A 57,671-nucleotide genomic window follows, 5' to 3' on the forward strand; every position below is an offset into this window, starting at 1 on the left:
CCTTAATTCCAATCTTGGCACCTATAGCTATTAAATATTTTATAATTTCGATGCGATTATACATAACAGCTACCATTAGCGGCGTCAAATCTTTTGACTTTCCGTTAATATTAACACCATATTCAACTAACTTTTTTACCATCTCAAAATCTCCTTTTGAGATTGCAATACAAAGAGGACTCCCATCTTCTGTATACTGGGATATAGAATTTTCTAGATTTAGTGTATTGGCATGTGAAGCAGCATTTAAATTGTTAAAAGCAATTACAGAAAGGAATAAATAAAAAGTTTTCATGATTAATTTAATCTAAGATTATTGTTTGTTGTTTATAGGACAGTTAAAAAAACACCAAGTGAAATAAGAGGATTATATACAGTTAAAGAAGTCAAACCCTTGTTTTATTGCAATAAATTGCTTGTCTTAAATCTTATTATTTTTAAATTTTCAGCAGCTGTTAATTCATCGCTTTTTACCTATATTCTTGTGTTTTTTGACTAGCCTACATAATGTACATTTTGGGATATTTTTATACGGCAAAATTACTGTTGATAATCGCTTTTTTTCGTTGACTTTAGTTAAGATGTAATACATCCATCCTATCAATTACATCAGTGAGAAAATTTCCCACTATAAAGAATTAAGGAGCGTTACACTAACTTTTTACACGCGACTCAAATTGCAGTTCTAATTTTAGTTTTTTTCTTACCAATCGATTAAACATAAAATTTGAGTTTAGGGTTTGAATGGAATGGTGATTTTTTTTTAAGTCTTGAATTATATTGACTCCAATTAATTCGTTCTAAATCCAAACAATATTTTGTTCTATAATGAAACAATTCACACGTTTGCATATACAACTGATAGATAAAAAATTATGATTTTTCAAATTTCACAAGTTCAAATAGGACAACGTATTAATGAGCTAAGAAAGAGAAAACAACTTTCTCAAGAAGACTTAGCTAAGATGGTTGGAATATCCAGACCTTCTTTGACTCAAGTAGAATTGGGTAAAAGAAGTTTGAATATTATGGAATTACAAAAGTTTGCTCAAGTTGTTGGTTTTTCACTTGACGACTTTATGTCTCAATATTTTACGCCTGAGACAATTAATTTTTTGAAAAAGGAAAAACCTAAAAATATTATGGAGAGAATCACTGTTCCATCTTTACAAATGGAAAATTTAAAAATATCCTATTGTATATATTGGAACGACCTGCAGGAAAGCCCAATGTTGGAGAAACCCTTGAATAAAATTAAGTTTAATTCAAGTTTTTTTTGCTTCAAGCGCTGACGACTTGAAGCAAAGTTAAATTTTTACTTTTCACATATGCAATATATACACCTAATTATCAATATATTATTAATTACAATTTATTTGTTTATTTTTATCTTAAATGACTAATAGGAGAAGAACAAGTATTTTTAATTTAAAAATCTACTTATTTAAAGACCATTATCAATACAAACAATTTATAATAATCTTCCAGAAATTCGGTAGATTTTTCAAGATTACTTGCTACTAGATACGACCCGTCAAAACGGAGTTCCTATGTCTTAAATTTGACCGAAATGGATCAGTCTTTAATATAATTCGCTAAGGGAAGCTTGGTCTTTTTAATTTCTTTAATAACGATCCTGGCAACTTCAGTTGCTCCCAGAACAGATAAATGGGTATCATCTTTAATCCCTTTAGGCAAATAGGAATTGGCACCAGGGGAAAAATGTAAATGCAGCTCCTTTGACTTTTCAGATCCATAGGATACTTCCAATAACTCCGTGTAATATTCTAAGTCAATAAAAGGTACTTTGTATTCTTGAGCAACTAATCGAGTTTCAAGTGGATATTCGCCATGGGTTCCTATCAGAACCCCTTGTTCATTAAAATTTCTTCTGACTATAGAAGAAAACAAAATTGGAATCGCCCCTTTTTCTCTGGCTTCATTTACAAACCGGATTAAGTTGTATCTATAACTGGTGTGAGGATTTGTATACCGGCTTGAATCTGCAATTTTTTGATCATTATGCCCAAATTGTATGAAAACATAGTCCCCCGGTTTCAGTACTTTATAAACGTCGTCCCAACGTTTTTCAGCAATAAAGCTTCGTGTACTTCGCCCATTAACGGCCCTGTTATCGATGACAACCTCCGGAGTAAAAAAAGAGGATAGCATTTGCCCCCATCCCCGTTCCGGATTCTCTTCGGGCTTAATTTTAGTAGCCATCGTAGAATCACCTATGGAATAAATGGTTGTTTTTTGAGCTATACAATGTAACGAAATGAAAAAAAATAAGACAAAGATGAATTTCATGATGATTGTTTTAGTGTTTAGCTGAATTACTTGCAGAAGTAGGAACTGTAGCCTTTTGACCAATTATAACATCATTCATGGTTACATTATCGGCATTTAGAATAGTCACTCCGTTTTTTGCTGCTTTAACTTCTATAGTGTCCAAATATACGTTTCGTACTTTCTTTAGTTCATACCCCTGAATTATAACTGCCGTTTCCCTTGCCTTTGTGCAGGTAATATTGGACAGGAAAATATCCGATACATCCGATGGAAAACCACCCGTACCTTCACCCATGTAATTAGCGGTGATGTAAATGCAATCTTCTACTTCATCCAGTTGAATATTTCTAACATAAATGTTTTTAATAAACCCGCCTCTGTCAGCATTGGTTTTAAAATAGATTCCTCTCTTTAAAAACCCACTGGTCTTGCAGTTTTCAATAAAAATATTTTTGATACCAGCGGACATTTCGCTGCCAAGAACCACACCGTGCAATCCCTTGAAATTACAGTTGCGAATCACAATGTTTTCACTAGGAGTGTCACTGTTGGCTCTGCCTTCATGATCTCTACCGGCTTTAATAGCAATATTATCATCTGCATTGTCAAAATCAATATTCTCTATTAAAACGTCTTTAGCATATTCCGGATCTATTCCATCGTTATTGGCATTAAATGCTTTGTATTTTAACCCTCTGACGGTGATGCTTTCTGATTTTAATAAATGGACACTCCAGAATGGTGAATCTTCAATTTTCACATTCTCGACTAAAATATTTTTGCATTTAAAAAACTGAATCAGTTGTGGTCTTAGAAAATGTCCTGCCCCAAATTTTCTGTCCTTCAAAGGCACATTATTATGATTCATATCACGGCTTACTTTTTTATCCGCTCCCTCTTTGGCTTTGTAACTGTTCCAAATAGTACTTCCTTCACCATCAATTGTTCCTTCTCCTGTTATAGCGATATCATTACAGCCATAAGCGTATATAAGTGGGCTGTAATTGTAAAGCATGGTCCCTTCCCAACTGGTGAGTACCATGGGTAAATAGTGTTTAGGATTATCACTAAAGCGAATTTTAGCCCCTTTTTCAATTACTAAATTTACGTTACTTACAAAATGAATTGGTCCCTTTAAAAGATAAATCCCTTTCGAAACAATTATTGTCCCTCCATTGTTCTTTTTACAAAGTGCCATTGCTTTATCAAAAGCAGGTTTGGCATCACTGACTGAATCTCCTTTTGCTCCCAGTTTTGTCACCTCAATTTTAAAAGAAGGAATTTTTGGTAATTGAATACGCTTGATAATAGCATCAACTGTATCACTTGGGAAACTCCTGTTTTGAGCAAAACAATTTAAAGAAATCAGCATGAAAACGATAAGTTTATATTTCATAATTATTAATTTTTAATTTAACATTGATTAGAAATTGATTTATTTTTAGTTTAAAGATTCTCCTTTATTATCTTAGAAAAGTCAGCTCCCAATATGGTTTCGACTGTATATTTTGCTGCGCCCGCCTTTTTTAATTGATGCGACCATGAAACTCTTTCCTTAGGACGAAAGCCTGCTCCCCTACACTTATATTCAGCGTAAAATGCAGTTCCTTCCGCTTCTTTCCTACCCCAATTATGCCATCCTGCAGCTTTGATGTGATTGCCAATTTTAGATTGAATAAAAACAGTTTGCGCATAATTTTCCCATGGCCTACCTAAGTAAAAAGAATTGCTTGCAGAGTTGCTTGTTAATTTACAATTCAGAAACACAAAACCATACGAATTAGCCTGGGGAGTATTTGCCGCCGTAATATAAGTTCCTCCTGCTTTCGCAAAAATTTCACAGTTGTCAAATACAGCTGTTGCTGCCCCAAAAATAAAATCTGTAGTACCTTCTATATAACAGTTTTTATAATATTGTCTGCTCCTATTGCCATGAGAATAAAGTGTATCCTGAAAGCCAAGGAATTTACAGTTCTTAAAAATTACTTTGTCTCCGTCTATTCTTACGGCAACGGCCTGACCTACCGGACCAGCTGAATTTTCAAATGTGATATTCTCAGCTCTAAAATTAGCTCCGTTAATGGCAAAACTATACGAGCCTGAAGTCCCTATATTTTGTCCCTTTTCATTTTTTTTAGAAGCATAATCCCCATACGTAAGAATCGTTTTGTTTTTATTTTCTCCTATTAAAGTAATATTAATTTTATTTTGCGGGAGGACCAATTTTTCTTTATAAATGCCGTTTTTAATAAAAATAACGGTCTCTTTTTCATTTAAGACAGCTACTGCATCTATCGCTTCCTGAACAGATCTATAATCTCCACTCCCTTTAGCATCTACAAGTATATCGTATCGTTTAGTTCCTTCTTTTCGTGTTTCATTTGAACTTTTGGCTAAACAATAAAACGATACTAAAGAGAAAATACCCATGTATAAAATTTTTAGTTTTAATTTCATTTTTATATATATTTTTTGCCAGTATTCGAAAATCTAAGTGTCCTTTTTTTTGATAGCATTGACTTGAAAACGGCGACAGATTACAAACTTTAAGGTGTATTAAACTTTCTATTTAAAATCCGAATACCACTTTGAAGGATACTCCAAATTAGATCCAAGGATATTGTCAATCGTATATTTTTCAGCTTCGGATTTCGTCAGCTGATGTGACCATGACACCCTTTTCTTGGGTTGAAATCCTGCTCCTGTACAATTGTATTCCGCATAAAAAGAAGTTTTTGGCACCTCAGGTTTAGACCAGTCATTCCATCCCTCAGCCTTTATGTGTTTCCCCATTTCGCAATTTATAAAAACTGTTTTCGCGTGAATACGCCAGGGGCGTCCCAAATAAACTTCAGTTGCTTTTTCATCTGCGGTCAGTGTACAGTTTTTAAATACAAAACCGTATTTGGCACCCTGCGGCGTAGCTGCGGCGGTAACGTAAGAATCTTTTAAACTGTGAAGAATGCAGTTTTCAAACAACACCGTTGCACCACCAAATATAAAATCCACCGTTCCTTCTATATAACAATCTTTCAAATACTGTTTATTGCCGCCTCCTGTTGCATACAAAGTATCCTGATTGCCCAGAATGATACAATTCGAAATCAAAACCCTATTGGCATTTAGCGTAAGGGCCACCGCTTGCCCCACTTGTCCCGCAGCATTTTTTATAGTTAAATTCCGAGCCAGAAAATCATCACCTTCCACTAAAACCGTATAGGTATAAAAAGTACTATTCCTTCCCAGATTTATCTTCCCAAAATAATCATCGTATGTAATAATTGTTTTCTCCTTGCTTTCTCCAATTAATGAAATAGTTGTATTCCATTCATGAATTTTTACTTTTTCATTATAAATTCCGTTTTTTACTGTAATTGTAACGCGTTTATACGGAAATGAAGGTGAATTATTTACGGCTTCCTGAATACTGGTATAGTCTCCGCTTCCGTCCTGCGCAACCGTAATATTAAATTCGTCTTTGGGAACTTTATGTTGCTTGACAGCTGTCTCGGACTGTCCAATCGACGGTCCTTCCTTCCACTGTTCGTATTTTTTAAGAACCTCTTTTGGCTCAGTTGTATACCAGGCATATCCGTTTCTGCGTTCGGCACCAATTTCAGCTAATGTTGCTTTCTTAACACCATCACGATCACAGAAAAAAGGAGTATTGTTATCCAATTCCATAAAACGGGCCCATAGATCGGGAGCAGTCCCATCAGCAACCATTTTCTTGTCGCTTATTTTACCTTTTTCATCATAAAAACGCGCTTCTCTCAGCCCTTTTATTTTTGCTTTATCAAACCAGAGTACTGCTGCGTCTACTGCATTTATTACTTCCTTCGATGGGTTTTCAATTGACATTAAAAGCAACACAATTTGCGCTGATTCCTTTCCACTTAAGGAAGGCAATTCATAAGCACGCGCTTTTGCCGGAGCCAGAGTATATTGATCGTGTTGTGCACACCAGCCTGTTAAAACACCATTTTGCTTGTATTGTGTTTTTACAATGCACGCTATTCCTTTATCAAATGCTACTTTGACTCTTTTAATGGTTTCCTCCGATGGTTTTATAGAAAAATAATCGGTTTTAGCGCCAATTTCTTTTAACACATTGAGAATGTTCACCATCGAATCATCATTATAGGTGATGTGCGTATAATATCCTTTTTTTAATGGGAAAAACTGGGGCCATCCACCAGTATCATATTGTGCTTCCAGTAAATAGTCTAGTCCTGAAAGAAATGCCTTTTTATACCTTTCATCAGGAACCTGTCGGTACATTTTCGAAAGGAAAAGCATTTGCTGACTGGTAGCACCATTGTCTGTAGTTGTTTCGTGAGAATCGCTTTTAAGGGCAATTAATTTTTGTTTTTCAGCACCGCTAAGGGTCTTTTGCATCTGGATGTTTTTTGGCCATCCTCCAATATTTCGTTGATATAGCAGTACATTTTCGGCTATATCTTTTGCCTCATTTGAGGCAAACCAGGTTCCTTCTTTAGTAGTAACAACCTCTTTCCAGGATTTGCCAGAATTTTGCGCTTGTATAGTAAAGGGTACTAAACAAAAAATAAATACAGCTCTTATTACTTTCTTAAAACAATCCATTTTTTATTTATTTATTCTGATCCAATCAATACTTACACTTCCGGCATCATTTATTATTCCGTTTCTAAGGGCTAAAAAACCAAATTTTGCTCCAATCCATTTGCCTTCCTTTGCCGTAAAATCATTACCTATGGTAGTGTATTTTTTACCATCCTCGCTATAAAAGAAAGTACACAATCCAGCTGCTCTTACTTTTACCTGAAGATAAAAGGTGTTGTCTTTTAACTTAAGCGGTTCATTTTCTGTCTCGACTCCTTTTTTATCTGCATTTTTACAAACCACTTGAGACAAATAGAGTTCGCCTGATGATCGTTTTACTTTCAAATAGCTATAGTCAAGCCCCATTACTAAAAGCCCTGTTTGCTCTTCATCAAAACGGGCATTAAAAGTCATTTTTGCAGTAGCTGTAAATTCTTCGGCAGGAAATTTTTGCAATAATAAATTCCCGACATCAAATAAATTGGTTCCTTCTTTTGGCATTGGACGACAATACATTGTATAAAAGCCCATCTGCGAAGGAAACCCCCAATAAACCTGAGGATTAGCATGCCATTGCCATTGCGGGCCTAACGTAGCAGTAGTAAACTCGTCTGATTCCTTTGGAGTTACAATAGGATACGTTTTTCCAACAGTGGGTTTTTTATAGACTAGTACCGGTTCACCTGTACCGTCTCCATCTTTATCACTACCTATTACTGGCCAGTTGTTTACCCATTTCATAGGTTGCAGGTGCACGATTCTTCCGTATGCCCCTTTATCCTGAAAATGAAAAAACCAATCTTCTCCGGTTTGTGTTTGTACCCAAGCTCCCTGATGTGGGCCATTAATGTTTGTTTTCCCCTGGTCCAGCACCTTTTTCTTTTCGTATGGACCCCAAATATTTTTTGCTCTTAATACGGTTTGCCATCCTGTAGCGACTCCTCCCGCGGGAGCAAAAACATAATAATAGCCATTATGCTTGTATAATTTTGGCCCTTCAATTGTTGACTCGCCATCATGTCCGTCAATAATCATAGCATCATCATCGTTTGCGACCGTTCCCTCAGCATTTAAAGTACAAATAGCTAACAGACTTTTGATTCCTGCTCTGCTTCCTGCAAAAGCAAAAGCAAGATACACTTTGCCATCATCGTCCCACAACGGTGTCGGATCAATCAAACCTTTCCCTTCTTTCACCAAAATTGGTTTGGACCAAACTCCTTTCGGATCTTTTGTCTTAACCATATAAATTCCATAATCCGGATCTGGATAATAAATATACAATTCGTTATTATGGTATCTTATGCAAGGTGCCCATACTCCATTTCCATGCTGTGGTTTGTCAAACACATCAAAAGGGGACTGTTTTGGAAGCGCATAATTTATCAATTCCCAATTTACCAAATCTTTAGAATGCAGAATAGGTAAGCCTGGTATGCAATTAAAAGAAGAGGATGTCATATAATAATCATCTCCTACCCTAACAACATCCGGATCAGAATAATCTGCATGCAGGATTGGATTTTTATAGGTCCCGTCTCCAGTATCAGATACCCATACCGATGCATTTCCATTGCTAATTTTTGCTTGTCCAAAAACGAGTTGATTTGGACTAAACATTAAAAAACCGGTAATAATCAGTATCAACCTCATGGGTAAAAAAATTAGTAGGAATGTGCTATTGGTATTTAAAACGACGTTTATCATTCTACACCTAATGGTGTACGCTGGTTCTATTTATTCAACTCTAATGCAGCTAATATAAATGGTCCTGTCGCTTTAGGATCATTATCCTTTTTTCTTTCGTTTACATAATATTCGTATGATCCGTCTCGGTAAGGATTTCCGCCAAGTCCTGCAACGGCACATGCCTGAGTAATATTAATTTCACCATCTGGCTCAACTTGAATCAACTGAGTTGTTAATCCATCAAAAGCTTTAACGGCAACTGTTTTAAATTTCTTTGGCAAATAGCCTTTGTTTACCCCTTTTGCTAAAGCATAAGCAAACATTGAAGTTCCTGATGATTCCAAGTAATTTCCTTCTCTATCCCCCATATCAGTTACCTGATACCACAAGCCTGATTTATGTTGGAATTTCACTAAGGCACTGGCAACAGTATTCAAATATCCAATTAACTCTTTTCGTTTTGGATGGTTCTCCGGAAAGTAATCCAAAGCATCTACCAAAGCCATTGCATACCAGCCAATTGATCTTGACCAGAAATTAGGCGAAGTTCCTGTTGTTTTATTCGCCCATGGCATTTGCTTGCTTTCATCCCAGGCATGGTACAACAATCCTGTTTTTTTATCAGTGGCATGCAATTGAATTAATTCAAATTGTTTTGCAATGTCCTCCAGTTTTGCTCCATTTTCATAAGTAACTGTATATTCTGCATAGAAGGGCTCACCCATATACAATCCATCCAGCCACATTTGGTTTGGGTATATTTTTTTATGCCAAAATCCTCCACTTGCCGTTCTTGGTTGTTCTACCAATTGCTTTCTCAACGTTTGCATTGCAGTTAAGTAGCGTTTGTCCTTAGTGGTAGTGTACAAATTGAATAATAATCGTCCTGCAACGATCATATCAATATTGTACGCATCCATTTTATATGTTTTTATGGTTCCGTCGGCATCGATCAGGGCATCTGCGTAGCTTTTGATATAATCGTAATATTTACTGTTACCTTTTTCCTTATAGAGTTGTTCAAATGAAGTTAAAACTAAACCGTGCACATAATCCCAATGTGGGGCCTTGGCATCATCTATCCTATACGATTCCGGATGGCGCTTCATAATAGAAAGTGCCATTCGTTCTGACCATTTCAATTTATCTGAAATCACCAGCTCTTTCTTACCATCAACTGATTTCAGATCTGTATGCGAAATGGTTTTACAACTTACAAATAGTAATGCCACCAGTAAGCTCATCGCTGTAAAACAATTAGTTCTAAGAATATTTTTCATATGTGTTTCTGTATTTTAGTATTAGTATTATTTTTCAAAAAAAAAAATGGTTTATTTATCCAATTCGATCGCTGCTAAAAGAAAAGAGCCTAACCCATGAGAATTATCCACTTTAATCTTTTCACTCATATAGTACTCGTACGAACCATCTCTGTATGGATTTCCACCAAGTCCCGCACTGGCACAAACCTGAGTAATATGAATCTCCCCATTACCATCAACTTTTATCAGTTTACTTGTCAAACCATTAAAACCTTTAGTAGCTACAGCTTTAAATTTGGAAGGCAAATAGCCTTTGTTTACCCCTTTTGCAATGGCATACACCAGCATAGATGATCCTGAAGCTTCTAAATAATTCCCTGCTCTGGTTTGTAAATCCGGAACCTGATACCATAATCCTGAAGCATCTTGATATTTAGCAGCCCCAACAGTTAATTCATTTAAATACCCTATTAATTCTTTTTGTTTAGGATGGTCTTTTGGGAAATAATCCAACACATCAACCAATGCCATTGCATACCATCCCAAAGCCCTTAACCAAACATGAGGTGCCGTCCCTGTCGCTGGGTTTGCCCAGGCCATTTGCTTGCTTTCGTCCCAGGCATGAAAATACAAACCTGTTTTTTTATCAAAAGTATGGTCGTGAAGAAGTTCAAACTGATGTGCAACATCATTCAATTTTTCTCCATTTTCAAATTTCGCAGTATATCTTGCGTAAAATGGCTGTCCCATGTACAAACCATCCAACCACATTTGGTTGGGGTAGATTCTTTTATGCCAAAATCCCCCAGATGGAGTTCTAGGGTGATCTAGAAATTGTCTTCTTAATGTTTTTAATGCTGTAAAATACTTCTGATCCTGTGTAGTATCGTACAGATTAAAAAGTATTTTCCCTGCATTAATAAAATCAATATTATGATCTTGCGGGTTAAAATTTTGAAATGATCCGGTATTGTCAATCAATTTATCAGCATACCCTTTTATATAATCGAAATATTTTTTATCGTTGGTTTTAGCGTATAATTTTTCATACCCGGTCAAAATCATCCCAATTTTATAATCCCATTTTGGTTTTTCATGATTATCAATCTGCCAGGCTTCAGGATGACGTTTCATAATTGACAATGCCATTCGCTCGGACCATTTTAGTTGATCTGAAATAACCAATTCTTCTTTAGCCAATGATTTTACCGGCTCTTGTGAAATGCTTTTACAACTTACACAAACCAATCCTACCAATAGGATGCACGATAAAAATCTGTTTCTAAAAAACAATGATGAATCATCCTGAAACTGGAGGAAAGCCTCAGGTCTTAGTTTGCCGTTTCCAAGTAAAAATGGTCGCTGCAAACTAGGATAATTAATTAAAAGCAGATTTTTATCGTGTACCCAATTTAGTAGTCGTCTTAAATAAAACCCTGTTTTGTTAGTAGTACTTTTCATTTAAAATTATATTTTATTCTTAGTATTCAGTTCCTCTAATTTTTGATCTAAATAAGAGACAAAGGCTTCCTTTGTTTTAATCCCGTTTGGTTCTTGTTCCCAAGCCCCTAAAAAATAAAACGATGTCGGTGTTGTTCTTGGTTTAAAAACCAAAAGATAATCAAATTCCGCATCAACTACATTTTCTATGGTATTGGTTTCATAAAAAATTGCCATTCCTAACTTATCCGGAACCAAAGATTGGGCTCCATACGTAGCCAGGTAAGCCCACTTTTTGTTTTTACTTACTTTTTTAAGTAATTCTGTATTTTTTTGTTTTACGATTCCCGTACAAATCCCTGCTATTTCTTTTGATGGCTGAATGGTATGTTTGGTATAACGCTGGTCGGGTTTAATGATCAATTCGGATGTGAAATCAATTTTGTCAGAAGCTGTTTTCCAGCCATAATAATTCACTTTTACACTAGAACTATTGGCTTTATTTTCTACTTTGGCAATTGTTGAATCAACGGCATAAAAGTGTAATCTTTCTTTATTAAGATACCGATCGATAGAACCAACTCCGATTCCCTTTCCTGCTTTAAGAACATCAGCTCCCCAGGCACTCATTTCATGATACGAATCAAAATTATCCTGTCCCACTTGTGGCAAAACTATTGCTTCGGTCTTTTTTCCAAAAATATCAATTGCATTTCTCCAATCGAGATACAGGCGATACCCTATTTTATTGCTTTCCCAACCCGGTCCTTCATATCGAATGTCGAAAGAATGATCGGTATGCTCCGGAGCAAGCTTTACACTTTGAACATTTTTAAAAGTACCACCAATGTACTTGCGGCCTTCCCATTTACCTCCTTCTTTTACAGAAATCTCGGCATAAGTCTTAGCTGTTGTTGCTACTTGTTTTTCTTGTGGTTTACAAGAAAATTGACATACCAATACTAATGCAGCAATGCTTTTAATTGTTTTCATTTTATGTTCTATTAGAATTATTCGCTTATTGTACTACTACAATTAAATTTCCTTATTATTAAAAATAGGAGCTTGACAAACCAATCAAGCCCCTATAAAAACAAAAAAATCTAACCAAATTAATTTTACTCTTTAGTACGCAGGATTTTGCGGATATGCTTTATTTTGATTTAAATCCAAAGCGCTTTGTGGTATTGGTCTTAAAATTTTAAGAGCACCATTTGCGCCGTTAAAATTAACCGGGTCAACTAAATAATTGTATAAAGAAGTTCTTTCTACTAATTTTCCAGTACGTTTTAGATCAAACCAACGGTGGTACTCTCCTAATGTTTCTCTGGCACTTTCATCCAGAATATAGTCAATAGTAAACTCTCCCAAGGTTGCATCTGCAACACCAGCTCTTTTTCTCACTTCATTCAAACGCGCTAAACCTGTTGCAGGATTAGTATGCAGATACGCTTCGGCTGCTATTAAATAAGTTTCACCAAGTCGCGATAAAACAATATCTCTAGTACTGGTCTTGTAACCAAAAGGAGCTTTTGGATCATCAAACTTACGAACCGGAATTGTTCCATAATCAAGACTGACTACCCCAGCACCGTACGTGCCATAATTATGATATATTACACCTGGATGAGCAGCAATATAAGCCGTTTTTTCAGCTGGAGTAATCCATTTTGGTGCATAATAATGAAACACTTTTAATGTCGATTTATCAGCAACATCATAAAAGTCAAAATATCGTGTATAAGATTCATCCATAAAAGTAGCTTTCCATCTTGTATCGTCCTGAGAATACAAACCTATTGCGAAGTCTGTAGGACATAAAGTATAGGTTCTTGAAGGTGCTTTGGTCGCAACCTCGGAACCTCCTTGATAAGGTCCGAAAAAACTAGTTTGAGAATTTCCTAAAGACTGAGGATTTGTGCTCACAGAACCCGGTGCATATTGTACCGAGAAAATTACTTCTTTATTCATATCATTTCCAGGTGTCCATAAATCCTTATAGGCAATGGTCAAAGCCTGACTTGCAATGGCAGCGTCAGCATAAGTTGCCGCTGTAGCAAAATCAGTAGGTTTCCCAAAGGTCTCGTAGGCTCTGGTCAAATATACTTTTGCTAACAAATCCTGCACTGCTCTTTTGTTAACTCTTCCTGTGTAAGCAGCTGTGCTCACTAAATCAAGTGATCCTTCCAATTCTGCAATGATGAAAGTATATATTTCCTCGGCTGTATTTCTTTCAAAAAACAATTGAGGTGTTTTAAAATAATCGGTAACCAAACTAACCCCACCATAAGTTTGCACTAATAGAAAATAAGAATTGGCACGTAGATATCTAACTTCTCCAATACGATTGTTTAATGTAGCACTTGGTTCTGTAAGCGTCGAATAATACATTGCTATGTTTGCTTTTTGAATAGCCGCAAAGCATTTATTGTACAAATAATCTACCCCTTGTGATGCAGGGTTCAACTCGGTGTATTTACTCAAACCTTCCGGCTCCGGAGTTCTACCTGCTGCATAAAGGTCAGTTCCGGCACAAAACAACCAAATTTCATTCCCGTAAATCTCTCTTAATTGAGAATAATTCGCATTTATTAAAGCCTCATACCCTGTAGCGGTTAAATATTCCGCATCTGCATCTGCAGATCCTCTGTTGTCTTCCTCAATAGCGTCACTACAAGAAGTAAAAGTCGTTATAAGTATTCCTAAAATTATTATTATTTTTTTCATCTTGTTTTTTTTTAAAATTTAACACTTAATCCCAATTGGTAAGTAACTGAAGCTGTACGCCCAAGTCCTAGAGAAGCATCAGCCCATTCCGGATCGTAACCATCATACTTTGTAAATACAAATGGATTCAAAACATTTCCATAAATTCTAAAGTTCTTAATTTTCAATTTTTTAAGTAACTCTGCATCTAATGTATAGCCAAGTGCAATATTTTTTATTTTCACGAACGAAGCGTCTTTATAAAATGCCATGTTAGATCCCCAATACGCTCCCTCATTACGTGGTTGCGGATTTGTATTTGAAACTTGTGCAGGAAGACCAGCACCATTAGCAGGAACATACCAATCAGCAAGATCTGATTTTTGACGACCTCTATCATTTACATCGGCAAAGTTGTCATGAAATTGACTTAACATCAAAACGCCTTGGTTTGTAATAGCAGAAATGGACAAATCAAAATTCCCAACTTTCAAATTAGAATTGATGCTTCCTGCCCATTCCGGAGTAGCATTTCCTAAAATCGTTCTGTCATTAATAGGATCTATTTTACCATCTCCATTTAAATCTTTTACTCTGGCCTGACCTTCTTTTTGGTTAAAAGCAGCTGCTTCAGCTTTTTGATCAGCTTGCCAAATACCATCAAAAACATAGTTGTAAATTGAATTTATATTCTCACCAATAAACAAATTGTTTCCAATATCATCTACTTCTTTTTGATTGTATAATGACACTAATTTATTTACGTTTTTAGTAAACGAGAAAGTAGTTTCCCAAGTTACATTTTTGGTTTTAACGTTTAAAGTCGTTAAAAGGATTTCTATTCCTTTATTGCTTACTGAACCTACGTTAGCATAAGTTGATTCCCAACCTGATTCTTTTGCTAAAGTTTGTTTGAAAATCAAATCTTCAGATAATCTGTCGTATACATCAACACTACCGGTTATTCTATTGTTTAGAAAACCATAGTCGATACCGAAATTTAATTCTCTTGTTTTTTCCCATGTTAAAGCACTATTTGATAAAGTAGCTGCTAACCAACCATTCGCGTTAGCCCCGTTGTAATCATAAAATGTTTGTTGATTCAAGACATTCAATGTTGAATAAGGATCTACAGTATCATTTCCGGTATACCCAATACTTGCTCTTGCTTTTAATTCAGAAACAAAACCACTATTTTTCAGGAATGATTCTTCTTTAACTTTCCATGCTAATGCCACAGAAGGGAAAGAACTCCATTTATTTCCTGCAGACAATACAGACGAACCATCCCATCTGTTTGATGCGGTCAATAAATATTTGTCTAGAAAAGCATAATTTAAACGTACGGCATAAGAACTTAAGGTGTTTTTACTAAAACCTGATGCTACGTTATAAGTTGACTGCTCTCCTGAACCAAGATTGTAAAAACTGGTGTCAAAAGGCTGATTCTTAGAACTTAGAAAAGAAGTCTCATCTTCGTTAGAGTAAAAACTTTGAAGTCCTAAGAAGTTAAAACTATGATCGTCTTTAATATTGTATTTTATATTAAATTGATTATCCCATGTATAATTGAAGTTTTTGAAATTTGAAATTTCCGAAGAAGGCAATCTTTTATTGATAAGACCTACGTTTGTTAAACCTCCCCAAGCCTTTCCTCTTCTATAATCTTCAATACCCGCAGAAAAAGTTGTTTTGAACGAAAGCCACTCTAAAGGCTTGTATTCCATAAACAAACTTCCAATAGTTTTCCATCTTCTTATTTCATCCGAAGAATTGGCAATTTCTATTAGCGGATTAATTGTACTTGTTTTATCGATTTGCGAAACTCCCGCAGGGTTTAACAATTTTCCTGGCTGTAAATACAATTCTCCGATTATTTCATTTCCACTTGCATCAACTGCCCATGGAGACAAAAATGGATTTAGTCTAAATGCTTCTGTCATCGCATCAGCACTTCCTAATTCTTCATCCGTCATTGCTATCGATAAATTAACCCCTGTTGAAAATTTAGTATTTATAACATGGTTTAATCCTGCTTTGAAACTGTATTTATCAATCGACTCATGATCCACATTTCCTGTTTCACTTTGCAAACCTAATCCTAAATTATACGACATCCCGTTATCTGAACGTCCCGAAACAGATAAATAGTTATTCTGAGTCATACCGCTTTTCAGTACGGCATCATACCAATCAAAAGTATTGTTTTCCGCTGCTCTTCTTTTTAATAAAGGGCTATGCGTTGATATTACATTCGCCTCCAACTGAGCCGGAGTAATTGCCAAAGGATTATTTAAATTAATCGTACCTAAAAAAGCAGATTGATGATAATACCACCATTTTTCACCGCTCATCATTCTAGGCAATCTTGCTACCTCTTTAGTACCATACGAAGTATCATACGAAACTGTTAAACCTGATTTAGCACTTGCCCCACTTTTAGTAGTAACGATAATAACCCCACTTGCACCTCTAGATCCATAAATTGCTGCAGAAGAAGCATCCTTTAAAACGTCTATTCTGGCAATATCCTGTGGATTTAAAAAGTCAATACCATCTGTTGGCACTCCATCGACCACATACAATGGTTTTGAACCATTAAGTGAGTTAGACCCTCTAATAATTACGTCAAAACCGTCACCAATTCGTCCCGTTTTAGATGTAATCTGAACCCCTGGCATACTTCCTTGAATTGCTTCTACAGGACTCGTAACATTTCGTTGCGTTATAGCCTCTGAACTGATCGTATTTACAGAACCCGTAAGATCCTTTTTCTTTACCGTACCATATCCCACTACAACAACTTCTTGCAATGTTTGTGATTCGTCTTTAAGTGCCACTTTTATATTTTTTCTCCCCGAGGCATTAATTTCCTGGGTCTGAAAACCCATATAACTTACGACCAAAACCGCATTTGGATTCGAAGTTTTCAGTGAAAAATTTCCGTCAATATCAGTAGCAACATTATTTTGAGTCCCTTTTTCAAGAATATTTACTCCTGGTATAGTCAGACCAGCAGCATCAGTAATAGTACCACTAATGGTTGAAGCTTGCTGGGCGTACATTTTACCGCCTAGAAGCATGTTCATCAATAGAAAAAAGGCAAAACAATGCTTTAGGCCTTTTTGAAACAAATGATTGTAATTCATAATTTAAATGTTTAAATGGTTAATTGGTTATTATGTAGGTTATTAAATGGGGTAATTGTTCTTAATTTTTTGGACTTTCTACAAGTGATCCGTTGGCATAGGTGTCGATTAATTGGAGACCTTCTACATTTTCAATAGAATAAGCTGCACCGACCTTATCTATTTTTACGTTTTTAAACAGTATATTTTTAATGGGAGCTTCTTTATAGCCTTTGGCCAGAATTCCATACTCCCCGCCGTTTTTAACCTTTATGTTTTCAAGGAAAACATTTTGCACTCTAGGAATAAAACTTCCCGATTGTCCTCCGTATACATTGTAAAACATATCTATTATTAAAACAGACTCTTTTACCTGACCTATATCTAAATTTCTTACGTAAACGTTCTCCACCAATCCTCCTCTTTTAGAGTTTGATTTTATTCTGATTGCGCGATCTAAATTTGGGCTATCCATAACACAGTTTTCCACAAAGACATTTCGCACACCTGCAGATATTTCACTACCCATAACAACACCGCCATGGCCATCGATCATTTTGCAATTCTGAACTATAATATTTTCACTTTTTATCGCTACACGTCTACCATCAGCGTCTCTTCCGGATTTGATAGCTATACAGTCATCACCGGTATTGAATGTGCAATTTTTTATAATTACATTTCTTGAATATTCCGGATCGCAGCCGTCATTATTAGGACCATGACTTTCAACCGTAACACCATCTACAATAATATTGGACGACTTAATAGGATGGATCACCCAAAACGGGGCATTAATAATTTTCACATCCTTTAACAACATATTTGTACATTCAAAAAATTCTATAAAATTTGGTCTCAAATAATGTCCTTCTCCAAAAACTCTTTCAGAAACAGGAACTCCTTCTTCTGCCATATCAACCAGGCGGATACGATTAAGCGCATCATTCTGACTAGGCATTCCGGTTTTCCAACCGTATCTTTTACTTCCGCACCAAGGCCACCATGTCTCATTATTTGCCTGCCCGTTTAAGATTCCTTTTCCTGTTACAGCCACATTCGTTTTCTTGTAAGCATATAGTAGTGGGGAATAATTCATTAATTCTGTTCCTTCAAATGAGGTATGAACAATTGGATAATCAGCCGCATTCGTACTAAATAAAATTTCTGCGCCTTCTTCCAAATGAAGGTTTATATTATTTTCTAAATGTATAGGGCCTGTTAAAAATTTTCCGGATGGAACCAAAACTTTCCCTCCTCCATTTTCAGCACAAATTTGAATTGCTTTTTTAAATGCTTGGGTATTATCAAAAACGCCACCACCCTGAGCTCCAAAATCAGTAATTAAATAGGTTTTATTTTTAAATGAAGGTTCTTGTATACTGTCAATTACTTTTTCTATCGCTTTCCAGGCAGCATTAGTTGCTATCCCTTTTTGCTGCTGAGCGCCACAGGAAAGAAAAAACACTGAAAACAAAATCAGCGAAAGCATGTTTCTTATTAAAAAAAAGTTTTTTGACATTTGATTTTATTTAAATTCCTAAATTAATTGTATTCGTTTTTTCTTCAAAAGAATTAAATCATGCAATCGATTACACAAACGTAAATATTAATTTTCAATTATCCAAAATAAAATGAAAAAAAATATTATTATTGTAAAAAAAAACACATATTAATACATTTACCATAATAATAATGAACATAAGCAGCATTATTGGTACTCGTTATTTACTAAAAACCCTATAAATACGCCTAAGAACTAAAATTTAGGACAATCGATAACATTAATCAATAACAGAAAGAAAAAAAACATTAATTTTGACTAACATTTAATAAACATTAATTCATAGTGAGTAAGAAAACAACGATTTACGACATTGCAAAAAAACTCGATACAACTGCCGCTACGGTTTCTCGAGCTTTAAATAATAATCCTAAAATAAGTGACATTACCCGTAAACTTGTTTTAGAAACGGCGGCACAAATGAACTACAAACAAAATAAACTTGCTGTAGCATTGCAAAGTGGAAAAAGCGGCAATATTGGCGTTATTGTTCCCCGTATCGACAGCAATTTCTTTGCTTCCGTTATTAGAGGAATTGAAGATGAATTACAACCTAAAGGATATCATGTGATTATATGCCAGACACATGAAGACGAGAAAAGGGAAATCGAAAATATAAACACGCTCTTGAACGCACAGGTAGACGGCATTTTAATGTCTGCTTCCAATGTTTCTAAAGACAATAATGCCATTATTAAAAGAGTAATTGATAAAAACGTGCCATTAATCTTTTTTGACAGAAAGAAAAATGTTGATGGTGTCAGTTCTGTTACCATAAACGATTTTGAAGGAGGATATTTAGCCACCAAACACCTTATCGAGGAAGGATGCACTAAGATTGCCCATTTAACAGGCGATCGCTCTTTAGAGATCTACGAAAATAGAAATAATGGCTATAAACAAGCACTACTTGATAATGGGATCGAATTCAATGAGAATTATGTAATGCAGACAAAAAGTAGTGTGGAAGCCGGAAGACAGGCTATGCAGGAATTATTACAATTAGAAGATCCGCCAAATGCGCTGTTTTCCTCAAGTGATTTTGCTGCCTTAGGAGCGATACAGGAACTAAAAGCACAAAACATAAGAATTCCGGAAGACTTTTGTGTTTTTGGATTCGGTAACGAGCCTTTTACAAAATTCATGGAACTTTCCATATCTTCTGTTGACCAGTCGCCATTGGAAATGGGGAAAATGGCCGCAACAGTATTTCTGGAACAACTCGATAATCCCAAAAACCTGAAAATTGAGAAAAAGGTAGTATTGAATCCTGAATTGCACATTCGAAAATCATCTTCAAGACATGCACTTCAATAGGTACAAAAAAAGGTGTGAAGCACTTAAACTTCACACCTTTTTTGTCCTTAACAAATGATTATTTCTTTACAAAGAAACCCCTCTTTTCCAAGGAATAAAATCATTCTGATTTAAAATAGCCGCCTTGGTTTTGATAGTTCCACTCGCAACATTTATAATAAATTCCAGCATTTCATCTGCCATTTCATCTATTGATTTTTCTCCTGTAATAATTCCACCGGTATCGATATCAATAATATCTGACATTTTTTTAGCCAATTCCGTATTTGAAGAAACTTTAATAACTGGCGCAATTGGATTTCCGGTCGGAGTTCCTAAGCCAGTGGTAAACAAGACCATGTTTGCTCCTGAACCTACCATTGCAGTTGTACATTCCACATCATTACCCGGAGTACATAGTAAATTTAAACCTGGTTTTGAAATGTATTCTCCATAATCTGAAACGCCAACAATTGGTGATGTACCTCCTTTTTTGGCAGCACCGGCAGATTTCATCGCATCGGTAATTAATCCGTCTTTAATATTCCCTGGTGAAGGGTTCATATCAAATCCAGAACCAGCGTCAACTACGGTCTTTTCATACCATTGCATTAACTCTAAGAAACGTTTACCACCTTCATCTTCAACACAACGGTTTACCAATTCCTGCTCTACTCCGCATAATTCCGGAAACTCAGAAAGAATGGTAGTTCCCCCTAATGCCGTAAGCAAATCGGAAGTTACTCCCAGTGTTGGGTTAGCAGAAATTCCAGAGAATCCATCTGATCCACCACATTCTAAACCAATCTTTAACTTAGACAATGGCGCAGGTGTTCTCTCTATCTGATTTGCTTTTTTAATAGCTTCAAATGAATCTTTTACAACGCTGCTTAACATCGCCTCAATAGTCCCTATTTGTTGCTGATCATAAATCAAAACTGGTTTTGTACTTGTTGGATTTATCTCGTTTAAAGCATCTTTGAATATTTGGATCTGCAAGTTTTGACATCCCAAACTCAAAACGGTAGCTCCCGCCACATTTGGATTGTTTACATAACCTGCCAAAAGTTTTGCCAAACTATGGGAATCCTGACGAATTCCTCCACATCCACCTTGATGCGTTATGAATTTTACTTCAATATTTTTAAATAAGTCCGTATCATTTTCTTTGGTATCCACTCCGGAAACACCACTTTCAGTACTTACTAAAGAGCGAAGTAAAAGTTGGTAATCATTCACTTTTTGCTTCAATAATTCTTTTTCAAAAATATCTTTTAAGATTTCGATATTTCTGTTTTCACAAAACACCAGTGGAAAAAACAACCAGACATTCTCCGTACCAACTTGCCCATCTTCTCTGTGATATCCTTGAAAAGTTCTGTCTTTCCATTTATCTACATTAGGAACTGTCCAACCGATAGTTTCTGTTTTTCCAGTTACTTTATCACTTTCATGCTTCACATTTGATGTTGAAAGCAATCCTCCTTTTTCAATTCTGGCACTCGCTTTACCTACTAAAACACCATACATAATAATCCTGTCTCCTACGTTAAAAGGATTCATTGCAATCTTATGTTTTGCTTTCACATCAGTCTCCACAGTGATTGCTTCTCCTTCAAAGGTAATTACCTCACCAGCCGTAAGATTCACTAAGGCTACTGCAACATTATCTGAAGGGTTTACTTTTATTAATTTTTTTTGCATGATTCTAATTATATTATGATTGACTTATTTTCATATTGTTTGTTAAAATTAACAAACCCCTGTTCAATTCCATTGTTCTCAATTTCATTTAACGCTACAACCAAAGCCGCAGACAAACCGTTTACTTTTGATAAATCTTCACCCCAAAAATCAGTGTTTTGAAGCGTTTGCTGAACTACCTGTTCGCTATTTCCAGATTTCCAGATTTCCTGGAAAAACGTTGTAATATCACTGCTGTCATCCACTGGCAATATTTGCCCTTTCCAAGATCCCTGATAAAAACGAATCAGACAAGCAAATGCAAAAGTTAAATGAGCTGGTACTTTGTCGTATTTTGAAATATACCCTAAAACACTTGGCAACACTCTTACTTTAAATTTTGAAATAGAATTCAAAGCAATACTTGATAAATTATGTTTGATGAAAGGATTTCTGAAACGGTCTAAAACTTCCTCAGCAAAACTGTCCAATTCCGCCTTATCCATTGCAATAGTTTCATTAATCTCATCAAAAATGGCTTTATTGATAAAACCTCCTGTAAAGGAATTGTCTATAGTTTCTTTAACTGTTTCATTGCCATATAGTAGCGAAAACGGAACCATGGCTGTATGTGCACCATTCAGGATTCTTACTTTTCGAGTCCTGTATGGTTGCATATCGGCAACAATTTTTACATCCAGATTTGTTTTATGGAATGGCAATTTTTCTTTCAAAGCTGCTCCACCTTCAATTACCCAAAGGAAAAAAGTTTCGGCAGTAACAATTAAATTGTCAGTATAATCCAGTTGTTTATTGTATTCGTCAATTTCAGTTCTTGGGTATCCAGGTACAATTCTGTCAACTAATGTGTTGTGAAAAGTATTGCTCTCCAGTATCCAGGTTTTAAAACCTGCTTCCAGTTTCCAATCGTCACTATATTTCAGGATAATTTCCTTTAAGGTATCTGCATTGTTATTAATCAATTCACATGGAATGATAGCAAGCCCCTTTGTCGCATCTCCATTAAAATGTTTGAATCTTTCATGTAAAAGAACAGTCAATTTTGCAGGATAAGAACTTGGTGGTTGCATTGTAGGAGTATCACTGCTTACATAAGCTATCCCCGATTCGGTTGTATTTGAAATAATAAATGCCAATTCTTCCTCTTTGGCTAAGGCCAAATAAGCACTGAAGTCAGTATAGGGATTAATCCCGCTTACCAGATTGGTAATTAACTTTTTTTCTTGAATTTCCTGACCTTTTGTCAACCCTTTCATAAACAAAGTATACAATCCGTCCTGGTCGTTCAGCATATTTACCATTCCGTTCTCAATAGGCTGTACCACTGCAATACCGGCATTAAAATCCACCGTGTCGTTCAGCTCCTGAAAAGCGTAATCTATAAAAGCTCTTAAAAAATTACCTTCTCCAAACTGAACAACTTTAACGGGAAGTTTATTCTCTAATCCTAAATTTTTTCTATTTAATTTTTCCATTTTATATTTAAATAATTCGGTTTATATCTTTTTTTATTTCGAACAAATTGTAGTGCACAAGTGTTCTTTTATTTATTTCGGATTCTAGCTATTGTAGCTAGAGTTTCGTGCACTTTCAGCCTCAGTCCGTTATAATCTTTATTGGCCAGGATTTCATTTGAAATAAGCTGAGATCCAATTCCCACACAGGTAACACCTGCGTCAAACCATCCTTTTAGATTTTCTTCCGAGGTCGAAACACCTCCTGTTGGCATGATGCTGGTCCAGGGACAAGGCCCTTTTATTGCTTTTATAAAATTAGGCCCATAGATGTCTCCAGGAAATAATTTTACAATCTCACACCCTAACTCTTCTGCTCTGGCAATCTCGGTAAGGGAACCACAGCCCGGAGACCACAATACTTTTCGACGGTTACAGGCAATCGCAATATCTTCTCTTAAAACCGGGGTAACTATAAAATTTGCCCCCAATTGCATATACAGTGAAGCTGCCCCTGCATCCGTTATAGAACCAACCCCCAGGATCATTCCCGGTAATTCCGCTAATGCATATTTATTAAGCGCTCCAAAAATTTCAAAAGCAAAATCACCTCTACTGGTAAATTCCATTAGACGTGCTCCGCCATCATAACAGGCTTTTACAATTTTTTTTCCCAATTCAACATCGGTATGAAAAAACAAAGGAACCATCCCTGTTGCTGCCATCACATTTGCTACTTCTATTCTTGAATATTTTGCCATAATTTTTTATTTATCTTGATACTAATCCGGCGCCGTCGCCATCCAGCATATTTTCAACTTCTTTTAAGGTAACTAAATTGTAATCTCCTGCTATCGTATGCTTTAAACAACAAGCTGCAACTGCAAAATCCAGTGCTCTCTGATTATCGTTTGAAAATTCCAATAAGCCATAAATTAATCCACCCATAAATGCATCTCCACTACCGACACGGTCTACCACGGGAGTAACTTCTTTTACAGCTGCATTATAAATGGTTTTTCCGTCAAATAAAATACCTCCGATTCTTTGATGCGAAGCACTGACAGAATAACGCAGGGTAGTAGCGGCTGTTTTTAAGTTTGGACACAATTCAAACAACTTAGTATACAAAACAGGAAGTGTTTTTTCATCCTGATAATTCGGATTTACTTTCGCTTCTCCTAACATAAAATAAGCCGTATCGATATCTCCTAATATAACATTACTGTATTTTAACAGCTCCGGCATAACAGCACTTGGCGTTTTACCATATTGCCATAATTTAGATCTGTAATTGAGATCGCATGAAATCGTTAATCCTAACTGATGCGCTATTTTAACCGCTTCTAAACAGGCTTCAGCTGCACTCTCGGATATAGCCGGGGTAATACCACTCCAATGAAACCAGGTAGCTCCTTCTAAAACTTTTTCCCAATCAATTGCTCCCTTTTCAATGGTCGCCATAGCACTATGAGCGCGATCATACACCACATTACTACCTCTGGTTCCTGCACCCGTTTCAAGAAAATAGATCCCTAAACGTTCTCCCCCAAAAATTACATTTTTGGATTCTACGTTCATTTTTCGCATTTCTTTTAATGCGCAAGCACCGATTTCATTATCGGGAAGTCTGGTTACAAACTCCGCATTTACACCATAATTAGCTAAAGAAACAGCCACATTAAACTCACCTCCACCATAGGAAGCCGTAAATGCTTTTGCTTGCTCAAAACGCAAATGTCTTTCTGTTGAAAGGCGTAACATTATTTCGCCAAAAGAGACTACTTTATTCATTATATATAAAATTAAATATTTGTCAATTTCATAAAATCTTCTCTTATAGGACTAAATACGTCTATAAGAATCCCCTCTTCCAGGCAAACAACACCGTGCATTGCATTAGAAGGAATATAAAAGGAATCTCCTTTTTTTAATACTTTTTTTTCATCAGCAATGGTTACTTCAAATGCACCAGCGCCAATATGAGTAACCTGAGTGTGATGGTGATTGTGCAAAGTACCTATTGCGCCACTATCAAATTTAACAATAACCATCATAATCCTATCATCAAATCCTACTATTTGACGTTGCACACCTTCACCTACAACTTCCCACTGTGTTTCGTCTTCTTTAAAAAAAAGATTGCTTTTTGCTAAATAGGTCATGATCCGGATACAATTTATGGTTCTTTAACTAATTAAAATTTGAAATACTCCTTGGCATTGTTATAACTAATATCGGAAACCATCTTACCAATCCATTCCATGTCATTTGGAAGCTCGCCTCTTTTAATTTCATCTCCTAAAAGATTACAGAGAATACGTCTAAAATATTCATGTCTTGGGAAAGATAAAAAGCTTCTTGAATCGGTCAGCATTCCAATAAAACAACTAATCAATCCCATATTAGAAAGTGCATTTAATTGTTTGGTCATTCCATCTTTCTGGTCTAAAAACCACCAGCCAGATCCAAATTGTACTTTCCCTTTTACGCTTCCATCATTAAAATTTCCAATCATGGTAGCCATTACTTCATTATCAGCAGGGTTTAGATTGTAAATAATTGTCTTTGTCAATTTATCTTTACTATCCAAAGCATTTAAAAAACCTGATAATTTTTGAGCCTGTGGATAATCTCCAATAGAATCCCATCCCGTATCAGGACCTAAAATCCTGTGCATACGAGCATTATTATTTCGCAGCGCTCCTAAATGAAACTGCTGAACCCATCCATATTCATGGTAAGTTTCACTTAAAAACAATAAAATAGCACTTTGAAACTTTAAAGCTTCACCAGTACTAACTTCCTTATTTTCTCTTTTCTTTTTGAATATTGCATTTACTTCACTTTCGGTAAAGTTTTCAAAATAAATCTGATCCAATCCATGGTCGCAAAGTTTGCAGCCATTTTTATCAAAATATTCAATTCTGTTTTTTAAAGCAGTACACAAATCAGTATAGGAACTAATTGCAATACCCGCCACTTCACCTAAAGTATCGATATAAGAATTATACCCGTCATTTGAAATCAAAATAGCTTTATCTGGTCTAAAAGCAGTGCTAACTTTAGTTTCAAAAGAACTTTTCGCCAATTGTTGGTGGTATTCCAATGTATCTATTGGATCCTCAGTGGTACATACAAATTCCGCATTTACTTTTCTTAGCAAATTCTGAGTGCTATAAGCAGGAGAATTTATTTTTTCTGAAGCTTCAAGGTATATTTTTTCCGCCGATTTTTCGTTTAATAAATCATAAATGTCAAAATAACGTGCCAATTCCAGATGCGTCCAATGGTACAACGGATTACGCATCGTATAAGGAACTGTTTTTGCCCAGTTCATAAACTTATCTTTATCGGAACCATTACCCGTGATAAATTGCTCATTTATCCCCAAAGTACGCATTGCACGCCATTTGTAATGATCCCCATTTATCCACACCTTTGTAATAGTATCGAAAATTGTATTTTCAGCAATATGTTGCGGTGATAAGTGGTTATGATAATCTATAATAGGCTGATTTTTAGAATAATTATGATATAATTCTTCAGCGTATTTATTCTCTAATAAAAAATTGTCGTTTATAAATGTTGTAGCCATTCTAAATTTTTAAAATATTAATCCTCGTTTGAAGGTTTCCCAATGGTAGCTAAAATTCCACCATCAACATATACAATTTGTCCATTAACAAAATCACTCGCTTTCGATGCTAAAAAGACAGCAGCACCTGCTAAATCTTCCGGATTGCCCCAACGCGCAGCTGGTGTTCTGCTAATTATAAATTCATTAAACGGATGCCCGTCAACACGAATAGGTTCGGTTTGTGTTGTTGCAAAATAACCCGGACCAATTCCATTCACCTGAACATTATATTTAGCCCATTCTGTAGCCAAATTTCGGGTAAGCATCTTCAATCCTCCTTTTGCAGCAGCATAGGCCGAAACACTGTTTCGCCCCAATTCACTCATCATCGAGCAAATGTTTATTATTTTCCCTTCTTGTCGCTCAATCATTTGCTTGGCAACCAACTGTGACATAATAAAAGGTCCTACTAAATCTACATCTATCACTTTCCTGAAATCACTAACAGGCATTGTAATTGCCAACTCTCGCTTAATAATCCCAGCGTTATTAACCAGTATGTGAATAGCTCCTAATTCTTTTGTAATCAATGCTATGTTTTCTGCCGCTGCTACTTCATCAGTCACATCAAACAAATAACCAGACACGGTGTATCCTTTGCTTTTATAATAGCGTAGGGCTTCTTCCATTTTTGCCGGAGTTGTCCCTGTAATTACAAGTTCCGCTCCTGCAATTGCCAATCCTTCCGCCATTGCCAGTCCCAAACCATGAGTTCCTCCGGTTATGAGCGCTCTTTTTCCTTTTAAATCGAATAAATCCATAGTTCCTTATCTTAATTCATTAGGTGCAAAAATATCCATGTCGCCATAATCTAAATTCTCTCCCGCCATTCCCCATATAAAAGAATAGTTTGACGTCCCGGCACCTGAGTGAATAGACCATTCAGGAGACAAAACGGCTTGGTGATTTTGCATAAAAACATGTCTTGTATTTTGGGGCTCCCCCATAAAATGACAAATCGTCTGTGGCTCTTCTATGTCAAAATAGAAGTAGGCTTCCATACGTCGGTTGTGTGTGTGAGCCGGCATGGTGTTCCATACATTCCCTGGTAACAATTCGGTAAGTCCCATTTGCAACTGACAGGTCTCCACTATACTATTAACAATCAGTTTGTTTAATACTCTTCTATTGGCTGTTTTTTCCTCTCCCAACTGAATCACTTCAGCATCCTCTTTTCCGATCTTTTTGTTTGGGAATTTTTTATGTGCCGGGGCCGAATTAATGTAAAATAAAGCCTGCTCCCCTTTTGCACTTGAAAAAAGAACTTCCTTGCATCCCTGACCTACATAAAGCGCTTCTTTTTTATCTAAATCATAGTCCACACCATCAACCGTAACGGTACCGCTTCCTCCTACATTTATAATCCCTAATTCTCTTCTGTCTAAAAAGTTTTCAGACTTCAAATATGGAATTGTTTCTAATTTCAAACTCCCCTCTACAGGCATTATACCACCAACAATATACCTATCATACATAGAATAAGTCAGTTGTATTTCATTGGCAACGAATAGATTTTCAATTAAAAATTGTTCTCTCAATTCGTTTGTTCCATATTTCTTTACGTCTGTAGGATTCGAGGCGTATCTAAAAGAAAAATTTGTCATATTAAAATAGTTTATGTAATCGATTGCACAAATATACTTTTTAATTGTAATACTTTATATTTTTTTCATAAAAAAAATGTTACAACTGTAAAAAAAATAACACAATTAGTTTCATTTGACAAAAAATAAAGGATTTTTTTTACAATCATGAGGTAAAACACCGCAACTGACACGTAATAATCAATATCCTAAATAGTCTTGCCCAAAATTCCAACTATGCATCCAAAACTGCTTATTTCAGTAGTATCAGGTCACTTTTTGCCCTGAATAAACCCTGCTACTGCCAAGTATAATAAAGCGCCCTGTTTCCTAAGCGAAAAAGGACTCCCTAAGACATGATTTGTATTAAAAATAGAAAAGGACAAAGCGTTCACTTTATCCCCTTAAATTATTTCATTTTCTTATTTTTCCAAATTACCATCTACCAATCTCCAAATGGACAACGGGTTGTCTCTTCGCAGCGCAATAGGCAACAGTGTATCCGGATAATCCTGAAAGCATACCGGTCTTACAAAGCGTTTGATTGCATTTGATCCCACAGATGTTGATTGTGGTGCCGTTGTTGCAGGATAAGGCCCTCCATGTACCATAGCATGGCAAACTTCAACACCTGTCGGATATCCATTAACCAATATTCGACCTACTTTTAATTCCAAAATATCAAATAGCTCACTGTAGTCAGCAAAATCTTTGGCTGTCCCAAAAACGGTAGCTGTAAGATGTCCGACCAAATTTCTGGCCGCTTTAAGAATTTCTTCTTTTGTCTGGGCTTCAACCAGTACGCTTGATGGTCCAAAGTTTTCTTCAGACAAATTCTCGTCGTTTTCAAAGTAATTCGCTATCGTCGTTTTAAATATTCTTGGTGTTGCACTGTTCGGTGCTTTCGCTGCTAAACCTACTGCAAATTCCTCAACTTGGGCAACACCTAATGTTTTTTGCACACCTTTGTCATAGGCATTTTTCATTTCAGGAGTCAGCATTGTTCCGGCAGGGACTTCGCTAACTTTATTATTCAATTGGTTGTAAAACAACGCTATATTTTCTGTTTTATGAACAAAAGAAAGTCCTGGATTCGTGCAAAACTGTCCTACCCCAAGTGTAATGGAGCCCGCTAAACCGCTAGCGATCTCTTCTGCTTTTTCTTCAAGGGCACCCGGTAAAATAAACACTGGATTGGTGCTTCCCATTTCTGCGAAAACCGGAATAGGCTCTGCTCGGGCATTAGCATATTCAAATAAAGCTTTACCCCCGCCGTAGGATCCTGTAAATCCTACTGCCTTTATACCTGGGTGTTTCACTAAAGTTTCACCCACAACTCTGGAGTTTCCGTGTACCAATGAAAAAGTTCCTTCCGGCATACCGCAAATTTTCATCGCTTTTAGGATTGCACCCGACACCATTTCGGAAGTTCCCGGATGTGCCTTATGCCCCTTTACTACAACAGGACAACCTGCTGCCAGAGCTGATGCGGTATCACCACCTGCTACTGAGAAAGCCAGTGGGAAATTACTCGCTCCAAATACAGCTACAGGGCCTAAAGGCATTAATTGGTGACGGATATCCGATTTAGGCAAAGGAAGCCTGTCCGGAACAGCCGTGTCAATTCGGGCATCAACCCAAGAACCTTCTCTTACAACGGAAGCAAATAACTTTAACTGACCAACAGTTCTCCCTCTTTCTCCCTGCAATCTTGCTAATGGCAATGCAGTTTCCAAATGACATCTTTCCAAAAGAGCATCTCCCAGATTCAAAATTTCATCACCGATACAATCTAAGAAATCAGCGATACTGTCTTTGTCTTTTTTTCTATAAATTGCAAAAGCTTCCTGAGCTTTTTGTACCGTAGCATCTATTTGGCTTTCAGTTGGATTTATGAATTCCCCTACCAATTGTTCATTGTTAGCGGGATTTATTGCGTAGAATTTTCCTGAATTATTCATTTGTGTTATATTATGCGTTGTTACCTATTTCTAATAAACCGAACAAAACGTTAAGAAAGTCGGTTTTCAGCATTGTTTTTTACTTCAGAAGTGCTTCTTCTTTGTTTATGATTTCCTGAAGTTCCAATAATTCGGCTGCAGAAGGCATAATTAATGGTGCACGAACATCTCCCGCACTTTTACCCACTAATTGACAACCCGCCTTGATTAAACTTACAGAATAGCCTTGGTTCTTACTTCTCAGGCGAATAAAAGGAACAAAAAATTCTTTTATTATCAGGTTTACTTTTTCTGTATCCCCTGCTCTAAGCGACTTATAAAAATGATTGGCTAATTTTGGAACAAAATTAAATACAGCAGAAGAATACGTATTTACCCCTATCGATAAATAGGCTTCCGAAATAATTTCTGCAGTAGGAACTCCTCCAATATAAACCAAGCGATCCCCTATTGATTTAATGGTAACGTTTAATTCTTCTATATTTCCGGTCCCGTCTTTCAAAGCAATAAAATTTGGACAGGCATCCGCCAGTTTTTTTATCTGTTCTCCTGACAATACCCCATTAGCCCGATTGTAATAAATCACAGGTAATTTTGTATTCTGCATTATCGTTTTAGCATATTCAACTATTCCGCTTTGAGGACATTCTGTTAAATAGGGAGGCATTAGAAGCAAAGCATCTATTCCGGCTTCTTCAGCAATTTTGGCAAATTCAATAGCTTCAGGAATACTTCTTCCGACACTTGAAACCGTAGGAACTCTTCCATTAACTTTTTTTGAGGTTATAGTAACAATTTGTTTGTACTCTTCCTTTGACAGGGAAAAAAATTCTCCAGTTCCACCTGCTACGAAAACAGCTGAAACATCATGACTTACAAACCATTCTAATCTGTCTGTAAAAGTGACTGCGTTAAACTGCCCATTTTCATCCATATCCGTTATTGGAAAAGATAACAATCCATCGCGTAATGCATTTTCAATTCTTGTGTACGATAATTCCATTGTAAATAATTTTTAAAATTTTATATTCAATTTCTATGTCAGTGGTCCCGGATTAAACAAAACCAAATCATTGTGCAATCCCAATATATCACAAGCCACCTTTTTCTTTCCGCTGGCCACGTCGAGAATTAAGAAAAACAATTCCCAACCCATTTCCTCAATTGTCTTTTCCCCCGATGCAATCTGTCCTGCATCCAAATCAATTAAATCAAACCATCTCTGACTTAATTTAGAATTCGATCCCACTTTAATAACCGGCACCATTGACAAACCGTAAGGTGTTCCTCTGCCAGTCATAAAAACATGCATGTTCATGCCAGATGCCAATTGTAAGGTCCCACAAACAAAATCACTTGCTGGTGTTGCAGCAAAAGACAATCCTTTTTTACGTATTTTTTCACCAGGTCCAAGCACGTCTACTATGGGGCTTTTGCCCGATTTAGCAATAGATCCCAAAGCTTTCTCCACTATTGTGCTTAGTCCGCCTAATTTATTCCCAGGTGTTGTATTGGCACTTCGATCGACCTGCCCTTGCAAAAGGTAATCATCATACCACTTCATTTCATCTAAAAGTGCTCGTCCAACGGAAGGATTAATGGTCCTTGGAACCAGTAAATGTATCGCATCCCTCACTTCAGTAACTTCAGAAAACATAACGCTTCCACCCGCTCTGACTATTAAATCGGTTGCAAATCCTGCAGCTGGATTAGCAGTTAAACCAGAAAAGGCATCACTCCCTCCACATTGCATTCCTACCACTAAATCGGAGGCAGGACACGTTTCTCTTTTGCGCTTGTTTAAACTTTTCAAATGCGTTTCAGCCGTTTCCATAAGTCCTTTCACCATATCATTGAAACCATGAAACGACTCGTCTTGCATATAGGTTATACTGGAATGAGTTTCATCCGAAGCTACAGCAGCACCCTCCTTGCTTTGAGGTAAGAGACTTTCAGGCCTTAGTTTTTCACAACCCAGTCCTATGATCATTATTCCTCCGCCAAAATTTGGATTTGCAGCAATATTCTTAATGGTCCTAATCGGCACAATTGCTGCAGGAGCATTTATAGCAACGCCACATCCATAAGTATGATTGAGTGCTACAACATCATCTACGTTTGGATATAAAGGAAGTAATTCCTGTTTTATTTTCTTCACCAGATGCTCGGTTAAACCAGCCACACACTGAACACTGGTTGTAATACCTAAAACATTCTTTGTTCCTACACTGCCATCTGAATTTCGATAGCCCTGAAAGGTATATCCCTCCAAAGGTTCTACAACAGGAATACTGTTATCTGACAAGGAAATAAATTGCAAATCAGGAGGACTTGGCAAGGACATTTTAGATTCGTCGATCCATTCTCCCTGCTTAATTAATTTATTTGCATACCCGATGGTTTGTCCGTATCGGATAATTTCCTTTCCCAAAAGTATATCGCATAAGGCAACCTTATGTCCCGAAGGAATATATTGCACTAAAACTGTTCCGTCTTCCAGTAAAGTCCCCTCGGCCAAACCGAGTGCGTTGGTTACAATTCCAACATTATCTTCTGAAGTCGTTTTTATTATTGTATTATTAGAAGCCATTTTTATTTATGTAAAGGGTAAGACTTTAGAGAGAATCATTATGGCAATAAGACCTGAAAAACCCATTACCATCGATAGAAAAGAAAAATGACGAATCGTTTCTTTTTCTTCCATCGCACACATTTCAGTTACAATCCAGAAAGCACTGTCATTCATCCATGTGAATATTTTAGAACCACATCCAATGGCCAGGGCCACATAAACCGGATGGAATTCCAGACCTGTGCTGCTAATACCGCTCATAACTCCGGCAGCGGTTACCATGGCAACCATTGCTGAACCTTGTACGGTTCGAACAGCAGCCGTTATAAAAAAAGCCAAAGGCAAAACAGCCATCTGATAACTTGCAGCCAGACTGCTTAGACTAATTCCGATTCCGGTTTGCTCCAGCATCTTTCCGAAAACCCCTCCTGAAGTGGTTATCAGGATAATCACACCGGCACTGCTTATAGATTCCGTGATTACTTTTTGGAAATTTTTAGTTTCCTTTATCCTTGACCATAATAAAAATACTGCTATCGCTGCAGAAATTGCTAATGCAATATTAGGATCCCCTAAAACAGCAAAAGCCGAATTCCAGTGCTTTTCAAATGAACTCACGTTAGCCTGACTTACCTTATTGGACATTTCAGAAAAAGTATTGACTGTAATTAAAACTAAAGGCAGTACGACCGGCATAACAGAAATCCATAAACCCGGTAATTCTGAATTGTCTTTTTCGGCTAGAGTTTTTAGATCTTCAATACTCACATCCGGAGTATCACGCATGGGTAAATTCCATTTTTTATTAGCCCAAAGCGCATAAACATACCCGCACAAACTAGTGAATATCCCAATAATAAATCCTCCCATTATCATCGTTCCGGTATCAATCCCTAAGGCTTGAGCAACAAACAATGGACCTGCGGCTGGCGGCACTAATGAGTGCGCCATAACTCCACCGGCAATAACCATCATTAGGTAAAGGCTATATTTTTTAGGACTGTGAATTCCTAAACTCTTTATAAGGGGAAGCATCAAATAAAATACGGTTTGAAAGAATACTGGAATTGCCAATAAGAAACTACCGCTCATTAAAGCCAGGGAAGCATTCTTCTTACCAAACAACGCCAGGAAACTGCGCACAATACGTTCAGCACCTCCACTTTTCATTAAACAAGCTCCAATAATAGAACCTAAAGCAATTAAAATCCCAATTTTTCCACTGGTATTCCCAAAGGAATCTGCCAATCGTTTTCCAATTCCCTCGTTGGACAAAGACTGCGCATCTTGAACCGACATTCCTTTATTAACCGCATATTCATAAATAAGGTCTGGCGAGGTCAATAAACCAGTTACTAAAGCGGCCAGCAATAAAGAAATAACGGCATGTAATTTAAGTACGATGATGCAAAAAAGAACTACTAAAGTCCCTATTAAAATGATATAAATCGGATCCATTTACTAAATTTTTTAATGTTTTGTATAACTCCTAATCAAAATTTGAAATTGGTTAAAACCGATTTACAAATCTGTTATTGGACTGTATTTAGGAACTAAAGCTTTCATTACACCCCAAGCAATAAGATAGGCTACTGCACAAATAACAAACATGATAGAGTAACCGGTCTGAATATGCCCCAGGGCTTCATAATGATCAAACAAAGCACCTCCGAGTTTTGTTACTAATACTCCTCCGATTCCACCAGCCATACCACCTATTCCAATTACAGAACCAATGGCTTTCTTAGGAAACATATCCGATACTGTTGTAAAGATATTTGCGGACCATGCCTGATGCGCAGAAGCACCAACCCCAATCAATAAAACCGGAATCCAAAAACTAATATATCCTAAGGGTTGCGCTAATAAAACAACCATAGGGAAACAAGCAATTAACAGCATCGCCTTCATTCTTCCATCATAGGGTGTATACCCTTTTTTAATAAAATAAACAGGAAACCATCCTCCACCAATACTACCAATCATAGTCATACTGTACAGTACTGCTATAGGGAATACAATATCCGTCTTAACCATCCCGAATTGTGCTTCCAGGTACTTTGGCAACCAAAACAAAAAGAACCACCAAATACCGTCAGTCATAAATTTACCAAATACGAATGCCCATGTCTGTCTGTATCCCAATAACTTAACCCAGGTAATTTTTTCTTCACCTGACACTTCTTTAATCTCAACTTCAGCTCCATGTTCAGCATTGATATAAGCCAATTCTGATTGCGACAGTCTTTTTTGCTTTTCCGGTTTTTCGTAAAATACGAACCAGAAAAACATCCATATAAAACCAATTGCACCTATTATAATGAAAGCGGATTGCCAACCCCAGTTTACCGCAATCCACGGAACAGTTAATGGCGCTAGGATAGCTCCGATATTGGAACCTGAATTAAATATTCCTGTAGCGAATGACCTTTCTTTTTTAGGAAAATATTCAGCAGTTGCTTTAATTGCAGCAGGGAAATTCCCCGACTCTCCAAATCCTAAAACTGCTCTTGAAAGCATAAATCCGGCAATGGAAATAGGCACTGCACTAAGACCAACCCAGGTAAGTACATTTGAAAAAACACCCCCAATCGGAATGGCGTAGGCATGCATTATTGCTCCAAGTGACCAAATTATTATGGCAAGAATATAGCCCCATTTAGTACCCATTTTATCAATTAACCTTCCTGCAAATAACATTGAAAATGCATACACGAATTGAAATACGGCAGTAATATTTGCATAGTCACTATTGCTCCAATTAAACTCTTTCGATAAACTTGGTGCCAGAAGACTTAATACTTGTCGGTCCAAATAGTTAATAGTGGTAGCAAAGAAAAGTAGACCGCAAATCGTCCACCGGTAGTTTCCAATAGCTTTATTTGTTTCGTTCATAGTTTCAATTAATTATAGAAAGTTAAATATTAAATTAGTTTTGATTACATCCTGATTCACAAATGACAATTAAAAGCAGTTTCATTTATTATACTTCATGTCGAAAATAAAATACTGTCTTTCAATTAATTATCAGACCGCTTTTGCAAGAAACTTCAAATTGAATTGATTTAATGTAATCGATTGCACAAATATACTTTTTAATATTTATATTCCAAACTTTTTAAATATTATTTTAAAAATGCGACTTAAATAAACATATAGTATAAAAAAAGTATTATTAAATTATATATTTTAGAAAATAAATGTTAAAGCTGAAATTTACATAAAATCAGCAAATTAAAACAATTTGTCCACTAACGGCAATTATAAATTCCATAAAAACAGACCTGTAAAGCGCTTGGTTTTTACACTAAAAACAAAAAATTAACCTTTCGAAAAGCAAAATATCATTCTTTTTCATTTTACACCTGCTCTCCCTTATTGCATCCCAAGGCTTCAAATAGCCCTAAAAAAAATACAAAACCCTACACGCGCACATAATAAAGTGTCACTTTTACACTTGTACGTATTGCACAGTCCAATCTTATTTTTATATTTGTAATTGTCATTTTGACTTTTGTTAATATAAAATGATATCATAAATACTAATTACAAGATAAAATGAAGAGATTAAAAGGAATAACTTGGAATCACACCAGAGGCTTGTTACCAATGGTAGCAACAGCTCAGCGTTTTACCGAACTAAATCCAGGAATCGAGATTAGCTGGGAGAAAAGAAGTTTACAAGATTTTGCAGACAGTTCAATAGACGATTTGGCGAAGCGATTCGACCTATTGGTGATTGACCACCCATGGACTGGTTTTGGAGCCCAAACAAATGCTATTTTGCCTTTGTCAGATTATCTTTCGTCAGATTATATAGAAGACCAAGAAGTAAATACGGTTGGTCGTTCCTATGAAAGCTATGTTTTCAGCAATAAACTATGGGCATTACCAATAGATGCCGCCACACCGGTAGCAGCTGCCCGATTGGATATTTTAGAAAGACAGGGACTAAAAGTTCCTGAAACTTTTGAAGATTTACTAGCTCTGGCAAAAAAAGGATTGGTGGCTTTTGCCGGTATCCCAATTGATTCGCTCATGAGTTTCTATATGTTTTGCTGCAGTCTTGGAGAAGCCCCTTTTCTATCTGAAGAAAAAGTAATTTCTCCAGAAACAGGAAAAAAAGCATTACAGATGTTTAGAGAATTGGCGCAACTAATAGACGTTGCCAATTTTAACAGGAATCCAATTCAGGTTTATGAAGCCATGGTGAACTCCGATGCAATAGCTTATTGTCCTTTCGCTTACGGATATTCTAATTATTCCAGAATAGGTTACAGTAGAAAATTACTTCATTTTTATGATTTGGTACGCCTGAACAACCAGCCGATGATTAGCTCGTTGGGCGGTACCGGTTTAGCAGTTTCTTCCTTTAGTGAAAACATTCCAGAAGCAGTTAGATATGCTGAATTTACAGGTTCATCCCAAGTTCAGCAAAACATATTTGCAGATAATGGCGGACAGCCAGGTCACTTACAAGCTTGGAAAAGCGACCGAATCAATCAATTGACCCATGATTATTTTAAAAACACTTTACCAACCCTGGAAAGAGCTTTCCTGCGTCCACGCTATTCCGGACACATGTACTTTCAGGATCATGCAGGTGATGTTGTTCGTGATTATTTAATGAATGGCGGGAACGAAGAACTAGTTTTAGAAGAGTTGAACGTGCTTTATGCCAAGTCTTTAAACCTACTAACTACATGAAACCACTAGAAGGATTAGTAGTATTAGAATTTTGCCAGTTTCTGGCAGGCCCGTCAGCAGGATTAAAACTGGCTGATTTAGGCGCAAGAGTAATAAAAATTGAACGACCTGTAAAAGGGGAAGCATGCCGACAGCTAAGTATCAAAGATCTTTTTGTTGATCAAAGCAGCCTGCTGTTTCATACTATTAATAGAAACAAAGAATCATTTGCTGCCGATCTAAAGAACCCTGAAGATTTAGCTTTAGTGAAAAAACTCATCGCCAAGGCTGATATTATGACCCATAATTTCAGGCCGGGCGTAATGGAGAAAATAGGATTAACTTTTTTAGACGCCTTGACCATTAATCCCAAAATAATTTACGGGACAATCACAGGTTACGGAGACAAAGGGCCTTGGGCTAAAAAACCCGGACAGGATTTGCTTTTACAATCACTATCCGGACTAAGCTGGTTAAGTGGCAGAAAAAGTCAAGGACCTGTTTCTTTTGGTTTAGCAGTGGCAGATTTAATGTGTGGGAATCATTTTGTTCAGGGAATTCTAACGGCATTGCTTAAAAGAGCAAAATCAGGGAAAGGAGTTTTGGTAGAAGTGAGTTTGCTGGAATCTGTTTTGGATATTCAGTTCGAACCAATCACTTCCTTTTTAAATGACGGGGGACAATTGCCTGAAAGAGGAGACGTTAAAGGAAGCGCTCACGCCTTTCTAAGCGCTCCATACGGAATCTATCAGACTCTCGATGGATACCTGGCGCTGGCGATGGGTGATTTGCTATTTATTGGGACACTTTTAGAAGTAGATTTAAAAAAGTACACCGAAAAACAGCAGTGGTTTTCTTCCAGAGATGAAATAAGAGATTTGTTAGCGGCCAGACTAAGCGGCCAGACATCCGAATATTGGATCGACTTATTGCAAAGCAAAGGAGTTTGGTGCTCAAAAGTACTGAATTACAATGACCTTAACAGTGAAGCTTTTGTGAATGATTTGCAATTGAAACAAACTGTAAAAAATTCAGCAGGAGAGACATTGGTTACAACCAGAAGTCCTATTCAACTGGACGGAGAAATTTTAGTTAACGCCAAAGCCGCACCTAAAGTTGGAGAAGACAATTTAAAGATACACGAACAATTTTTAAACGACTAAAAGTGAAACCATTAGAAGAGTATTTAATAGTAGATTTTAGCCAGTTCCTTTCCGGCCCGTCAGCCAGTTTGCGATTAGCTGATTTAGGCGCTCGTGTAATAAAAATTGAGAAACCTGGTACCGGAGACATTTGCCGTACCTTATATACTTCTGATTTGATAATGAATGGGGAATCTTCCATATTTCATACCATCAATAGAAATAAAGAATCTTTTGCCATCGATTTCAAACAACCGGAAGAATTAGAAAAATTAAAAAAATTACTCGCAAAAGCCGATGTGGTGCTGCATAATTTCAGACCCGGAGTAATGGAGAGAGTGGGTTTAGGATATGATGTCGTAAAAGAAATCAATCCTCAGGTGGTGTACGCCGAAATTTCGGGCTACGGAGCACACCCTGACTTAAAAGATCTGCCGGGACAGGATTTATTATTGCAATCTTTAACTGCCCTGACATGGCTAAGCGGAAATCAGGATGATGGGCCGGTACCTATGGGCTTATCTATTGTAGATATGTTGGCAGGCGCTCATTTAGCACAGGGTATTTTAGCAGCATTATATCGAAAAGCGACACATAATATTGGTGCAAGGGTACAGGTGAGTATGCTGGAATCTGCTTTTGATTTTCAGTTTGAAACCATTACTACCTATTTTAATGATCAGGGAGAATTACCAGTACGAACAAAAAGCAACAATGCACATGCTTATTTAGGAGCTCCCTATGGCATTTACAAAACCAATAATGGGTACTTAGCTTTAGCTATGGGTTCAATCCCTGTTTTAGCTGCCCTTTTACAATGTGATGCCCTCTTACAGTTTCCTGAGAATAAATTTAATTTAAGAGATGAAATTAAAAACATTTTAGCAACACATTTAGCGACTCAAAATACTGAATTTTGGTTAGGAATTTTGGAACCCGCAGATATCTGGTGCGCCAAGGTATTGAACTACCAGCAACTTTTTGCTGAAGAAGGTTTTAAGGTTTTAGATTTTGTACAGGAGGTTCAGATGATTGATGGATATTCCTACAGAACCACTCGATGTCCTATTAAAATTGACGGAGAATTTTTTACTTCAAGTAAAGGCTCCCCTAAATTAGGGCAGGATAATGAGACGATTTTAAAAGAATTTATTGACTGCTAATGGAAAAAATAAGAATAGCAGTTAGAAAATTCGCCCCTTTTGAAAGCACCTTACAAAAGCTATGGGACTTGTTTTGCCAGGAAAACAACATAAGTATTGAAGCCGAAATGATTCCGTTAGAACTTCATGACCTGTATCAGGAAACCATCACAAATAAAGGTTTAAAAAATGGAAGTTGGGACATTGCGCACCTCAATACCGATTGGATATTTGACGCTGTAAAGGAACAGGCTGTTCAGGATTTGACGCCCTTCATTGCTCAAAATGCCCCTCAAAATTATCCTGAAGGCTGGCATCAGTCTTTGCTGCATTTACAGCAAATTAATAATGCAACGTATGGATTGCCTTTTCATGACGGTCCGGAATGCCTGATTTTTAGAAAAGATTTATTTGAAGATGCAACCGAACAACTCAATTTCAAAAAGCGATTTGGTTACGAACTGCATCCTCCAAAAACATGGGAAGAATTTACTCAAATAGCTACGTTTTTCAATCGTCCTGATGAGGGTCTTTACGGATGTGTTTTTGCAAATTATCCTGACGGTCACAATATGGTTTTTGATTTTTGCCTACAGTTATGGACCCGAGGAGGATCGTTATTAGATGGGCAAAATAAAATAGAGATCAACACCCCTGCAGCAGTTAAAGCTTTGGAGTATTACAGAAATATCGTCAACAATACAAACGCTGTCCACCCCAAATCAAAAGATTTTGGTTCGGTAGAAGCTGGAATGGCTTTCGCCAAAGGCGAAGCTGCTTTGGCAATCAATTGGTTTGGCTTTGCATCGATGTGTGAAGTAATAGCGGAATCAAAAGTAAAAGGCAGAGTAGATATTGCGGAACTTCCCCATGAAAAAAACCATAAAACGGCTTCGCTTAATGTGTATTGGCTGTACACTATTGGAGCAGGAAGCAAGCATCAGCAGCTGGCATATGATTTTTTAAGATTTGCCACCACGCCCGAAGGAGATAAATTATTGACCAAAGAAGGAGGAATTGGCTGTCGCAAATCCACTTGGAATGACCCCGAAATTAATGAGACTATTCCCTTTTATCACAAATTGGGAATGCTCCACGAACACGCTTTAACCTTACCACAAATCCCAGTTTGGCCCAAAGTAACCGAATTGATAGAACAAATGGTACTTAAAGCACTAGAGAGTACTATTTCATCTGAAAAACTCCTGGAAGAAACACAAAAATCGATTCAAAAAATTATTTAAAAACATGAATATCCCGTACAAACCATTACTACCTGAAACGCAACAACCAATAATTATTATTGGAGCCAGTGGTATTGTGAAAGATGCCCATTTGCCTGCCTATGAAATGGCCGGGTTTAAAGTCTTTGGTATTACAAACAGAACACTTTCAAAAGCACATGATCTTACTCAGAAATTCAAAATAGAACACGTTTTTGAAACGGTTGCCGATGCAGTAAAAAATGCACCCGAAAATGCTGTTTATGACATTACAGTCCTGCCCGATCAATACATCGAAATATTAGAACAATTGCCAGACGGTGCAGCAGTTCTTATTCAAAAACCGATGGGCAATGATTTAGCGCAGGCCCGAGAAATTGTAGCGGTATGTGAGCGAAAAAAATTAGTGGCAGCCATAAATTTTCAATTGCGCTTTGCCTCTTTTGTAAGCGCAGCCAGACATATTATCAGCCAAGGAATCATTGGCGACTTATACGACATGGAATTTAAAGTGACTGTCAATACCCCATGGGAATTGTTCCCACTTATCAAAGAACACCCAAGGTTAGAAATACTTTTCCATAGTGTTCATTATATTGATTGTATTCGTTCCTTTTTAGGAAATCCAAAAGGTGTGATGGCAAAAACAGCAAAACATCCATTAAAAAAACTATCTTCCAGCAGGTCTTCCATTATTTTGAATTATGGTGAAACGATGCATGTGGTTATTAATACCAATCACGATCATCATTTTGGCCCTCAGAATGAAGAAAGCTATATTAAATGGGAAGGAACAAAAGGGGCCATTAAAGCTAAAATGGGCTTGCTGATGAATTACCCTGACGGATTGCCGGACCTGTTTGAATATGCAGTAGCTATTGAAGGAGATGAAAAAGAATACGAATGGAAAAAAATCGAACTGGAAGGTTCCTGGTTCCCGGAAGCCTTTATTGGCACCATGTCCAATCTGATGCGCTTCAAGGAAGGTTCCGATGAAAAACTGCACACAAGTGTACAGGACATATTAGAAACCATGAAAGTCGTTGAAGCTTGTTATATTAGCAATAAAAATGGTGGCGTTTCATTAGATAAATTATAATAAGTAAACATATGTATTTTAAGTCAACATTTTTCGAAGAGTATCAAATCAACGATAAACGGGTAACATTAGGCAGAACTATTACCGAAACCGATTTTGTAGTTCACGCTGGTCATACGGGAGATTTTTTTCCGCATCACATGGACCAGGAGTGGTGTAAGACGCAACCTTTTGGTCAGCGTATTGCCCATGGGACCATGATTTTCAGTATCGGCATCGGCTTAACAGCATCGGAAATTAATCCAGAAGCTTTTTCTAAGGGTTACGATCGCATGCGATTTGTGAAGCCGGTACACATAGGCGATACCATTCATTCTGAAATCACAATTTCTGAAAAAGGGGATGCAAAAAGACCAGAAATGGGCACCGTAACAGAACACGTGGAAATCATTAATCAAAAAGGAGAAGTGGTCTTAGTCTGCGATCATTTATTATTAGTTAAAAGGAAATAACGTTAAAAATCTAAATACAACCATGCAAGTAACAAACCAAATTGGCGACCAACATGAAGTCCCTGCTGAACAGGGCGCGGGAGCAAAATACCTGATACCTTTTATCTTAATTACCAGCTTATTCTTCCTTTGGGGAATGGCGCACAATCTGGACTCTATCTTAATTCCACACCTAAAAAAAGCGTGTGAATTAAACAATCGTCAATCCACATTAATTGATACCTCCGTGTTTTTTGCTTATTTCATTATGGCAATTCCTGCCGGAATGCTGATCAAAAGATTTGGCTATAAAAACAGCATTATTATCGGTTTATTAGTTTTTGCCACAGGTGCATTCCTTTTTGTTCCGGCGGCAAACACCAGGACTTATGAACTTTTCTTATTTGCTTTATTTGTGATTGGCTGTGGTTTAACAATTTTAGAAACCAGTGCTAACCCATATGCAGCTATTTTAGGCCCACCGGAATCTTCCTCTAAAAGATTAAATCTTGCCGCATCATTTAATGGTTTGGCTGCAATGGTTGCTCCGATTGTAGGTTCTTTATTTATCCTCTCTGGAAAAACCAATACACCAGAACAAATGGCTGCAATGCCAGAAGCAGTAAAAGCTGCCTATTTATTAGAAGAGGCTTCTGCTGTTAAAGTACCCTATATCATTTTAGGAAGCATATTGGTTTTAGTTGCTATATTATTCTATTTTATGCACTTGCCTTCAATGAAACCCCAACATACTGAGGTAGAAATTAAACCCGGTTTTTTCTCTGTTTTAAAATTTTCTCATTTGAGCTGGGCAGTAGTAGCGCAGTTTTTTTATGTAGGGGCTCAGGTTTGTATAACGAGCTTTTTTATAAGAATAGCGCAACAAGGCGCTGGCCTGGATGAAAAAACGGCTGGGTATTACCTTGGAATTTATGGATTTCTGTTTATGGCCGGCAGGTTTATCGGTACTTTTTTCTTAAAATATGTAAAAGATTATATTTTACTTTCTATCTATTGTGTCCTAAGTATTATCCTTTGCGTAATCGCCATTTACGGAACAGGAATTTATGTTATTTATGCCTTAGGCGGATTGGGGTTTTTCATGTCAATCATGTTTCCGACTATTTTCTCTTTAGGTCTGGTAGGATTAAAATCCAATACAGAAACAGGCTCATCCTGGCTCGTAATGTCTATTGTAGGTGGTGCAATACTCCCTTACGTAATGGGAACTTTAATCGATATGAAACATGATGATATTCAGGCTGGATATATCATTCCTTTAGTTTGTTTTGTAATAATCCTTTATTTCGGAGTATTTGGACATAAAGTAAAAACAGTTACTATTTAAGCACCAAAGATCTATTATTCTTATTGTCAAAACCCAAGGTAGTTCTCAGCATAAAACTGATACCACCTTGGGTTCTTTGTTTATCCAAATCAGTTGAATTACTCATGTACCTATTTTATGAGCCATATTGACACATGTGCATCTCATACATCCAAAGCCCCAGCTCAGCTCCTTACCGTTGTATTTGTACTTATAAGGTTCCGTAAACCTTTAATATACAAACCGGGCCTATTCATGACTTGTAAGAACGTTCTTTGACGAAATATAGGTAGTAGTAGTAGTAGTAGTAGTAGTAGTAGTAGTAGTAGTAGTAGTAGTAGTAGTAGTAATATTGAAATCTTAGTAAGTAAAATAAAAAACTTTCAAAATCAGAATTAATAGCTTCTTAAATTTAAAAAATACTAACTTTGAATAAAAAATTAGATGGAGGACATAAGATGGGAACAAAGGTTTTCTAATTTTAACAAAGCGCTAAGAAAATTAGAGGAATCAGTAGTATATATAAAACATAATTTTTTAGGTAAAAAAGATGAATTAGATTCTGAAAACTCAGATCATGTTGTTGATGAATTAATAAAAGAAGGATTAATTCAACGATTTGAATACACACATGAATTGGCTTGGAATGTCATGAAAGATTATGCCTTTTTTCAAGGTAACTCAACTGTTGGAGGTTCAAGAGATGCTACAAGAGAAGCTTACAAATTGCAGATAATAGAAGATGGCGAGATATGGATGGATATGATCCAAAGTCGTAATAAAACTTCTCATACATACAATGAGGAAATAGCAAACGACATGTTTGGCAAAATCATTAATGACTATTTCCCTTTGTTTTTAAATTTTAGAAAAACAATGGAAGAAAAAAGAAGTGGTGAACAAAGTAATTTATTCTAATGAACTATTTCGGTCTTTCTTCAAACAACATAATTAAAATTAATTCAGTCTTTACTAAATATTCTGACATTGATGAAGTCCTAATATTTGGTTCTAGGGCTAAAGGAAATTATAGAGACAACTCGGATATCGACTTAGCTATAAAGGGTAAAAACATCAATTTGTCAATTCTGCAAGAAATTGAAATTAAATTAGAAGAATTATACCTACCCTACTCTATTGATTTAATAAATTATACTACTATTGAAAACCCAGATCTAATAAATCACATTAATAGGATAGGAAAACAATTTTACAAAAAAGGGAATCTTTTACTCCCAATATAATACATATGTTTAGCCGCTTGCGGCAATTATCAAACTAGAAATTTTATAACTTCCCTTAGAATAAGACACAGCAAAGTTACCCCCTTTAGGCAGCTACAGTCGGTCGTCGGCATTGATGTGACAAAGCCCCATCTTATAAATTCCTATGTTGTCTGATTCATCCATCTATCACGCCTTGACTTTCTATTAATCTAAAAGAGTAGGTGCTACAGCAACAGCTTCCTCCCTATCTCCTTTTTTACGCCAATAATTAGCCAGTAAAGAACCGGAAACGTTCATCCACGGGCTAAATACCGCAGATGCCAATCCCAGTGTCGCTAATTTTCCCATTGAACCAGCGAGTCCTGATGCCATTCCGCCATTTTGCAAACCTACTTCAAAAGCAATAGTTTGACTGCTTTTCTCGTCCAAACCGCTTGCCCTACTTAGCCAATAGCCAAAAAAGTAACCCGCACCATTGTGCAATATGGAAGCCAGAAAAAGTAAAAAGCCTATTTGTAACAAATTATCTCTTCCGGCAGCAGTTGTAACTAATGTAAAATAGATGATTCCAAACATAGAAAAGTAAGGCATAATGGTATCAATAGCAGGATAAACCCTGTAAAGTAAATGATACAAAGACCCCACTATAATAGCTCCACATAAAAAACTGCCAATTTCCAGCAGAACCGCTGCAACACTTTCTGGAGCAAAGCCAAAAGAATCAGCAAAAAAGAACATCATCACAAGCCAAATAGCAGACAGAATACTTAAATACGTGATTTTTCTTTGCGCCGCAATTCCATATGTTTTCAAAATATCATGAATCATCGCTCCGGCTAAAGGTACAAGCACAATTTTTATGATTTCCATCATCATGCTAAAAAATTTTACCTCAACCAATGTACCTGCAAATATTTTCATCAAAAACGGGGTCATTATAGGTGCTGCCAAAGTAGACATTGCCGTTACGGTAACGGATAAAACTAAATTCCCTTTTGCAATATAGGTCATAACATTGGAAGCCAACCCACTGCTGCAAGAACCAATTAAGATAATCCCAGCTGCAATTTCAGGTTCAAAATCGAAGGTTTTGGCTATAATAAAACCCATAAGCGGCATTATGGTAAAATGGCCCAGCAAACCAATAAGAACTCCTTTTCCAGACTTGCGAATACCGGTAAAATCCTTAATGCTCATTTGAGTTCCCATTCCAAACATCACCATTTGTATAATGGTTAGAATGAGCCACTTGTTGCGCAAATCAAAACTTCCAATATGCAAGAAGGCTTGGGGATATATTAATCCTGCAGATACAGCAGCAATAATCCAAAATGTATATTGGTAACCACTTAATAGTTTCAGATGTCCTACCCCAATGGCAATACTCGAAAAGCCTAAAATCAATCCCATTTTCCAGACAAGATCAATTTGCTCAAGCCATCCAAAACCAGCAGCTATGAAGAGTATAAGGGCAGACCAAAGAAAATATTTACGCATACGATTAAATTTATTAAAATGTGTTATCTGATAAGCACTAATGGGGATCGTCTAAAAATACAACTCGGCCAGTTTTTTCATTGCAATTGCCGGACTTGCCAATATTGGAATCCTTTTTTCTTCAGCACTTAGGCTGTCCACAACCCGAGCCATTGAAGCTTGCGCTAAAACAATTACATCCACTTCCTTCATTAATTCTTTTAACGCTTCGGCTACCATTTCATCGTGCTTTGCAGTATCTCCACTCATTAAGGCTTCAAAAGCTCCTTCACATAATTTTGAAGAGATTGTTACTTCTTTTCCTGCTAATTCTGCTCTTCTTCTTACCAAATCACTAGTTGGTTCCAAAGTTGTAGGCAAAGTAGCTATTACACCTATTTTATTGCCTATTTGCACCGCTTCATCAGCCATAGCCTGATCTACTCTAATTACAGGAACACCGCTTAATGTAGCGGCTGTTTCGATAGCTACGCCGATTGACGAACAGGTTACCAATATCACATCGGCACCTGCACCTTCAGCAGCCAGTATGTGATTTACAACTCTGGAAGCAGTATTGGGCATTACTTTCCCTTTTTTGATAACATCTTTAATTAAACTGTCATCAACTATATTGAAAGTTTCTACGCCTTTTAAGAATTCGTTGCTTAATTGTTGAAACAAAGGAACCAATGTTGCCGATGTATGTACAAAGCCTAATGTTTTTGCTTTCATAATTTTTCTCCTTTTAAAACTTTAATAAAATAATCGGCGGTACCAACTTGGCCTCCTTTAAAATTTAATTCTAATCCATTCACCAAATCATTATCCGAAATGGCCTTACAAAGTGGAGCTCCCGGAGCCAATGGCGCAATCATTTCTAATGCCAAAATATCCAATTCTGATGCGGCATAACTGGAAGTATCACCACCGGCAAAAAGGATTCTCTTTATTTTTATAACCGCCAGCACTTCCTTTATAATTTGTCCTAAAACGCTGCCGTAAATTTTACCGGCGTACTTTTGAATATCCTTTTCAGCTACTCCATTTTGTTTAAAATAGTGCTCTGTTGCTGCAATACGGGGATCACTTGGACCCAAACTCGTATGTATTATTGTGCTATTGCCATTGTTTATATTGCGAACAACCTGAGAAACCGTCCTTTTAATAATTGCTGCCTGCTGCTCCCTGTCTACAGCCTGGCTTTCCAAAGGGATTTCTAAAAATCCATTTTCCAGCGCATACTCAATTTGTCTTCCTGTAACCGGAGAACAACTCCCGGATAAAACCAGTAGCGGTCCAACTTCTCCCGGGGACACAAATTCAATTTCATTTCCAATAATTCCTTCCTCTTTCCATGCCAAACCTAAAGCCATTTCAATCCCGGATGAACCAACAGAGAAAAGCGTTTTTTCTTTTCCAAGTTGATGAAAAACACTACCAATAGTTCGCAAATGCCCCAAATTAAAAGTATCAAAAAACAAAATTTCAACACTGTCTTTTGCCGCTATTGCGGACAGCACTGCTTCTTTTCCACTCTCTAGGGCAGTTACATCAATCAGACCTATCGCTTTAGACGTTTGCTTTGCTAAATGCAGCATCAAATCAGCTTCGTGAGCGGGCGTTACGGGATGTTTACTCATAGAAGGATGTCGGTCTATCCGGTAAATTGCGCCATCTCCAACGGTTCCCATTCGGGCAAATAGATTTCCAAAAACACAAAATCTTCCCAAATGTGGGGCTCCAGGAGAAACCAACACCGTTTTTTGATTAAAAACAGTACTTCCTATTTCAATTGCTTTACCAATGCTACCGACATGTGGCGCCGAATCAAAAGTAGAACAGACTTTATAATGAAAATGAGCGGGTTTAAAATTTTTTAGATTTTCAAAAGCAGGGAAAAGTTCAGCTTCCATATCTAAAGGAGACAGCGACCTGCTTTTTCCAGCCAAACCTATGGCTTGTATTCCACTAAATCGGTCTACCTCTTTTTGCTGCGGTTCTCTCAGAAAAAGAACTGTTTTCACTCCGGCTAATGTCAGGAATTCAAGCGCATCAGTCGAACCTGTAAAATCATCGCCATAAAAGGCTAATAATAATTGCTCCTCCTTTTTCATTCTTTGGAAAATTTCTTAACCGATGCTGCAAATTCAGGATACTGTTGCGCAATTTCTGCAACAGACAAACCTGCAACAGCTCCAGTCCAGGCTTGTTGAAGCGCATTTACTCCTTCTTTTGGACCCATTGGATGTGCCAAAATACCGCCTCCTGCCATGTATAACAGATCGGTAGTTTGTGTTCTTCTGTAGGTTTCTACTGCCTGACCACCCCACTGACCTGAAGAAACTACAGGCAGTATTTCATTTCCGCCAAGAAATGGTTTTAAACACGATTGGATAGAAACAACTACAGAATCGTCCGACTCCCAAAATTTATTTTGAATGCCGTTTACATGCAGTTGATCTACTCCTGCTAAACGTTGTATTTTTTGATAAGCGGGAAATTCAATTCCAAGTAATGGATGTCTGTTTAACATTCCCCATCCATTTCTATGACCATGAATCACAAGGTCTCCCTGGTCGCAAATTTTCTTTGTACCACTTAAGCCAACACTGTTGACACTAATCATAGCACAACTTCCCTTTTCTTTTTTTATTAAATCATATTTTCTTTGCATTTCATCAATTTCATCGCTGATATTGAATGCATACATTACTTTTTTTCCAGTCTGCTGTTCGTGATTTCTGATCACTTTCATTATGGCTTTAACCCTGTCATCAAAAGGAGAATTTGCAGCAGACCCCATCAGCTCATCGTCTTTAATAAAATCAATTCCGGCGTCAATCAATGTTTTCACCAAAGTGGCTGTTTCATCGATATTCATTCCAATACTTGGTTTTATGATTGTTCCGATCATTGGTCTATCGCCTACCCCACACGATAATTTAGAACCCCTAATACCAAATTTTGGTCCTCTAAAATGATTTTTAAAAGAATCCGGAAGTTCAAAATCCATTAGTTTTAAACCCGTAAACTGTGTTATCTCATATAAATTCCCTTGCAAAGTACTAATCAATACCGGCAAATTGTACCCGAAATTTTCTATAGACCAACTTACTTTAACCTTTGCTTTTTGATATTTTTTCCCAGGAATACTGCCCCCTGGAATGGAAGGTTCAGCTGCTGTTTCTAATAATTCAATAGCCTCAACTCTAGCTGTAAAACGTTTTTTCAATTCTTCGGTTTCACCCGGAACGGCTACAAAAGTCCCCGATGATTGTTCACCAGCCAATACAGCTGCAGCTTGTTCTACGTCATAAGGCGTTTCGATAAGATATTCTGCAAAAACTCTTTCCATTATTCTCTTTTAAAGCATTAGTTTATTCCATAGAACAGCTTAGATTACAACGCTGTCATTTCCTTGTTGGTGTTACTCCACCTTTATCACAACGGAAGATGTTGTAATTCCATTTCCTGCTGAAGCAGTCAGTTTGATGTCTTCCTTCTTCGAATTCGATTGAATGATCACAATACATTTACCATTATATACTTTACAGGAATTGGCTTTAAACGAATCCAGACTGGCTTGATAGCCATTATCCACGCCAACCAATTTTCCCCCGCCACTAACTTCAAAATTAATCAGGTCATTGGCGTTGGGCACTAGATTCCCATTGGTATCCGTAACGGAAACCGTTACATATACCAAATCATAACCATCGTTTTGTATTTTTTGCTTATCACCCTCTAAAGCTATTTTAGCTGCGGCCCCTGCGGTATGAATTTCTTTTTCTAAAACTACTTTTCCGTTCTTTCTGGAAATCGCTTTTAGAGTTCCCGGTTCATACTTCACTCTCCAGGAAATATGCAAATCATCGTTTTGTTTGGCTTTTGTCCCTAAGGACTTACCGTTCAGGAACAATTCTACCTCATCGGCATTATTATAGTAGGCCCAAAGATCCACTTCCTGACCTGCTGTCCAATTCCAATGCGGAAAAATATGCAAAACTGCTTTGGTTGTCCATTCGCTTTGGTACATATAATATACATCCTTTGGAAAACCTGCCAAATCAATAATTCCGAAATAAGAACTTCGGGCGGGATACGGATAAGGATCGGGTTCACCCAGATAATCAAAACCTGTCCAAATGAACAATCCTGCCATAAAATCCTGGTTCTTTATAGTTTTCCAAGTGGCTTCGTGAGTCGATCCCCAGTACGACTTTACCTGATCATAGGCCGAAACTGTAAAATCTTTATTCCCGTCAAATGGGGCATTATGCTTTGGTGGCCAGGTTTTAATAACATCCGAAGGCATATCATAATGACCGCGGGTTTCTAGAGCTGAAACACTCTCGGAAGCAATTATTTTTTGCCCTTTAAAACGAGTGGGGAAATCTTTGTAATCCTCATGTTTATAGTTAAATCCTAAAAGATCCAAAGCACCTGATTGATAAATGAAATTTTTCTCCGGAATATTTTCTGTCAGTGCGCTGGTTACCGGTCGTGTCGTATCCAATGCTTTCACAATTTGGGCCAACTCTTTGGTTATCGCAATACCTGTACTGTCAAATTGTTCTCTGATTTCGTTTCCAATACTCCACATCATCACTGAGGGATGATTACGGTCTCTTTTGATAAAGTCTTCTAAATCTTTTTTGTGCCAGGCATCCCAGTCTTTATGATAATCATTGGCTACTTTTTTCTTCTTCCACACATCAAAAGCTTCATCCTGAACAATAAAACCCATCTCATCACACAACTGTAATAATTCTAAAGAGGGTGGATTGTGCGCCATTCTGATGGCATTAACGCCCATATCTTTTAGCAATACTAATTTTCTTTTCACCGCATGAATGTTTTCAACAGCTCCTAAAGCGCCATTATCATGATGCAGACAAACACCTAATATCTTGGTTGGAACACCATTTAAAGAAAATCCTTTTTCAGTATCAAAATTGAAAAATCTAAATCCTAACGGAGTTTCATAAGTATCAATTAATTGTGAATTGTCATAAATTTTAGTGACAATTTTATACAGATGCGGATTTTCTACACTCCATAATGCCGGATGATTTACATCCAAATTATGAATCTTTTTTGAATCCGTATTTGATCCGATTTTTTCTATTGACGTTGCATTGGACACTTCTTTATTATTGGCATCTACTATTGCAGTAACCAATTTGAATTCTTTTGCGGCATCACCCTTATTTTCGATAGTCACTTCAAAATGCACCGATGCTTTTTCAGCGCTAACCGACGGAGTCGTCACATAAGTTCCCCAATGGGCCACATGCAATTTTTCACTGGCCACTAACCTTACATTTCTATAAATTCCAGAGCCCGTATACCATCTGGAATTCGGTTGTGCTGAATTATCAACTTTCACTGCAATCACATTTTCTTGTTTTCCAAAATGCAGATATTTAGACAATTCATAAGCAAATGAGATGTATCCGTTAGGACGAATCCCTAAAGAATGTCCGTTAATCCATACCTCACTATTTTTAAAAACACCATCAAATTCTATTGAAATCGATTTGTTTTCCCAATCCAACGGAAGTGTAAAGGTTTTACGGTACCAGCCCATTCCTGCCGGTAAAGCCCCTTGCGAGGGTTTCGTGGGATGCTTATCGCTAAATTCACCTTCAATACTCCAGTCGTGCGGCAATTGAAGCGTTCTCCAGTCAGCGAAATTAAAATCAGATTGTAATGCCTTGGGATGGTCTCCTAACTTAAAATTCCAATCCCCGTTAAAATCGGTAACGATTCTACCTTTTTTACCATGGGAAGCACATGCTGCCAAAAGTAACAGCAGCAATGCCACACCTAATTTCTTTAAAACCATTATTTGTATCTTCATTTTATGAATTCTATTTTTATTGAAACTCAAAGGAATCCAAAAGCAAACCTTTCATCTCCTCTGATTCTATAGTAATTTTATACGTTCCTGCATTAATATACCCGCCAGAAGTGGTATTTAAAATCTTCCATTTTTCAGGTGAAGGAAAAAATTCAATCGTGTCGTTTCTTAACAAAATACCGTAGGCATCTTCGATTTGAAATTTCACTTTCACCGGTTTTTCATTCCTGTTCATAAACTTGAATCGCATCAGGTAAATTCCGGCGACACCAGGCTTCACCTCAAACTGAATGCTGTTGGCCGTGTTTTTAGTGAATTCAATATAATCGCTCTTTTTAAAATTCCCTTTTTCAATTCCTGTCCCGGTAGTTTTGGCTTTTTCCGCTTCAAAAATAACAACAGGACGGGAATCATTGGCTTCACCCATATCATACGTTGGTACCACAGCAATCGAATACATCGCTGCATTGCCAGCTGTAATTCCGTTTGTGCCAAAAAGGACTTTTTCTCCTTTTTTTACCGTTTTATGATAGACCAAAAATTCAACTCCACTACTGTTTTTAGCAGTTCCTTCTACTTTCTTGTAATCGGACAACCAAGCCAACGGAGTTTTTACCTTGCTGTCTATCATAACATAAATATCGGATTCCTCTTTACATACAAAGGAACCTGATGTATTTCTTGCTTTAGAAGCAGTCGAAAACTGCAGGTAATCCGCACCAAAAACTAACGATGGCAATTGGGTAAAAATGATATCAGAATCAAGATATTGCTTTTTAGTATTGTCTAACCAGGAGGCTATTTTATAAACTGGTTTAGCTTCTGAATTAAGTGCAACATTTTGAATATTCCCCGGTGATGCAGCAGCGGCTTTCACCGTTTTATCTTTGCTTGCAATAGCAATAGCGGAAAGTATAGCTTGGCCAGCGCGGACAGTAGGAAATGAAATAATGATTTTTCCGTTTTTACTTTTTACGATAAACGTTTTCTTTAGCGCCTTATCATGCCCTGCTTCACTCCAAATATCAAAATCCTTTGCTACGGTAGCATCGTTAATCGCTATATCAAATAAACGCCAGCCTTTGCAATTCAATCCGCCACCGGTTCCATACCAAGGCTCGATAAAATACAATTCTACCAGATACTCCCCATCAGGAGCAGGAAATTCATACCGCAATTTATCGATTCCATATCTGAAATCCTGAAACAAAGCCTCATTTTTTGTTCCGGCTATAGGATCCGAAGTGCTGCGCTGACTTGCGTAAAAATCAGGAAGTTGCTTAAAATTATCGGTCCATGACAAAGACCCCCACGTATCTTCAGCACTTTTATGGGTATCCGCCAGCCAATTGTTACCAAAAGTATCTATCACTTCTTGACCACCACTATTGACTCTGTAGATGTAATTATAGCCTTTTTTAGGTTTTACAACTTCGGATCTGTCTTGAAGTAATGTCTTGAAAGCTGGTGATTTCGGAAGGGTACTCAATACGACATAATCTTTGGCAACCGCTTTTCCATTTACATAACCCACCGCATACAGGACATTGTATTTTATGTTGACGTTATTCCACTGAAAATGTTGTCCCAGTCCCGGATTTTTAATTTTACCCAGAGAACTTTTATTCACATCGTTGAACAATTCTACTTCATCACAATTGGAATACACATCAATACCGCTTTTCACCCCCGGTGAATCCCAACGGTTGGGCCAAGAATGAGAAACAATATAAACCATAGGGCTTTCCTTGCCCGACACATAGTTGGCACGGTACATATAATACGCATCCAAAGGTTCTCCCCAAACGGTAAAAAGCCCTTTGTAATTCACCGGCCCCACTTTGTCTATATCCCTATACCCTTCACCATTTTGAACGCGTCCGGGATTTTCGTGTGAACTGAACAGCCAATTGAATTGTCCGGCAATTTTATCTTTCACGGATTCTGCTTCACGGACTTTAATCTCCATCAGTTGCGAAAACCTATTTTCGCTGTGTACCCCTTGTTGGTCAAAAGCACCTTCGGTATGTAAATCAGCCGTACGCCATGCACCATATTCACCATTTAGCAATTGCTGACTGATTTCTGTATCATAATTAAAGGGATCGCCTCCATAGGTTCCGGACCAGTTTTGAACCACATTCCAATCGGTACCTTCACCGCCATTACAAGTGGTAACCAGGCGTTGCGAAGCCGACAATGGATCCATTTCCTGAATGATTTTGGTACATTCTGCTGCAAACTCTTTTGGAATTGTACTTTCATTCTGCAATCCCCACATCACCACTGACGGACTATTCCTGCGTTCTTTAATCCATTCTCGCAATAAGACCTTGAAATTCTCTTTGAATTCTGGAGTATCGTACCAAATATGCGCTGAAAACTGACTCCAGAACAGGATGCCGTTTTTATCTAGCTCGTCCTGATACAGTAAATTATGAGGTTGATGTGCTTCTCTAAATGCATTGAAACCTGCAGCCTTGATTTGTTCTATTCTGGAATGTATTTGCGCATTCGAAAACGAATGACTGTTCCCGATTAAATGTTCGTATTCGCAAGTACCATTAACAAACAGCGGCTCATCATTGATATAAAAACGATTGTCCTTTCCTGCTCTGTTAATTGGCCAGCTCACCCAACGGATTCCGTACGGCGTTACAATTTGATCAATCACTTTTTTATTTTCATAAATGGTGGTTGAAAGCTGATACATATAAGGATTTCCAGGCGACCAAAGATTTGGCTCCTTAATTTCCGGTAAAGTTTGTGCTATTTCTATTGTTTCCCCGGGATTACTTTTAATTTCAGTACGGGAAGAAACAATCTCTTTTCCGTCTTTATCTAAAAGTGTATTGACAACCGTTAGGTTCCCATTGGAATTCCCGTAATTTTTGATTTCGGTTGTGGTGTGAAGAATCGCTTTTTCTTTGGAAATTGTTTTGTCATTCCAAATATGAACACCAAAAGGCTCTATTCTGATAGCATCCGTAATCACTAAGGTAACCGGTCTGAAAATACCCATCGGCTGTGAGCCTTCAGAAAAACCCCATTCCCCCGAACACCCTCCGCAAACCCAGGGAAGATCTGCTATAAACGACGGGTGTCCCGCTTTGACCATGATATTGTTTTCTGCATCAAAAATGACAGCTTTGGTAATATCAACTGTAAAAGTAGTTCTTCCGCCTTTGTGCTCTCCTACTTTTTTACCGTTTACCCACACTGTGGCGTAGGAGCCAACTCCTTCAAAATAAAGAAAAAGTCGCTTGCCTTTTTCAACCTTATCTATCTTCAATCCTTTATGATACCAAGCTGTGCCGTGCAAATTGCCATGTTTCATTCTTCGGTACCCATAATACTGATCCCAATTATGAGGCACGTCGACCTTTTGCCATTGGGCATCAATTTTAGGATGGCTCACAAAGCGCTCTTCCGATTGCGGAGCTTCCTCTTTAACGATAGTTTCCCAAGCCAAATTCAGCGAAACTTCTTTACGAAATTTCGCTGAATTACTATTGTTTTGACTCCAGGCAAAGCAACTGAGAAATAAAAAATAGAGTATGTAATTTAATTTCTTCATCTTAATAGAAAAGCCAGTCAACAGCTCCTTTTTCTCCTTCGTCAATAAAACCAACATCGCGAGGCGAGATGGTTTGATTCGCATCAATAAATCCTAAAATAAGCACTCTTCCTTTCCCTAAATTGAGTTCGTTTTCACCAGGCTGAAACGTATAAGTATGGATGTTTACGCGCGGTAATTCTTTTAGATTCATCGCACTTGCCAATATAACCTCGGCTTGTCCATAAGCATTTCCGGCAGCATCTGTTTCTAAACTTGGAGGCAATAAAAATCTTTTTTGATCACTGTTAAAATAACCTACAACCAATTTTACAGCTTTACTGTTTTTAAATTTCAGCTGTGTTCCTTTTTCATTCTGCATTGTTTCATCCAGTGCAATTCCTTTCAAATTTTGCAATTCAGGAGCTACTTTGACAATTTCTGAAATTGGTGTTCCATATACTTTGGTCCCGTTTTTAACTGCATAAGATGCAGTAGTTGCGTTTAACAAAGTTACTTCGGCAGTTTTCCAGGCTTTGACTTCTTTCTTTTCTATTTTACCATCTTTTGATGATTTTAAAAGTACAAGATTTCGTTTGAAATTCACCAGCTCACGATCGTAATGCGGCAACAATTCTGCCCAGGTTTTGTTATTTCCATCGTCTCCTCCAATTGGAATTCTTCGTTGCGCCGTTTGCATACTATTGGCATACAAATAACTGTCTTTTGTTAAGTTGACCAACTCCTGGTAATACTCGATGCTTTTTTCAAGATGTGGAATTGCTTTGTCCAAATCTGCAATATCATTGGAATAACTATAGCGCAATACCAGCAAAGCTGCTTTTACTTTTTCGGAAAAGAAATCAGCAAATGCCTTATAACAGTGCATGTCATTCTTAAGACGTAGAAATTCCTCCTTGTCCTGCGTTACTTTTGCTTCGGCTTTATCGATAGCGGCAACAGCCAGCTTCCCGTGTTGTGTAATTTCACTAATGATTTGAACCGGTGTTTCTCCAACGTGCGCTTCGTGATTCCATTCTTTTTTGGCATACTCCAGCAACAATTCCCCTACTGGACCGCAAGATTCATGAAATCCAGGATACACACGCCATTTCGCCGGGTTTACCAACTGGCTTTCAAACATCCCTAAAAGCAATGTTTGTCGGTTTCCTTCTGTAATACCAAATCTTCTCAATGTTTTTGGGGCAATTTCACCGGCCTCTTCATAGGCTTTCAAAATATTAGTTCCAGCCTCCAAATCAGTTCCGAACTTATCCGCTAATTGCTTATCCCAAAACTGAATTTCCTGACCTCTGTCTCTTTTGCTGTCCCAAGCGTATCTTGACCAGGCCTTGTACCAAATCCAATCGCGATCTATTTCTAATAATCGCTTATCGGTTTTATCTGCTGTATACGGCCAATCCCAATAGGAAGACTGTGGGTACAAATGAAGCGCATTGGCGCCATGTTCGCTATGCATTGCTTTAACCGTTTTTTGTATAAAGTCTGGAGAACCGTATCTAAAAGGCTCCAGGTTGGCTAAAATATGCACGTTTGAAATATGGATAGAATTCAAAGAACTTAATTTCTTGTGAATCTCTCCCCAAGGACCACGAGGGGTA

At 37.2% G+C, this 57,671-nt stretch carries 43 protein-coding genes (2 of these 43 running past the window's edge); 11 read left to right on the forward strand and 32 right to left on the reverse strand.

Annotation, left to right across the window (positions count from 1 at the left end):
- Positions 1–295, reverse strand: partial view of an ankyrin repeat domain-containing protein gene (locus ACNQGN_RS02385; RefSeq protein ID WP_417986251.1) — the 5' portion only. It extends 89 nt beyond the left edge of the window; only the first 295 of its 384 coding nucleotides appear in the window; it begins with the start codon at positions 293–295; the stop codon falls past the left edge of the window.
- 580 nt (positions 296–875) lie between these two features.
- Between ACNQGN_RS02385 and ACNQGN_RS02390 the strand changes: the two genes are divergently transcribed.
- The gene (locus ACNQGN_RS02390; RefSeq protein ID WP_417986252.1) at positions 876–1,292 is read left to right on the forward strand and encodes a helix-turn-helix domain-containing protein; all 417 of its coding nucleotides are present in this window, start codon (positions 876–878) and stop codon (positions 1,290–1,292) included.
- Positions 1,293–1,575: 283 nt separating this feature from the next.
- On the opposite strand, the gene ACNQGN_RS02395 is transcribed toward ACNQGN_RS02390, so the two are convergent.
- From ACNQGN_RS02395 to ACNQGN_RS02445, 11 genes are all read right to left on the reverse strand, one after another.
- Entirely contained in the window at positions 1,576–2,310 is a 735-nt protein-coding gene (locus ACNQGN_RS02395) for a rhamnogalacturonan acetylesterase (protein WP_417986253.1), read from the reverse strand.
- A gap of 10 nt (positions 2,311–2,320) precedes the next feature.
- Entirely contained in the window at positions 2,321–3,688 is a 1,368-nt protein-coding gene (locus tag ACNQGN_RS02400) for a glycoside hydrolase family 28 protein (RefSeq protein WP_417986254.1), read from the reverse strand.
- A 50-nt stretch (positions 3,689–3,738) separates the two neighbouring features.
- Positions 3,739–4,749: a pectinesterase family protein gene (locus ACNQGN_RS02405; RefSeq protein WP_417986255.1), complete on the reverse strand. Its 1,011-nt coding sequence runs from the start codon at positions 4,747–4,749 to the stop codon at positions 3,739–3,741.
- Positions 4,750–4,857: 108 nt separating this feature from the next.
- On the reverse strand, positions 4,858–6,897 hold the full coding sequence (gene pelA / locus ACNQGN_RS02410; RefSeq protein ID WP_417986256.1) for a pectate lyase: 2,040 nt from the start codon (positions 6,895–6,897) through the stop codon (positions 4,858–4,860).
- Between the two features lie 3 nt (positions 6,898–6,900).
- On the reverse strand, positions 6,901–8,529 hold the full coding sequence (locus tag ACNQGN_RS02415) for a glycoside hydrolase family 43 protein (protein ID WP_417986257.1): 1,629 nt from the start codon (positions 8,527–8,529) through the stop codon (positions 6,901–6,903).
- Positions 8,530–8,609: 80 nt separating this feature from the next.
- On the reverse strand, positions 8,610–9,845 hold the full coding sequence (locus tag ACNQGN_RS02420) for a glycoside hydrolase family 88/105 protein (RefSeq protein ID WP_417986258.1): 1,236 nt from the start codon (positions 9,843–9,845) through the stop codon (positions 8,610–8,612).
- A gap of 51 nt (positions 9,846–9,896) precedes the next feature.
- Entirely contained in the window at positions 9,897–11,288 is a 1,392-nt protein-coding gene (locus ACNQGN_RS02425) for a glycoside hydrolase family 88/105 protein (protein WP_417986259.1), read from the reverse strand.
- A 6-nt stretch (positions 11,289–11,294) separates the two neighbouring features.
- Positions 11,295–12,260 carry a DUF4861 family protein gene (locus tag ACNQGN_RS02430; RefSeq protein WP_417986260.1) on the reverse strand — a complete coding sequence of 322 codons (966 nt, stop codon included), beginning with the start codon at positions 12,258–12,260 and terminating at the stop codon, positions 11,295–11,297.
- 132 nt (positions 12,261–12,392) lie between these two features.
- Positions 12,393–13,994 (reverse strand): RagB/SusD family nutrient uptake outer membrane protein, encoded by a 1,602-nt coding sequence (locus ACNQGN_RS02435; protein ID WP_417986261.1) that lies wholly within the window; start codon positions 13,992–13,994, stop codon positions 12,393–12,395.
- An 11-nt stretch (positions 13,995–14,005) separates the two neighbouring features.
- Positions 14,006–17,122: a SusC/RagA family TonB-linked outer membrane protein gene (locus ACNQGN_RS02440; RefSeq protein WP_417986262.1), complete on the reverse strand. Its 3,117-nt coding sequence runs from the start codon at positions 17,120–17,122 to the stop codon at positions 14,006–14,008.
- 61 nt (positions 17,123–17,183) lie between these two features.
- The gene (locus ACNQGN_RS02445; protein WP_417986263.1) at positions 17,184–18,623 is read right to left on the reverse strand and encodes a glycoside hydrolase family 28 protein; all 1,440 of its coding nucleotides are present in this window, start codon (positions 18,621–18,623) and stop codon (positions 17,184–17,186) included.
- Positions 18,624–18,950: 327 nt separating this feature from the next.
- Between ACNQGN_RS02445 and ACNQGN_RS02450 the strand changes: the two genes are divergently transcribed.
- Positions 18,951–19,982, forward strand: a complete 1,032-nt coding sequence (locus ACNQGN_RS02450; protein WP_417986264.1) for a LacI family DNA-binding transcriptional regulator — start codon at positions 18,951–18,953, stop codon at positions 19,980–19,982.
- Positions 19,983–20,048: 66 nt separating this feature from the next.
- On the opposite strand, the gene ACNQGN_RS02455 is transcribed toward ACNQGN_RS02450, so the two are convergent.
- The 13 genes from ACNQGN_RS02455 to ACNQGN_RS02515 form a co-directional block, all read right to left on the reverse strand.
- The gene (locus tag ACNQGN_RS02455) at positions 20,049–21,665 is read right to left on the reverse strand and encodes a UxaA family hydrolase (protein ID WP_417986265.1); all 1,617 of its coding nucleotides are present in this window, start codon (positions 21,663–21,665) and stop codon (positions 20,049–20,051) included.
- 8 nt (positions 21,666–21,673) lie between these two features.
- The gene (locus ACNQGN_RS02460) at positions 21,674–23,140 is read right to left on the reverse strand and encodes a tagaturonate reductase (RefSeq protein WP_417986266.1); all 1,467 of its coding nucleotides are present in this window, start codon (positions 23,138–23,140) and stop codon (positions 21,674–21,676) included.
- Between the two features lie 68 nt (positions 23,141–23,208).
- Positions 23,209–23,880 carry a bifunctional 4-hydroxy-2-oxoglutarate aldolase/2-dehydro-3-deoxy-phosphogluconate aldolase gene (locus tag ACNQGN_RS02465; protein WP_417986267.1) on the reverse strand — a complete coding sequence of 224 codons (672 nt, stop codon included), beginning with the start codon at positions 23,878–23,880 and terminating at the stop codon, positions 23,209–23,211.
- Between the two features lie 10 nt (positions 23,881–23,890).
- Positions 23,891–24,913 (reverse strand): PfkB family carbohydrate kinase, encoded by a 1,023-nt coding sequence (locus ACNQGN_RS02470; protein WP_417986268.1) that lies wholly within the window; start codon positions 24,911–24,913, stop codon positions 23,891–23,893.
- A gap of 11 nt (positions 24,914–24,924) precedes the next feature.
- Entirely contained in the window at positions 24,925–25,284 is a 360-nt protein-coding gene (locus tag ACNQGN_RS02475; protein WP_417986269.1) for a cupin domain-containing protein, read from the reverse strand.
- A 32-nt stretch (positions 25,285–25,316) separates the two neighbouring features.
- Positions 25,317–26,717, reverse strand: coding sequence for a glucuronate isomerase (gene uxaC, locus ACNQGN_RS02480; RefSeq protein ID WP_417986270.1), 1,401 nt, complete (start codon positions 26,715–26,717; stop codon positions 25,317–25,319).
- Between the two features lie 17 nt (positions 26,718–26,734).
- The gene (locus ACNQGN_RS02485) at positions 26,735–27,520 is read right to left on the reverse strand and encodes a gluconate 5-dehydrogenase (RefSeq protein ID WP_417986271.1); all 786 of its coding nucleotides are present in this window, start codon (positions 27,518–27,520) and stop codon (positions 26,735–26,737) included.
- Between the two features lie 6 nt (positions 27,521–27,526).
- Positions 27,527–28,363: a 5-dehydro-4-deoxy-D-glucuronate isomerase gene (gene kduI / locus ACNQGN_RS02490; protein WP_417986272.1), complete on the reverse strand. Its 837-nt coding sequence runs from the start codon at positions 28,361–28,363 to the stop codon at positions 27,527–27,529.
- 401 nt (positions 28,364–28,764) lie between these two features.
- Positions 28,765–30,303, reverse strand: coding sequence for an aldehyde dehydrogenase (NADP(+)) (locus tag ACNQGN_RS02495; RefSeq protein ID WP_417986273.1), 1,539 nt, complete (start codon positions 30,301–30,303; stop codon positions 28,765–28,767).
- Positions 30,304–30,382: 79 nt separating this feature from the next.
- Positions 30,383–31,306 carry a 5-dehydro-4-deoxyglucarate dehydratase gene (locus tag ACNQGN_RS02500; RefSeq protein ID WP_417986274.1) on the reverse strand — a complete coding sequence of 308 codons (924 nt, stop codon included), beginning with the start codon at positions 31,304–31,306 and terminating at the stop codon, positions 30,383–30,385.
- Between the two features lie 33 nt (positions 31,307–31,339).
- Entirely contained in the window at positions 31,340–32,893 is a 1,554-nt protein-coding gene (gene garD / locus ACNQGN_RS02505; RefSeq protein ID WP_417986275.1) for a galactarate dehydratase, read from the reverse strand.
- A 6-nt stretch (positions 32,894–32,899) separates the two neighbouring features.
- The gene (locus tag ACNQGN_RS02510) at positions 32,900–34,333 is read right to left on the reverse strand and encodes a GntP family permease (RefSeq protein WP_417986276.1); all 1,434 of its coding nucleotides are present in this window, start codon (positions 34,331–34,333) and stop codon (positions 32,900–32,902) included.
- Between the two features lie 63 nt (positions 34,334–34,396).
- Positions 34,397–35,770, reverse strand: coding sequence for an MFS transporter (locus tag ACNQGN_RS02515; RefSeq protein ID WP_417986277.1), 1,374 nt, complete (start codon positions 35,768–35,770; stop codon positions 34,397–34,399).
- A gap of 663 nt (positions 35,771–36,433) precedes the next feature.
- Here ACNQGN_RS02515 and ACNQGN_RS02520 point away from each other — a divergent pair.
- The 9 genes from ACNQGN_RS02520 (at position 36,434) to ACNQGN_RS02560 (ending at position 45,169) form a co-directional block, all read left to right on the forward strand.
- Positions 36,434–37,582, forward strand: coding sequence for an ABC transporter substrate-binding protein (locus tag ACNQGN_RS02520; protein ID WP_417986278.1), 1,149 nt, complete (start codon positions 36,434–36,436; stop codon positions 37,580–37,582).
- Complete coding sequence (locus tag ACNQGN_RS02525) at positions 37,579–38,724, forward strand: CaiB/BaiF CoA transferase family protein (RefSeq protein ID WP_417986279.1); 1,146 nt, start codon at positions 37,579–37,581, stop codon at positions 38,722–38,724. Before ACNQGN_RS02520 ends, ACNQGN_RS02525 begins: the two co-directional genes overlap by 4 nt.
- Positions 38,725–38,726: 2 nt before the next feature.
- Positions 38,727–39,866: a CaiB/BaiF CoA transferase family protein gene (locus tag ACNQGN_RS02530; protein WP_417986280.1), complete on the forward strand. Its 1,140-nt coding sequence runs from the start codon at positions 38,727–38,729 to the stop codon at positions 39,864–39,866.
- Complete coding sequence (locus tag ACNQGN_RS02535; protein ID WP_417986281.1) at positions 39,866–41,089, forward strand: ABC transporter substrate-binding protein; 1,224 nt, start codon at positions 39,866–39,868, stop codon at positions 41,087–41,089. The genes ACNQGN_RS02530 and ACNQGN_RS02535 overlap by 1 nt, the downstream gene beginning before the upstream one ends.
- A gap of 4 nt (positions 41,090–41,093) precedes the next feature.
- The gene (locus tag ACNQGN_RS02540; RefSeq protein WP_417986282.1) at positions 41,094–42,167 is read left to right on the forward strand and encodes a Gfo/Idh/MocA family protein; all 1,074 of its coding nucleotides are present in this window, start codon (positions 41,094–41,096) and stop codon (positions 42,165–42,167) included.
- 11 nt (positions 42,168–42,178) lie between these two features.
- A complete protein-coding gene (locus tag ACNQGN_RS02545) occupies positions 42,179–42,619 on the forward strand; it encodes a MaoC/PaaZ C-terminal domain-containing protein (protein ID WP_417986283.1) in 441 nt (146 codons plus the stop codon).
- Positions 42,620–42,641: 22 nt separating this feature from the next.
- Positions 42,642–43,946, forward strand: coding sequence for an L-fucose:H+ symporter permease (gene fucP / locus ACNQGN_RS02550; RefSeq protein ID WP_417986284.1), 1,305 nt, complete (start codon positions 42,642–42,644; stop codon positions 43,944–43,946).
- Positions 43,947–44,369: 423 nt separating this feature from the next.
- Positions 44,370–44,843 (forward strand): nucleotidyltransferase substrate binding protein, encoded by a 474-nt coding sequence (locus ACNQGN_RS02555; RefSeq protein ID WP_417986285.1) that lies wholly within the window; start codon positions 44,370–44,372, stop codon positions 44,841–44,843.
- Positions 44,843–45,169 carry a nucleotidyltransferase domain-containing protein gene (locus tag ACNQGN_RS02560; RefSeq protein WP_417986286.1) on the forward strand — a complete coding sequence of 109 codons (327 nt, stop codon included), beginning with the start codon at positions 44,843–44,845 and terminating at the stop codon, positions 45,167–45,169. Before ACNQGN_RS02555 ends, ACNQGN_RS02560 begins: the two co-directional genes overlap by 1 nt.
- Positions 45,170–45,355: 186 nt before the next feature.
- On the opposite strand, the gene ACNQGN_RS02565 is transcribed toward ACNQGN_RS02560, so the two are convergent.
- From ACNQGN_RS02565 to ACNQGN_RS02595, 7 genes are all read right to left on the reverse strand, one after another.
- Positions 45,356–46,648: a bile acid:sodium symporter family protein gene (locus tag ACNQGN_RS02565; RefSeq protein WP_417986287.1), complete on the reverse strand. Its 1,293-nt coding sequence runs from the start codon at positions 46,646–46,648 to the stop codon at positions 45,356–45,358.
- A 51-nt stretch (positions 46,649–46,699) separates the two neighbouring features.
- A complete protein-coding gene (locus ACNQGN_RS02570) occupies positions 46,700–47,362 on the reverse strand; it encodes an aspartate/glutamate racemase family protein (RefSeq protein WP_417986288.1) in 663 nt (220 codons plus the stop codon).
- Complete coding sequence (locus ACNQGN_RS02575; protein ID WP_417986289.1) at positions 47,359–48,744, reverse strand: four-carbon acid sugar kinase family protein; 1,386 nt, start codon at positions 48,742–48,744, stop codon at positions 47,359–47,361. The genes ACNQGN_RS02570 and ACNQGN_RS02575 overlap by 4 nt, the downstream gene beginning before the upstream one ends.
- Complete coding sequence (locus ACNQGN_RS02580) at positions 48,741–49,985, reverse strand: ribulose-bisphosphate carboxylase large subunit family protein (protein ID WP_417986290.1); 1,245 nt, start codon at positions 49,983–49,985, stop codon at positions 48,741–48,743. Before ACNQGN_RS02580 ends, ACNQGN_RS02575 begins: the two co-directional genes overlap by 4 nt.
- 72 nt (positions 49,986–50,057) lie before the next feature.
- Positions 50,058–52,493 (reverse strand): glycoside hydrolase family 2 TIM barrel-domain containing protein, encoded by a 2,436-nt coding sequence (locus tag ACNQGN_RS02585; protein WP_417986291.1) that lies wholly within the window; start codon positions 52,491–52,493, stop codon positions 50,058–50,060.
- A 16-nt stretch (positions 52,494–52,509) separates the two neighbouring features.
- Positions 52,510–56,070, reverse strand: a complete 3,561-nt coding sequence (locus ACNQGN_RS02590) for a malectin domain-containing carbohydrate-binding protein (protein ID WP_417986292.1) — start codon at positions 56,068–56,070, stop codon at positions 52,510–52,512.
- A gap of 1 nt (position 56,071) precedes the next feature.
- A protein-coding gene (locus ACNQGN_RS02595; protein WP_417986293.1) for an alpha-d-galacturonidase crosses the window boundary here: on the reverse strand, positions 56,072–57,671 show its 3' portion. Its footprint extends 1,127 nt past the window's final position; the window shows 1,600 of its 2,727 coding nt (coding positions 1,128–2,727); the start codon falls outside the window, past its right edge — the gene reads right to left on this strand; its stop codon occupies positions 56,072–56,074.

The sequence above is a fragment of the Flavobacterium rhamnosi genome, assembly GCF_048286515.1.
Classification (GTDB): Bacteria; Bacteroidota; Bacteroidia; order Flavobacteriales; family Flavobacteriaceae; genus Flavobacterium.

Excerpts from the sequence above, each read along its gene's own strand:
- ACNQGN_RS02390 (WP_417986252.1), top strand. The coding sequence starts at position 876 with ATGATTTTTCAAATTTCACAAGTTCAAATAGGACAACGTATTAATGAG.
- ACNQGN_RS02395 (WP_417986253.1), bottom strand. The coding sequence starts at position 2,310 with ATGAAATTCATCTTTGTCTTATTTTTTTTCATTTCGTTACATTGTATA.
- ACNQGN_RS02400 (WP_417986254.1), bottom strand. The coding sequence starts at position 3,688 with ATGAAATATAAACTTATCGTTTTCATGCTGATTTCTTTAAATTGTTTT.
- ACNQGN_RS02405 (WP_417986255.1), bottom strand. The coding sequence starts at position 4,749 with ATGAAATTAAAACTAAAAATTTTATACATGGGTATTTTCTCTTTAGTA.
- pelA (WP_417986256.1), bottom strand. The coding sequence starts at position 6,897 with ATGGATTGTTTTAAGAAAGTAATAAGAGCTGTATTTATTTTTTGTTTA.
- ACNQGN_RS02415 (WP_417986257.1), bottom strand. The coding sequence starts at position 8,529 with ATGAGGTTGATACTGATTATTACCGGTTTTTTAATGTTTAGTCCAAAT.
- ACNQGN_RS02420 (WP_417986258.1), bottom strand. The coding sequence starts at position 9,845 with ATGAAAAATATTCTTAGAACTAATTGTTTTACAGCGATGAGCTTACTG.
- ACNQGN_RS02425 (WP_417986259.1), bottom strand. The coding sequence starts at position 11,288 with ATGAAAAGTACTACTAACAAAACAGGGTTTTATTTAAGACGACTACTA.
- ACNQGN_RS02430 (WP_417986260.1), bottom strand. The coding sequence starts at position 12,260 with ATGAAAACAATTAAAAGCATTGCTGCATTAGTATTGGTATGTCAATTT.
- ACNQGN_RS02435 (WP_417986261.1), bottom strand. The coding sequence starts at position 13,994 with ATGAAAAAAATAATAATAATTTTAGGAATACTTATAACGACTTTTACT.
- ACNQGN_RS02440 (WP_417986262.1), bottom strand. The coding sequence starts at position 17,122 with ATGAATTACAATCATTTGTTTCAAAAAGGCCTAAAGCATTGTTTTGCC.
- ACNQGN_RS02445 (WP_417986263.1), bottom strand. The coding sequence starts at position 18,623 with ATGTCAAAAAACTTTTTTTTAATAAGAAACATGCTTTCGCTGATTTTG.
- ACNQGN_RS02455 (WP_417986265.1), bottom strand. The coding sequence starts at position 21,665 with ATGCAAAAAAAATTAATAAAAGTAAACCCTTCAGATAATGTTGCAGTA.
- ACNQGN_RS02460 (WP_417986266.1), bottom strand. The coding sequence starts at position 23,140 with ATGGAAAAATTAAATAGAAAAAATTTAGGATTAGAGAATAAACTTCCC.
- ACNQGN_RS02465 (WP_417986267.1), bottom strand. The coding sequence starts at position 23,880 with ATGGCAAAATATTCAAGAATAGAAGTAGCAAATGTGATGGCAGCAACA.
- ACNQGN_RS02470 (WP_417986268.1), bottom strand. The coding sequence starts at position 24,913 with ATGAATAAAGTAGTCTCTTTTGGCGAAATAATGTTACGCCTTTCAACA.
- ACNQGN_RS02475 (WP_417986269.1), bottom strand. The coding sequence starts at position 25,284 with ATGACCTATTTAGCAAAAAGCAATCTTTTTTTTAAAGAAGACGAAACA.
- uxaC (WP_417986270.1), bottom strand. The coding sequence starts at position 26,717 with ATGGCTACAACATTTATAAACGACAATTTTTTATTAGAGAATAAATAC.
- ACNQGN_RS02485 (WP_417986271.1), bottom strand. The coding sequence starts at position 27,520 with ATGGATTTATTCGATTTAAAAGGAAAAAGAGCGCTCATAACCGGAGGA.
- kduI (WP_417986272.1), bottom strand. The coding sequence starts at position 28,363 with ATGACAAATTTTTCTTTTAGATACGCCTCGAATCCTACAGACGTAAAG.
- ACNQGN_RS02495 (WP_417986273.1), bottom strand. The coding sequence starts at position 30,303 with ATGAATAATTCAGGAAAATTCTACGCAATAAATCCCGCTAACAATGAA.
- ACNQGN_RS02500 (WP_417986274.1), bottom strand. The coding sequence starts at position 31,306 with ATGGAATTATCGTACACAAGAATTGAAAATGCATTACGCGATGGATTG.
- garD (WP_417986275.1), bottom strand. The coding sequence starts at position 32,893 with ATGGCTTCTAATAATACAATAATAAAAACGACTTCAGAAGATAATGTT.
- ACNQGN_RS02510 (WP_417986276.1), bottom strand. The coding sequence starts at position 34,333 with ATGGATCCGATTTATATCATTTTAATAGGGACTTTAGTAGTTCTTTTT.
- ACNQGN_RS02515 (WP_417986277.1), bottom strand. The coding sequence starts at position 35,770 with ATGAACGAAACAAATAAAGCTATTGGAAACTACCGGTGGACGATTTGC.
- ACNQGN_RS02520 (WP_417986278.1), top strand. The coding sequence starts at position 36,434 with ATGAAGAGATTAAAAGGAATAACTTGGAATCACACCAGAGGCTTGTTA.
- ACNQGN_RS02525 (WP_417986279.1), top strand. The coding sequence starts at position 37,579 with ATGAAACCACTAGAAGGATTAGTAGTATTAGAATTTTGCCAGTTTCTG.
- ACNQGN_RS02535 (WP_417986281.1), top strand. The coding sequence starts at position 39,866 with ATGGAAAAAATAAGAATAGCAGTTAGAAAATTCGCCCCTTTTGAAAGC.
- ACNQGN_RS02540 (WP_417986282.1), top strand. The coding sequence starts at position 41,094 with ATGAATATCCCGTACAAACCATTACTACCTGAAACGCAACAACCAATA.
- ACNQGN_RS02545 (WP_417986283.1), top strand. The coding sequence starts at position 42,179 with ATGTATTTTAAGTCAACATTTTTCGAAGAGTATCAAATCAACGATAAA.
- fucP (WP_417986284.1), top strand. The coding sequence starts at position 42,642 with ATGCAAGTAACAAACCAAATTGGCGACCAACATGAAGTCCCTGCTGAA.
- ACNQGN_RS02555 (WP_417986285.1), top strand. The coding sequence starts at position 44,370 with ATGGAGGACATAAGATGGGAACAAAGGTTTTCTAATTTTAACAAAGCG.
- ACNQGN_RS02560 (WP_417986286.1), top strand. The coding sequence starts at position 44,843 with ATGAACTATTTCGGTCTTTCTTCAAACAACATAATTAAAATTAATTCA.
- ACNQGN_RS02565 (WP_417986287.1), bottom strand. The coding sequence starts at position 46,648 with ATGCGTAAATATTTTCTTTGGTCTGCCCTTATACTCTTCATAGCTGCT.
- ACNQGN_RS02570 (WP_417986288.1), bottom strand. The coding sequence starts at position 47,362 with ATGAAAGCAAAAACATTAGGCTTTGTACATACATCGGCAACATTGGTT.
- ACNQGN_RS02575 (WP_417986289.1), bottom strand. The coding sequence starts at position 48,744 with ATGAAAAAGGAGGAGCAATTATTATTAGCCTTTTATGGCGATGATTTT.
- ACNQGN_RS02580 (WP_417986290.1), bottom strand. The coding sequence starts at position 49,985 with ATGGAAAGAGTTTTTGCAGAATATCTTATCGAAACGCCTTATGACGTA.
- ACNQGN_RS02585 (WP_417986291.1), bottom strand. The coding sequence starts at position 52,493 with ATGAAGATACAAATAATGGTTTTAAAGAAATTAGGTGTGGCATTGCTG.
- ACNQGN_RS02590 (WP_417986292.1), bottom strand. The coding sequence starts at position 56,070 with ATGAAGAAATTAAATTACATACTCTATTTTTTATTTCTCAGTTGCTTT.